Annotated in this window: 57 protein-coding genes and 1 riboswitch (1 of these 58 cut by a window edge); of the genes, 31 read left to right on the top strand and 26 right to left on the bottom strand. The window is 63.9% G+C overall.

Going from position 1 to position 54,805, the window contains the following annotated elements; genetic code table 11:
* The first annotated feature begins 312 nt into the window (after positions 1–312).
* Entirely contained in the window at positions 313–1,119 is an 807-nt protein-coding gene (locus tag LB545_RS22775; protein ID WP_140625655.1) for an alpha/beta hydrolase, read from the top strand.
* A 55-nt stretch (positions 1,120–1,174) separates the two neighbouring features.
* Here LB545_RS22775 and LB545_RS22770 read toward each other — a convergent pair whose 3' ends face one another.
* Positions 1,175–1,477, bottom strand: a complete 303-nt coding sequence (locus LB545_RS22770) for a BolA family protein (protein WP_140560160.1) — start codon at positions 1,475–1,477, stop codon at positions 1,175–1,177.
* A 183-nt stretch (positions 1,478–1,660) separates the two neighbouring features.
* Here LB545_RS22770 and LB545_RS22765 point away from each other — a divergent pair, with 183 nt between their 5' ends.
* The 4 genes from LB545_RS22765 to LB545_RS22750 all read left to right on the top strand — a co-directional run bounded on the left by LB545_RS22765 (position 1,661) and on the right by LB545_RS22750 (position 6,326).
* Entirely contained in the window at positions 1,661–2,281 is a 621-nt protein-coding gene (locus tag LB545_RS22765; protein ID WP_140500760.1) for a J domain-containing protein, read from the top strand.
* Between the two features lie 123 nt (positions 2,282–2,404).
* Entirely contained in the window at positions 2,405–3,391 is a 987-nt protein-coding gene (gene cobS, locus LB545_RS22760; RefSeq protein ID WP_140500761.1) for a cobaltochelatase subunit CobS, read from the top strand.
* A gap of 11 nt (positions 3,392–3,402) precedes the next feature.
* Positions 3,403–5,301 (top strand): cobaltochelatase subunit CobT, encoded by a 1,899-nt coding sequence (gene cobT / locus LB545_RS22755; protein WP_140525765.1) that lies wholly within the window; start codon positions 3,403–3,405, stop codon positions 5,299–5,301.
* On the top strand, positions 5,298–6,326 hold the full coding sequence (locus LB545_RS22750; protein ID WP_140625654.1) for an esterase-like activity of phytase family protein: 1,029 nt from the start codon (positions 5,298–5,300) through the stop codon (positions 6,324–6,326). The genes cobT and LB545_RS22750 overlap by 4 nt, the downstream gene beginning before the upstream one ends.
* Positions 6,327–6,462: 136 nt before the next feature.
* On the opposite strand, the gene LB545_RS22745 is transcribed toward LB545_RS22750, so the two are convergent.
* From LB545_RS22745 to rpmB, 3 genes are all read right to left on the bottom strand, one after another.
* Positions 6,463–7,143, bottom strand: coding sequence for a spermidine synthase (locus tag LB545_RS22745; protein WP_140584029.1), 681 nt, complete (start codon positions 7,141–7,143; stop codon positions 6,463–6,465).
* A 3-nt stretch (positions 7,144–7,146) separates the two neighbouring features.
* A complete protein-coding gene (locus LB545_RS22740; RefSeq protein WP_224705882.1) occupies positions 7,147–7,830 on the bottom strand; it encodes a queuosine precursor transporter in 684 nt (227 codons plus the stop codon).
* A gap of 163 nt (positions 7,831–7,993) precedes the next feature.
* On the bottom strand, positions 7,994–8,290 hold the full coding sequence (rpmB, locus tag LB545_RS22735) for a 50S ribosomal protein L28 (protein WP_140500766.1): 297 nt from the start codon (positions 8,288–8,290) through the stop codon (positions 7,994–7,996).
* A gap of 252 nt (positions 8,291–8,542) precedes the next feature.
* Between rpmB and LB545_RS22730 the strand changes: the two genes are divergently transcribed.
* The 3 genes from LB545_RS22730 to LB545_RS22720 are packed head-to-tail and all read left to right on the top strand — an operon-like array spanning position 8,543 to position 10,944.
* A complete protein-coding gene (locus LB545_RS22730) occupies positions 8,543–9,331 on the top strand; it encodes a DUF3108 domain-containing protein (RefSeq protein WP_140525409.1) in 789 nt (262 codons plus the stop codon).
* 27 nt (positions 9,332–9,358) lie between these two features.
* Positions 9,359–10,273, top strand: coding sequence for a DMT family transporter (locus LB545_RS22725; protein ID WP_224705881.1), 915 nt, complete (start codon positions 9,359–9,361; stop codon positions 10,271–10,273).
* On the top strand, positions 10,270–10,944 hold the full coding sequence (locus tag LB545_RS22720) for a lysoplasmalogenase family protein (RefSeq protein WP_224705880.1): 675 nt from the start codon (positions 10,270–10,272) through the stop codon (positions 10,942–10,944). The genes LB545_RS22725 and LB545_RS22720 overlap by 4 nt, the downstream gene beginning before the upstream one ends.
* Before the next feature lie 15 nt (positions 10,945–10,959).
* Here LB545_RS22720 and LB545_RS22715 read toward each other — a convergent pair whose 3' ends face one another.
* Together LB545_RS22715 and gloB are read right to left on the bottom strand one after the other, a co-directional pair.
* Positions 10,960–11,400: a cupin domain-containing protein gene (locus tag LB545_RS22715; protein ID WP_140513900.1), complete on the bottom strand. Its 441-nt coding sequence runs from the start codon at positions 11,398–11,400 to the stop codon at positions 10,960–10,962.
* Positions 11,401–11,423: 23 nt separating this feature from the next.
* Entirely contained in the window at positions 11,424–12,191 is a 768-nt protein-coding gene (gene gloB, locus LB545_RS22710; RefSeq protein WP_140513899.1) for a hydroxyacylglutathione hydrolase, read from the bottom strand.
* Between the two features lie 153 nt (positions 12,192–12,344).
* On the opposite strand from gloB, the gene LB545_RS22705 reads away from it, so the two are divergent.
* The 3 genes from LB545_RS22705 to LB545_RS22695 all read left to right on the top strand — a co-directional run bounded on the left by LB545_RS22705 (position 12,345) and on the right by LB545_RS22695 (position 16,005).
* Positions 12,345–13,133, top strand: coding sequence for a class I SAM-dependent methyltransferase (locus LB545_RS22705; protein WP_140565863.1), 789 nt, complete (start codon positions 12,345–12,347; stop codon positions 13,131–13,133).
* Between the two features lie 139 nt (positions 13,134–13,272).
* On the top strand, positions 13,273–15,096 hold the full coding sequence (locus LB545_RS22700; RefSeq protein WP_224705879.1) for an ABC transporter ATP-binding protein/permease: 1,824 nt from the start codon (positions 13,273–13,275) through the stop codon (positions 15,094–15,096).
* Between the two features lie 105 nt (positions 15,097–15,201).
* Positions 15,202–16,005 carry a DUF1194 domain-containing protein gene (locus tag LB545_RS22695; protein WP_224705878.1) on the top strand — a complete coding sequence of 268 codons (804 nt, stop codon included), beginning with the start codon at positions 15,202–15,204 and terminating at the stop codon, positions 16,003–16,005.
* Positions 16,006–16,116: 111 nt separating this feature from the next.
* On the opposite strand, the gene metW is transcribed toward LB545_RS22695, so the two are convergent.
* Together metW and metX are read right to left on the bottom strand one after the other, a co-directional pair.
* The gene (gene metW, locus LB545_RS22690) at positions 16,117–16,731 is read right to left on the bottom strand and encodes a methionine biosynthesis protein MetW (RefSeq protein ID WP_140500775.1); all 615 of its coding nucleotides are present in this window, start codon (positions 16,729–16,731) and stop codon (positions 16,117–16,119) included.
* 58 nt (positions 16,732–16,789) lie between these two features.
* Entirely contained in the window at positions 16,790–17,959 is a 1,170-nt protein-coding gene (metX, locus tag LB545_RS22685; RefSeq protein WP_140513895.1) for a homoserine O-acetyltransferase MetX, read from the bottom strand.
* A 119-nt stretch (positions 17,960–18,078) separates the two neighbouring features.
* A riboswitch (SAM riboswitch) is annotated at positions 18,079–18,156 on the bottom strand.
* Between the two features lie 136 nt (positions 18,157–18,292).
* On the opposite strand from metX, the gene hisC reads away from it, so the two are divergent.
* Both hisC and LB545_RS22675 read left to right on the top strand, forming a co-directional pair.
* On the top strand, positions 18,293–19,402 hold the full coding sequence (gene hisC / locus LB545_RS22680; protein ID WP_224705877.1) for a histidinol-phosphate transaminase: 1,110 nt from the start codon (positions 18,293–18,295) through the stop codon (positions 19,400–19,402).
* Positions 19,403–19,408: 6 nt separating this feature from the next.
* Positions 19,409–20,344 (top strand): prephenate/arogenate dehydrogenase family protein, encoded by a 936-nt coding sequence (locus tag LB545_RS22675; RefSeq protein WP_181167284.1) that lies wholly within the window; start codon positions 19,409–19,411, stop codon positions 20,342–20,344.
* Here LB545_RS22675 and LB545_RS22670 read toward each other — a convergent pair.
* Entirely contained in the window at positions 20,341–21,270 is a 930-nt protein-coding gene (locus LB545_RS22670) for a sugar kinase (protein WP_140625647.1), read from the bottom strand. The two genes, LB545_RS22675 and LB545_RS22670, sit on opposite strands and share 4 nt — an antisense overlap.
* Before the next feature lie 9 nt (positions 21,271–21,279).
* Positions 21,280–22,278: a DUF2125 domain-containing protein gene (locus tag LB545_RS22665; RefSeq protein ID WP_140525417.1), complete on the bottom strand. Its 999-nt coding sequence runs from the start codon at positions 22,276–22,278 to the stop codon at positions 21,280–21,282.
* 137 nt (positions 22,279–22,415) lie between these two features.
* Here LB545_RS22665 and LB545_RS22660 point away from each other — a divergent pair, with 137 nt between their 5' ends.
* The 3 genes from LB545_RS22660 (at position 22,416) to LB545_RS22650 (ending at position 24,716) form a co-directional block, all read left to right on the top strand.
* Positions 22,416–22,937 carry a gamma-glutamylcyclotransferase gene (locus LB545_RS22660; RefSeq protein ID WP_140500781.1) on the top strand — a complete coding sequence of 174 codons (522 nt, stop codon included), beginning with the start codon at positions 22,416–22,418 and terminating at the stop codon, positions 22,935–22,937.
* Between the two features lie 118 nt (positions 22,938–23,055).
* Positions 23,056–24,003, top strand: a complete 948-nt coding sequence (locus LB545_RS22655) for an aldo/keto reductase (protein WP_140525418.1) — start codon at positions 23,056–23,058, stop codon at positions 24,001–24,003.
* Positions 24,004–24,089: 86 nt separating this feature from the next.
* Positions 24,090–24,716, top strand: a complete 627-nt coding sequence (locus tag LB545_RS22650) for a LysE family translocator (RefSeq protein WP_140513889.1) — start codon at positions 24,090–24,092, stop codon at positions 24,714–24,716.
* Positions 24,717–24,757: 41 nt separating this feature from the next.
* Here the strand turns inward: LB545_RS22650 and LB545_RS22645 are convergent, their stop codons facing one another.
* Together LB545_RS22645 and LB545_RS22640 are read right to left on the bottom strand one after the other, a co-directional pair.
* Positions 24,758–25,546, bottom strand: a complete 789-nt coding sequence (locus tag LB545_RS22645) for a lysophospholipid acyltransferase family protein (RefSeq protein ID WP_140633304.1) — start codon at positions 25,544–25,546, stop codon at positions 24,758–24,760.
* A gap of 122 nt (positions 25,547–25,668) precedes the next feature.
* Positions 25,669–26,571 carry a LysR family transcriptional regulator gene (locus tag LB545_RS22640; protein WP_140513887.1) on the bottom strand — a complete coding sequence of 301 codons (903 nt, stop codon included), beginning with the start codon at positions 26,569–26,571 and terminating at the stop codon, positions 25,669–25,671.
* Positions 26,572–26,684: 113 nt separating this feature from the next.
* Here LB545_RS22640 and LB545_RS22635 point away from each other — a divergent pair, with 113 nt between their 5' ends.
* Together LB545_RS22635 and LB545_RS22630 are read left to right on the top strand one after the other, a co-directional pair.
* Positions 26,685–27,155 (top strand): DUF1348 family protein, encoded by a 471-nt coding sequence (locus LB545_RS22635; protein WP_140565877.1) that lies wholly within the window; start codon positions 26,685–26,687, stop codon positions 27,153–27,155.
* Between the two features lie 13 nt (positions 27,156–27,168).
* Positions 27,169–27,801 carry a pyridoxamine 5'-phosphate oxidase family protein gene (locus tag LB545_RS22630; RefSeq protein WP_140658265.1) on the top strand — a complete coding sequence of 211 codons (633 nt, stop codon included), beginning with the start codon at positions 27,169–27,171 and terminating at the stop codon, positions 27,799–27,801.
* A 9-nt stretch (positions 27,802–27,810) separates the two neighbouring features.
* Here the strand turns inward: LB545_RS22630 and LB545_RS22625 are convergent, their stop codons facing one another.
* The 3 genes from LB545_RS22625 to ftsE form a co-directional block, all read right to left on the bottom strand.
* Entirely contained in the window at positions 27,811–28,524 is a 714-nt protein-coding gene (locus tag LB545_RS22625; RefSeq protein ID WP_140513884.1) for a YdcF family protein, read from the bottom strand.
* Between the two features lie 99 nt (positions 28,525–28,623).
* Positions 28,624–29,610 (bottom strand): cell division protein FtsX, encoded by a 987-nt coding sequence (locus LB545_RS22620; protein WP_140500789.1) that lies wholly within the window; start codon positions 29,608–29,610, stop codon positions 28,624–28,626.
* A complete protein-coding gene (gene ftsE / locus LB545_RS22615) occupies positions 29,603–30,262 on the bottom strand; it encodes a cell division ATP-binding protein FtsE (protein ID WP_140816878.1) in 660 nt (219 codons plus the stop codon). Before ftsE ends, LB545_RS22620 begins: the two co-directional genes overlap by 8 nt.
* 301 nt (positions 30,263–30,563) lie before the next feature.
* Here ftsE and LB545_RS22610 point away from each other — a divergent pair, with 301 nt between their 5' ends.
* From LB545_RS22610 to LB545_RS22600, 3 genes are all read left to right on the top strand, one after another.
* Positions 30,564–31,205 carry a hypothetical protein gene (locus LB545_RS22610; protein ID WP_224705876.1) on the top strand — a complete coding sequence of 214 codons (642 nt, stop codon included), beginning with the start codon at positions 30,564–30,566 and terminating at the stop codon, positions 31,203–31,205.
* 89 nt (positions 31,206–31,294) lie between these two features.
* A complete protein-coding gene (hpt, locus tag LB545_RS22605) occupies positions 31,295–31,837 on the top strand; it encodes a hypoxanthine phosphoribosyltransferase (protein ID WP_023677924.1) in 543 nt (180 codons plus the stop codon).
* A 108-nt stretch (positions 31,838–31,945) separates the two neighbouring features.
* A complete protein-coding gene (locus tag LB545_RS22600) occupies positions 31,946–32,317 on the top strand; it encodes a response regulator (protein WP_181165388.1) in 372 nt (123 codons plus the stop codon).
* On the opposite strand, the gene LB545_RS22595 is transcribed toward LB545_RS22600, so the two are convergent.
* On the bottom strand, positions 32,318–33,259 hold the full coding sequence (locus tag LB545_RS22595; RefSeq protein WP_181165387.1) for a DMT family transporter: 942 nt from the start codon (positions 33,257–33,259) through the stop codon (positions 32,318–32,320).
* A gap of 222 nt (positions 33,260–33,481) precedes the next feature.
* On the opposite strand from LB545_RS22595, the gene LB545_RS22590 reads away from it, so the two are divergent.
* Positions 33,482–34,363 (top strand): LysR family transcriptional regulator, encoded by an 882-nt coding sequence (locus tag LB545_RS22590; RefSeq protein ID WP_140525428.1) that lies wholly within the window; start codon positions 33,482–33,484, stop codon positions 34,361–34,363.
* Here the strand turns inward: LB545_RS22590 and LB545_RS22585 are convergent.
* From LB545_RS22585 to LB545_RS22575, 3 genes are all read right to left on the bottom strand, one after another.
* The gene (locus LB545_RS22585) at positions 34,342–34,713 is read right to left on the bottom strand and encodes a glyoxalase superfamily protein (RefSeq protein ID WP_140625569.1); all 372 of its coding nucleotides are present in this window, start codon (positions 34,711–34,713) and stop codon (positions 34,342–34,344) included. The two genes, LB545_RS22590 and LB545_RS22585, sit on opposite strands and share 22 nt — an antisense overlap.
* A gap of 41 nt (positions 34,714–34,754) precedes the next feature.
* On the bottom strand, positions 34,755–37,349 hold the full coding sequence (locus tag LB545_RS22580; RefSeq protein WP_224705875.1) for a TIGR02302 family protein: 2,595 nt from the start codon (positions 37,347–37,349) through the stop codon (positions 34,755–34,757).
* Between the two features lie 118 nt (positions 37,350–37,467).
* A complete protein-coding gene (locus LB545_RS22575) occupies positions 37,468–38,409 on the bottom strand; it encodes a threonine/serine dehydratase (RefSeq protein ID WP_224705874.1) in 942 nt (313 codons plus the stop codon).
* 50 nt (positions 38,410–38,459) lie between these two features.
* On the opposite strand from LB545_RS22575, the gene LB545_RS22570 reads away from it, so the two are divergent.
* Positions 38,460–38,762 carry an ArsR/SmtB family transcription factor gene (locus LB545_RS22570; RefSeq protein WP_140513877.1) on the top strand — a complete coding sequence of 101 codons (303 nt, stop codon included), beginning with the start codon at positions 38,460–38,462 and terminating at the stop codon, positions 38,760–38,762.
* Here the strand turns inward: LB545_RS22570 and lysA are convergent, their stop codons facing one another.
* From lysA to argH, 3 genes are all read right to left on the bottom strand, one after another.
* Positions 38,763–40,034: a diaminopimelate decarboxylase gene (gene lysA / locus LB545_RS22565; protein WP_224705873.1), complete on the bottom strand. Its 1,272-nt coding sequence runs from the start codon at positions 40,032–40,034 to the stop codon at positions 38,763–38,765.
* 68 nt (positions 40,035–40,102) lie between these two features.
* Positions 40,103–40,309, bottom strand: coding sequence for a lipoprotein (locus LB545_RS22560; protein ID WP_140525432.1), 207 nt, complete (start codon positions 40,307–40,309; stop codon positions 40,103–40,105).
* 140 nt (positions 40,310–40,449) lie between these two features.
* Positions 40,450–41,850: an argininosuccinate lyase gene (argH, locus tag LB545_RS22555; RefSeq protein WP_140500799.1), complete on the bottom strand. Its 1,401-nt coding sequence runs from the start codon at positions 41,848–41,850 to the stop codon at positions 40,450–40,452.
* A gap of 36 nt (positions 41,851–41,886) precedes the next feature.
* Between argH and tlpA the strand changes: the two genes are divergently transcribed.
* Positions 41,887–42,567 carry a thiol:disulfide interchange protein TlpA gene (tlpA, locus tag LB545_RS22550; RefSeq protein ID WP_224705872.1) on the top strand — a complete coding sequence of 227 codons (681 nt, stop codon included), beginning with the start codon at positions 41,887–41,889 and terminating at the stop codon, positions 42,565–42,567.
* Between the two features lie 191 nt (positions 42,568–42,758).
* Here tlpA and LB545_RS22545 read toward each other — a convergent pair whose 3' ends face one another.
* Positions 42,759–43,517, bottom strand: coding sequence for a Crp/Fnr family transcriptional regulator (locus LB545_RS22545; protein WP_140500801.1), 759 nt, complete (start codon positions 43,515–43,517; stop codon positions 42,759–42,761).
* A 261-nt stretch (positions 43,518–43,778) separates the two neighbouring features.
* On the opposite strand from LB545_RS22545, the gene LB545_RS22540 reads away from it, so the two are divergent.
* The 7 genes from LB545_RS22540 to LB545_RS22510 all read left to right on the top strand — a co-directional run bounded on the left by LB545_RS22540 (position 43,779) and on the right by LB545_RS22510 (position 51,436).
* On the top strand, positions 43,779–44,102 hold the full coding sequence (locus tag LB545_RS22540; RefSeq protein WP_140500802.1) for a circadian clock KaiB family protein: 324 nt from the start codon (positions 43,779–43,781) through the stop codon (positions 44,100–44,102).
* The gene (kaiC, locus tag LB545_RS22535; protein ID WP_140500803.1) at positions 44,086–45,579 is read left to right on the top strand and encodes a circadian clock protein KaiC; all 1,494 of its coding nucleotides are present in this window, start codon (positions 44,086–44,088) and stop codon (positions 45,577–45,579) included. Before LB545_RS22540 ends, kaiC begins: the two co-directional genes overlap by 17 nt.
* The gene (locus LB545_RS22530) at positions 45,576–46,700 is read left to right on the top strand and encodes a two-component system sensor histidine kinase NtrB (RefSeq protein WP_140565896.1); all 1,125 of its coding nucleotides are present in this window, start codon (positions 45,576–45,578) and stop codon (positions 46,698–46,700) included. Before kaiC ends, LB545_RS22530 begins: the two co-directional genes overlap by 4 nt.
* 393 nt (positions 46,701–47,093) lie before the next feature.
* A complete protein-coding gene (gene ugpB, locus LB545_RS22525; RefSeq protein WP_140500805.1) occupies positions 47,094–48,398 on the top strand; it encodes a sn-glycerol-3-phosphate ABC transporter substrate-binding protein UgpB in 1,305 nt (434 codons plus the stop codon).
* Between the two features lie 239 nt (positions 48,399–48,637).
* The gene (gene ugpA, locus LB545_RS22520; protein ID WP_140513871.1) at positions 48,638–49,522 is read left to right on the top strand and encodes a sn-glycerol-3-phosphate ABC transporter permease UgpA; all 885 of its coding nucleotides are present in this window, start codon (positions 48,638–48,640) and stop codon (positions 49,520–49,522) included.
* Between the two features lie 8 nt (positions 49,523–49,530).
* The gene (ugpE, locus tag LB545_RS22515) at positions 49,531–50,379 is read left to right on the top strand and encodes a sn-glycerol-3-phosphate ABC transporter permease UgpE (RefSeq protein WP_140500807.1); all 849 of its coding nucleotides are present in this window, start codon (positions 49,531–49,533) and stop codon (positions 50,377–50,379) included.
* A 7-nt stretch (positions 50,380–50,386) separates the two neighbouring features.
* Positions 50,387–51,436: a sn-glycerol-3-phosphate import ATP-binding protein UgpC gene (locus LB545_RS22510; protein ID WP_140500808.1), complete on the top strand. Its 1,050-nt coding sequence runs from the start codon at positions 50,387–50,389 to the stop codon at positions 51,434–51,436.
* Between the two features lie 45 nt (positions 51,437–51,481).
* Here LB545_RS22510 and LB545_RS22505 read toward each other — a convergent pair whose 3' ends face one another.
* The 3 genes from LB545_RS22505 to LB545_RS22495 form a co-directional block, all read right to left on the bottom strand.
* Complete coding sequence (locus LB545_RS22505) at positions 51,482–52,564, bottom strand: ABC transporter ATP-binding protein (RefSeq protein WP_224705871.1); 1,083 nt, start codon at positions 52,562–52,564, stop codon at positions 51,482–51,484.
* A complete protein-coding gene (locus LB545_RS22500; RefSeq protein ID WP_181165391.1) occupies positions 52,561–54,141 on the bottom strand; it encodes an ABC transporter permease in 1,581 nt (526 codons plus the stop codon). Before LB545_RS22500 ends, LB545_RS22505 begins: the two co-directional genes overlap by 4 nt.
* A gap of 168 nt (positions 54,142–54,309) precedes the next feature.
* A protein-coding gene (locus LB545_RS22495) for an iron ABC transporter substrate-binding protein (RefSeq protein ID WP_140513868.1) crosses the window boundary here: on the bottom strand, positions 54,310–54,805 show its end. 512 nt of this gene lie beyond the right edge of the window; the window shows 496 of its 1,008 coding nt (coding positions 513–1,008); its start codon lies off the right edge, out of view; the stop codon is at positions 54,310–54,312.

The following is a 54,805-nucleotide window of genomic DNA, read 5'->3' as shown; positions in this document are numbered from 1 at the left end:
CCGCCCGGCTCATCTCATTCAACTACCGGGATGCATTGTGGTTCCCTCCACATTGGAGAGAGAGCGTGTATCTGCATCGAACTTGGACAGCACACAGTTACAATGCTCGTCTGATATCTCAGGTGGTGATGGCCAGAGGAGACCGTCAAGGGCAAATATCGATTTCGTGAACCGAACGGCAAAGCGAGTGCATTGATGCGGCTGGTACGGTGTTGAATCAGATCGTTGAGCACTCCCAAGTCTAACGGGATGCTCGTGGTGCGTGCGGGCATTCCTCGTCTACATATCGGGCCCAACGATCGGGAGATTGCGATGATCGATCGACGAAGCCTTATTCTGGTCTCCGCGGCGGCGATGTTGCCATTGGGCACATCGGCCGCATGGGGCCAGCGCCAACCCGTGCCGACAACCTTCGATTACGGGCCGGCCAAGCTCGATATCTATGCGCCGGATGGCGCACGCGGATTGCCGGTCGTCTTCTTCGTCCATGGCGGCGCCTGGCGCTCCGGCAAGCGCTCGCAGGTCAATGCGAAGCCGGCCTTCCTGCTCGCCAACGGGTTCTGCCTGGTCTCCATCGATTATCGCATGCTGCCCGAAGCCGAGGTCGCCACCCAGGCCGACGATGTCGAAAAGGCCTATGCCTTTGTCCGCGCCAACATTGCCCGGCATGGCGGCGATGCCAGGCGGATCGTGGCCATGGGCCATTCGGCCGGTTGCCACCTCGTTGCGCTGACCGGCATGCGCGGCGGTCTACCGGGTGTCGCCGCGCTGCTTCTCGACGACACCAGGGCCTATGACCTCACCGCGCTTTCCAGGAATGGCGGCATGGCGGGGGCCTATGCGCGGGCCTTCCCCGATCCCGCGCAATGGGCGGCGTTGTCGCCGGCCAGTTATGTAGATGGCCGCAAGCACCCGCCGACCTTCATCGCCTACTCAGGCGCTTCGGACCGGGACGGGGACTCCAAGGCGTTCGCCGAGCGCTTGCGCGCCACCGGCACCAAGGTGACGCTGTTCGACGGCAGCGCCTATACGCACATGTCGATCAACCGCGATTTCGGCGAGGATGGCGACGCCTTGACCGGGGCGGCACTGGCATTCCTGAAATCGGCGGTTGGGTGATTGCGGCATCGAAACGGAGCTCTGAACGTCACCGCGAGGAGCGAGGAGGACCGGCCTACCAGCGCGTCTTTTCGCCGGGAGCCGCCGGTTCGATCGCCAGCGCGTGCAGGCCAGCCTTCAATTCGTCGGCCAAAAGCGCGTTGACCGCGCGGTGGCGCTCGATGCGGCTCATGCCGGCAAAATCCTGCGAAACAATGCGGACGCGGAAATGCGTCTCGCCGGTGCCGTCGAACGTAGCCTGGTGGCCGGATTCCACATGATGATGGCCGGCGTGCAGATGGCTTTCGTTGATGACGACCAGCCGCTCCGGCGAAAATGCCTTGCTCAACTTGTCTTCCATGGTTGCCTGTATGGACATTGCCGTCTCCCTTCACCACATATCGCCAGCGGGATCGCGGAAGCCGAACCGACTTCGTTGCATGCCGCGCTTCAACAAAATCGGTCCTTCGCCTGCTTTATGCCGCGATTCAGCGGTTAGGGCGATCATCGCGAAAATGTCAATTCTTGTTTCGCATCTGCGAACGCCCCATAAATGGGTTAGATGAAGCCGTATCCCAAATATTTCGAGAAGATCCGCATCCGCCAGGAGAAGGACGCGGAGCTGAAGTCGCACGCGCCGATCTGCCAGTGGGATGGCTGCAAGGAGGCGGGCACCCATCGCGCTCCGGTCGGGCGCATGAAGGAGGGCGAGTATTTCCGCTTCTGCTTCGATCATGTGCGCGAGTACAACAAGGGCTTCAACTATTTTTCCGGCGTTCCGGACACCGAGGTCGCCCGTTTCCAGAAGGAGGCGATGACCGGCCATCGGCCGACCTGGAAGATGGGCGTCAATGGCGCCTCGACGCGCTCGTCTCCCGATATGGCGCAGATGCGCTCCGGCCGCGCCGGCTACTACAACCGCATGCGCGACCCGTTCGACCTGTTCAAGGGGCCGAAGGATCCCCGGGAGGTGCGCGAGCGCAAGGCCAAGCCGCTTGAGGCCAAGGCGCTGGAAACGCTTGGCCTTGATACAAAGGCGACTGGCAAGGAGATCAAGGCGCGCTATAAGGAACTGGTGAAGCGTCACCATCCGGATGCGAATGGCGGCGACAGAGGTTCGGAAGACCGGTTCCGCGATGTGCTCCAGGCCTATCGCGTGCTCAAGCAGGCGGGTCTGTGCTGAGCGACCCAACGGTTCGTGTCGTTTTCCAACTTTCATAAGGGTGGAAAAGGCTCTAAGACCGCCCCCGGAGAAAATCGATTGCCGGCGAAATCAGTCGTTTCGCCCGTGGAGACGTGGATAGAGATGAACAAGGTCGATCGCGACATCGCCAACCTGCCCGACACCACGGTGTCGGTGAAGGACAAATTCGGCTTCGACTCCAAGATGGTGGTGCCGGCTTATTCGGTCACCAGCGAACATGTGCCCGACATCGATCCCGACTATCTTTTCGACAAGGCGACGACGATGGCGATCCTCGCCGGCTTCGCCTACAACCGGCGCGTCATGGTCTCGGGCTATCACGGCACCGGCAAATCGACCCATATCGAGCAGGTCGCGGCCCGCCTCAACTGGCCTTGCGTGCGCGTCAATCTCGACAGCCATGTCAGCCGTATCGACCTCGTCGGCAAGGACGCGATCGTGGTCAAGGATGGCTTGCAGATCACCGAATTCCGCGACGGCATCCTGCCCTGGGCCTACCAGCACAATGTGGCGCTGTGCTTCGACGAGTATGACGCCGGCCGGCCGGACGTGATGTTCGTCATCCAGCGCGTGCTGGAATCGTCTGGTCGGCTGACGCTGCTCGACCAGAGCCGCGTCATCCGTCCGCATCCGGCGTTCCGGCTGTTCTCGACCGCCAACACGGTCGGGTTGGGCGACACCACCGGCCTCTACCACGGCACCCAGCAGATCAACCAGGCGCAGATGGACCGCTGGTCGATCGTCACCACGCTGAACTACCTGCCGCACGACAACGAGGTGAACATCGTGCTGGCCAAGGCCAAGCACTATCGCGACGGCAAGGGCAAGGACATCGTCAACAAGATGGTGCGCGTCGCCGACATGACGCGCTCGGCCTTCATCAATGGCGATCTGTCGACCGTGATGAGCCCGCGTACCGTCATCACCTGGGCCGAGAATGCCGAGATCTTCGGCAATATCGGCATGGCGTTCCGGCTGACCTTCCTCAACAAATGCGACGAACTGGAGCGCTCGGTGGTGGCCGAGTTCTACCAGCGCGCCTTCGGCGAGGATCTGCCGGAGAGCGCCGCCAATGTGGTGCTGGGCTAAGCAGAGCCTCGATGGCGGGTCCGGGCGACAATACGCGCAACAAGTCGAAGACGGGCTCTGAAGCCGACAGCTTCAAGCGCGCCGTCACCGTCTGCATGCGCGCCATCGCCGGCGACAAGGAGCTGGAAGTCGGCTTCGCCAAGGACCGCCCGGCGCTCGCAGGCAGCCGCGCCCGGCTGCCGGAATTGCCCAAGAAGGCGTCCAAGACCGACATAGCCATCACCCGCGGCCTCGGCGATTCCATGGCGCTCAAGCGCGCCTGCCATGACGTGCGCATCCACAGCAGACTGGCGCCGGAAGGCAAGGCGGCCCGCGCCATCTACGACGCGGTCGAGCAGGCGCGCGTCGAGGCGATCGGCAGCCGCGCCATGCAAGGGGTCGCCGACAATATAGGCTCGATGCTGGAGGACAAATACGCCAAGGCCAATCTCGTCGACGTCAAGGACAAGGCCGACGCCCCGATCGAGGAGGCGCTGGCGCTGATGGTGCGCGAGAAGCTGACCGGCCGGCCGATCCCCAAGAGCGGCGAGCGGCTGGTCGAGCTCTGGCGCCCCTGGGTAGAGGAAAAGGCCAGCGCCGACCTCGACGGGCTGTCGTCCAAGCTCGACGACCAGCAGGCCTTCGCCCGCGTCGTGCGCGATATGCTCGCCTCCATGGAAATGGCCGAGGAACTCGGCGACGATCAGGAGACCGAAGACTCAGAGGACAATGACGATAACCAGCCGCAAGGCGAGGAACAGAGCGAGGAAGGCGGCGAGGACGATTCCGGCTCCGAACAGTCGCAGTCCGAGGATGCCGAGGCTTCCGCTGACGACGAGCAGTCGGCCGAGACCGAAGCCTCCGACGCCACTGCCGACGATTTGTCCGACGATGACGATGCCGATGCCGAGACGCCCGGCGAGGCGCGCCGCAATGACAACCCTTTCACCAACCTGCCGAAGGAGATCGATTACAAGGTCTTCACGTCAGCTTTCGACGAGACGGTGGGGGCGGAGGAGCTTTGCGAGGAAGAAGAACTCGACCGGCTGCGCGCTTTCCTCGACAAGCAACTCGCCAACCTGTCCGGCGTCGTCGGCCGGCTGGCCAACCGTTTGCAGCGCCGCCTGATGGCGCAGCAGAACCGGTCGTGGGATTTCGACCTGGAAGAGGGCTATCTCGACCCGGCACGGTTGGTGCGCGTCGTCATCGATCCGATGCAGCCGCTGTCCTTCAAGCAGGAGCGCGACACCAAATTCCGCGACACGGTGGTGACGCTGGTGCTCGACAATTCGGGGTCCATGCGCGGCCGGCCGATCACCGTGGCCGCCACCTGCGCCGACATTCTGGCGCGCACGCTGGAACGCTGCGGCGTTTCGGTCGAGATTTTGGGCTTCACCACGCGCGCCTGGAAAGGCGGGCAGGCCCGCGAGAAGTGGCTGAAGGACGGCAAGCCGCCGAATCCGGGCCGGCTGAACGACCTGCGCCACATCATCTACAAGTCGGCCGACCATCCCTGGCGGCGGGCACGGCGCAATCTCGGACTGATGATGCGCGAGGGCCTGCTCAAGGAAAACATCGACGGCGAGGCGCTGCTGTGGGCGCATAACCGGCTGATCGCCCGACCCGAACAGCGCAAGATCCTGATGATGATCTCCGACGGCGCGCCGGTCGACGATTCGACACTGTCGGTCAATCCGGGCAATTATCTCGAGCGCCATCTGCGCGCCGTCATCGAGCTGATCGAGACGCGCTCGCCGGTCGAGCTGCTTGCCATCGGCATCGGCCATGACGTCACCCGCTATTACCGGCGCGCCGTCACCATTGTCGATGCCGAGGAACTGGCCGGCGCCATGACCGAGCAATTGGCTTCGCTGTTCGCCGAGGAAAGCGCACGCGATACGCGGCGCGGCGGCATGCGGCGCGCCGGATGATCTTTTCGCACGGCGGATTTCGACAAGCACTTTTCGCCGCCATCGCCCTGTTTGCCGGTGCAGCCCCGGTGCCATCCAGTTCGGCCGGCGCGACCTCGGTTGAACCGGTCGAGGTCTTAGCCCGCCCGATCACCGAATTCCGTATAGGCCGTGCCGACAAGCAATTCGGTCCGCTCGAATTCGTCGGCGGGCTGGAGATGACGTCGCCGTCGCGCGATTTCGGCGCGCTGTCGGCCTTCCGTTTCCTGAAAGGCGGTCGCGACTTCGTCGGCGTCGCCGATACCGGATTCTGGTTCTTCGGCACCGTGACCCATGATGCGGACAAGCGCCCGTCAGGCATCGGGGACTTCCGCATGGAACAGATGGTCGATGCATCGGGCCAGCCGATCGACGAGAAATCGGAAGTCGATGCCGAGGGGCTTTCCGTCAAGGACGGCATTGCCACCGTGGGTTTCGAGCGCAACCATCGCGTCGCCCAGTTCAAAATTGGCCCCGACGATATGAAGGCGCCGTTCAGGCAGATGGATTTCCTGGTTCCGGCATGGGAGCTGCGCCGGAACCGAGGCTTCGAGACCGTCACCCACGCCAATGCCAATGGCCGCCACCAAGGCGGCCTGGTCGTGGTGTCGGAAAAGAGCTTGGACAAGGCCGGCAACATCTATGCCGCCATCATCGAAGGTCCGCACAAGGGCGTCTTCACCGTCAAGCGCAACGGCGATTTCGATATCACCGATGGGGCTTTCCTGCCGGATGGCGACCTTCTGCTGCTGGAGCGCAGTTTCACGATGGCAGGAGGTCTCAAGATGCGGCTGCGGCGCATTGATGGCGAGACCGTGGAGAAGGGCGCGGTCGCCGACGGTCCGGTGCTGCTGGAAGCCGATATGGGCTACCAGATCGACAATATGGAAGGGCTCGACGTCTGGACGCGCGAAGACGGCGCGCTGATGGTGTCGCTGATCTCCGACGACAACCACTCGATCCTGCAGCGCAATCTCTACCTGGAATTCATTTTGCACCAGGACTGATTTGGCGCTCCAACTGCGAAGCTGAAGTTGAAGGTATTCAACGCCGGCTTCGATTTGGTCGGACGCCTTCCCCCCACTCCGTCGAGCGCAACTCGACGGAGTGGGGGTCGACTACTCATCAAATGACGGCGTCCGCTCAGGGTCGCGAGCCGTTGGTGGCGATCCAGATGACATGGCGCGCGCCGCGCTTGCCGTTGGCGCGCGTGCTCACCTCCTCGACCGCGAAACCTGCCTGCTTCAGCCGCCGGGTGAAGCCGCTGTCCGGCCCTTGCGACCACACCGCAAGCACGCCGCCGGGCTTCAGTGCGATGCGCGCTGCCGCCAGGCCTTGCAGGCTGTAAAGCGCGTCGTTGGATTTGTGAACGATGCCGTCCGGGCCGTTGTCGACATCTAGCAGGATGGCGTCCCAGGCCGCGGGCCGGGGTCTTATCAACTGCCCGACATCGGCCTCCCGAACGATGACGCGCGGATCGTCGAGGCAGCCACCAAACAGCTCGGCCATCGGCCCTCGTGCCCACGCGACGACCGCCGGCACCAACTCCGCGACAGTGATTTCGGCATTCTCGCCCAACTCGGCGAGAGCGGCGCGCAGCGTAAAACCCATGCCAAGTCCGCCGATCAGCATTCTCGGCTGTCTGCGGCCGGCGATCCTCCGACAGGAGAGCCTGGCCAACGCTTCTTCCGAGCCGCTGAGGCGGCTGTTCATCAACTCGTTGGTGCCCAGCATGATCGAGAATTCGGAACCGCGCCGCTTGAGCCGAAGCTCCTGCGCGCCATCCGGGGTTTTCGCGGAGTCCAGCTGGATCCAGGGAATCACGGCCTAGACCGCAGCAACAGCCGGCTGGCTCCAGCGGGCGGCGAGCAGCCGATAGGGGATCAATGCCACGACGGCGATGATCAGCTTCACGCTGAGGTCGCCAAGCGCCCAGGAGACCCAACGCATGGCCTCGACCGGCAGCACGCCCATCAGCGGCGCCGTTTCCAGCGCAAAACTGTCGCTTGGGCCAACGAAGGCGAAAGCCGCGGAGAAAGCGACGCTGAAGAACACGACGGTGTCGAACACCGAGCCGACCAGCGTGCCGACGATCGGCGCGCGCCACCAGCTCTGTCGGCGCAGACGGTTGAACACGGTCACGTCGAGCAATTGCGCGGTGAGGAAGGCCGCGCCGGACGCCGCCGCGATGCGCACCAGCCGGTCGGAGGCGGTCTCGAACTCGATGAAACCATGGCGGAACAGGAAGGGCGGCACGAGGACCGAGCAGACCACCGCCGTCATGAAGCCGACAAAGACGATCCGGCGCGCCACGGCAGGCCCGTAGCGGCGGTTGGCAAGGTCCGTGACCAGAAAGGAGAACGGGTAGGTGAACGCGCCCCAGGTGAGCAGGTCGGCCAGCGACAAGCCGCCGATCCGACCCTGCATCGGGAACTGCACGAGGATATTCGATGCCACGACGACAAGCGCCATGGCGGCCACGAAGGGCAGGTATCGCGAGAAGGAAGTCATTTTTTTATCCTGGGTAATGGAACCAGCGGAGCGTCATGCCGAAACCGGATCGCGCTCGCTTTGTTCGAGCATCGGATTTCCGAAACCGCCTTGCGGACGGCGACCCGATGTCCAAGGCCAACAAGAGGTTGGCCAGGGCGGTTGTCCCCCGCCTGAAGGCAGTTTACGCGGCAGCCTGCTCGGCGAGCTTCTTGGCGATCTGCTTCTTCAAGAGGCGCGCGCGCTGCGACAGCTCCTTGACGTCAGCCTTGGCCAGGAAGGCGTCGAGACCGCCGCGATGCTCGACCGAACGCAGCGCGTTGGCGGAAATGCGCAGGCGCACATTCTGGTTCAGCGCTTCCGAAATCAGCGTCACATTGACGAGGTTCGGCAGGAAGCGACGCTTGGTCTTGTTGTTGGCGTGGCTCACATTGTTGCCGGTCTGGACTGCCTTGGCAGTGAGTTCGCAGGTGCGGGACATGGTTCTAACCTTCAGTTCTCTCGGGGACCTGCCAAACCTTCGTGCCCACGCCGGGTGGCGCGCGGTTCTGGTCAAGCGGCCTTATGGAAAAAGTTGGCGTTCCATAGTTGCATTTCGCCCATGCGTCAAGCTCCAGCCTGGGCCCAGCGGCATTTCATACTAAGGCCGGAATTCGTCGTATAAGCGGTTCCATAGGGACATGCCAGACCGGAGTTGTCCGCCTCCGGTTGAAATCAAGGATCCGATCGCGCCATGCTTCGCTTGCCCCATGCCCTTGCCGCCGCGCTGGCCGTCGCCTTGCCGTCGGCCGCGACGGCCGCCTCGCCGCAGTCCTTCAGGGGCGAATACACAGTGTCGTTTCTCGGCCTTTCTATCGCGAAATCAAGCTTTTCAAGCCATTATGAGAACGGCGTCTACTCGATCGACGGCAGCGTTTCCGCGGCTGGTCTCGCCAAGCTGTTCGACGATACGCGCGGCACGATCTCGTCCAAGGGTACGATTTCGGGCCAGAAGATGGTGCCGCAGGCGTTCCGCGCGGACTACACTTCCGGCAAGAAAGCCTCCGCCATCGACATTCGTTTTGCCAATGGCAACGTCATCTCGACGACGGTCGTTCCCGCGCCGGAAAAGCGCGATCCCGACAGTTGGGTGCCGCTTGGCGCCGGCGACCTGGCATCGGTGCTCGATCCGATGGCGGCAACCGTCATCCATGCCGGCAGCCTCGACAAGGTCTGCGGCCGCACCGTGAGGCTGTATGACGGCGAGATGCGCGCCAACCTGACGCTGAGCTACGCTTCAAAAGGGTCGATCTCGGTGCCCGGCTACAAGGGCGACACGGTCACCTGCCGGATGGGCTTCGAACCGGTGGCGGGCTACCGCAAGGGCCGCAAGGCACTCAATTACCTCAAGAACAAAAGCCGCATCATGGTGACATTTGCGCCGCTCGGCCAAACCGGGGTATATGCGCCGATCCGCGCGACGGTCGGGACGCAGATCGGCACCTTGACCATCAGCGCCAGGCGTTTCGAAGCAATACAATAAGGCGCCACGCGCGCCACTGGAGACAGAATGGGGCGCGCGACACTGATCGGCTTTTCGGCCGTCGCCATGTGGGCGCTGCTCGCGTTGCTTACGGACGCATCCGGCAAGGTGCCGCCGTTCCTCTTGTCGGCGATCACCTTCTCGATCGGCACCGGGGTCGGGCTTGTCGCGCGTCTCTTCATGCCGGCCGCGGATAAAAGCCAGAGGATACCGCGCCAGGTCTGGGTGATCGGCATTGCCGGCCTCTTCGGCTACCACTTCTTCTACTTCACTGCGCTGCGCAACGCGCCGGCGGTGGAGGCGAGCCTGATCGCCTATCTGTGGCCGCTGCTGATCGTGCTCGGCTCGGCGCTGATGCCGGGCGAGCGGCTGGCCTGGAACCATATCGTGGGCGCGCTGCTCGGCCTAGCCGGCACCGTGCTCATCGTCACCAAGGGCGGCGGCCTCGCCTTCGACGCGCGCTATGCCTTCGGCTACGCCATGGCTGCCGTCTGCGCCGTGCTGTGGTCGTCCTATTCGCTCCTGTCGCGGCGTTTCCCCTCGGTGCCGACCAGCATCGTCACTTGGTTCTGCGCGGCGACCGCGCTGTTGTCGCTTGCCTGCCATCTGGCGCTGGAAGAGACGGTGCTGCCCGCGAGTGCCGGGCAATGGCTTGCCGTGCTCGGGCTCGGCCTGATGCCAGTGGGGGCAGCCTTCTATGCCTGGGATGTCGGCGTCAAGCGCGGCAACATCCAGGTGCTGGGCGCGGCAAGCTATGCCGCGCCGCTCCTGTCGACGCTGGTGTTGATCGCGGCCGGCGTCGCCGAGCCGTCGCTGCGCATTGTCGCGGCCTGCGTGCTCATCACCGGGGGGGCTGCCCTGGCGGCAAAATCGCTGTTCCTGCGCAAGCCTGCGGCTGCCGAAGGCGGAGCCGGGGCATCCGAAGGCGGAGCCCGGGCATGACGATGCCGTTTCCGGGCGGCATCGACGGCAACGCCAATGCGACGCTGATCTTTTCGCTGGTGGCGGCGGTTGTCTACGCCTTCACATCAGGCATGGCGCCGACGCTCGCCCATTCGGCGGCAAAAACGCTCGCCGTGGCCATGCTTGCCGTGCTGGCGGCGATGCAGGGCGGGCCGCTGCTACTGGTCGCCGCTCTTGCGCTGAGCGCCATCGGCGACGCCTTCCTGTCGCGGGATGGCGAAAAGATGTTTCTGGGCGGGCTGGGCAGCTTTCTCGCCGCGCATATCGTCTACGTCGTGCTGTTCCTGCGCAGCGGCGGGGGAATGGGAGTGCTGGGGGCCGAACCTTGGCGCGCGGCAATCGCACTTGCGATGGCGGTATTCGTTATTCTCATGCTGGCGGCGCTGTGGCGCCGCGTCGGCCCGGCCCTGCGAGCGCCGATCGCGGGCTATGTCGCGGCCATCCTCGCCATGGGCATTTCGGCGCTGACGACGAGCAGTGCCGCTGTTATCGGCGGTGCCGTGCTGTTCATGGCGTCCGACGCGCTGCTGGCCACGGAACGCTTCCTGGCGGCCGCCATTTCGCCACATCGCGCCTGGATGCGTTTGGCGGTCTGGGTGCTTTACTACGCCGCGCAGCTCGTGGTCACGCTTGGTTTCCTGCTGCGCTAAGGGTTTCCGGCTGGGTCAGAGCTGTTTAGGCCGCCAACCAGGCTCCGCCAGTTCAAACGCCGCAAAGTCGAAGCCCGGCGCCACGGTGCAGCCGACCAGGGTCCACTCGCCCAGGCTGCGCGCCGATTGCCACCAGCCCGCCGGCACGACGATTTGCGGCCGCTCGCCGGCCGCAAGCTCGATGCCGAGCACCTGCTCGATCACCCGGTTAGCCTTTGGGCCGCCTTCTTCCCATATCGACAGCGCCAGCGGCGCGCCGGCGTAGAAGTGCCAAGCCTCGGCTGCATCCCTGACGCGATGCCAGGCGGAAACCTGGCCCTGCTCCAGCAGAAAATAGATCGCCGTCGAGTGGCCTCGAGCTCCGCCGCCACCGTCGCGAAAGGTTTCCGTGTACCAGCCGCCTTCCGGATGCGGCTTCATGCCAAGGATGGCGATGATTTCTGCGGAACTCGTCATGGTTTCGACCAGTGTCGCTTGGCCTAGAAATTATCCTTGCGCTTGCGGACCTCGGCAAAAACCTCGACATCCGACGCCTTCTCCATGCCGAGATGCCTGCGGATTGCCGGATCGTGCCAGCGCAGGAAAGGGTTGGTCGACAATTCCTCGCCGATCGTGGTCGGCAGCGTCGGCTTGTTATCGGCGCGCAGCGCTTCAATTTTTGCCGCGCGTTCCTTCAATGCCGAATTGGTCCGGTCGACGCTCAGCGCGAAACGGGCGTTGGCGAGCGTGTATTCGTGCCCGCAATAGATCACGGTCGCGGCAGGCAGTGCCGCGAGCTTCTTCAGGGATCCATACATCACCGGCGGCTTGCATTCGAACAGCCGCCCGCAGCCGAGCGCGAACAGCGTGTCGGCGGTGAACGCCACTTTCGATGCCGGCAGGTGATAGGAGACGTGGCCGGCGGTGTGGCCGGGGGTGGCGATCACTTCGATGCGCTCCTCGCCGAGATGCAGGATCGAACCGTCCTCGACAGTGTCGTCAATGCCGGGAATCTTGGCCTTTTCGGCTTCGGGACCCACGATGCGCAGCTTGAAGCGCTGCTTCAGCGCCAGATTGGCCTCGACATGGTCGGCATGGTGATGCGTGGTCAGGATCATCGTCGGCGTCCAGCCGGTGCGCTTGACCGCAGCCAGGATCGCCGCTTCTTCCGGCGCATCGATAAGCGCGGTCTGACCGCTTTTGGGGTCATGCACCAGCACGCCGAAATTGTCGCTGCGGCACATGAACTGTTCGATTTCGACCGCCATCGCATCTCTCCATCTTTCGCCGCAGACATAGGACGCCGACGCGCGGATGTCATCCCGGAGATGACTAATGTCAGGATGTCATTCGACATCCGGGATCTCGGGACGTCGCGGCCTTTTGTTGAAACCCGCCGATATCGCGGCTACATCCCTGACATGCATTCCGACATCGTCGATCTCCGCTCCTTCTATTCGACAGCGCTCGGTCGCTTCGCCGAGCATTCGATCACCATGGCCTTGTCATCGATATGGGCCACCGTGCCCAATGAGCGGCTTGTCGGGCTCGGCTACACCTTGCCTTGGCTGGAACGGTTCGGCAGCGACGCCGAGCGGGTGTTCGCCTTCATGCCGGCGACGCAGGGCGCCGTGGTCTGGCCGGCGGCGGGACCGACGGCGACGGCTCTGGTTTTCGACGAGGAACTGCCGCTGGTCGATTCCTGCATCGACCGCATGCTGCTCGTGCATTCGCTCGAGCATGTCGAAAACCCGCGCGAAACGCTGAACGAGATCTGGCGCGTGCTGTCGCCGGCCGGCCGGGTGGTCATCGTCGTGCCCAACCGGCGCGGCGTCTGGGCGCGGTTCGAGCACACGCCGTTTGGCAATGGCAGGCCGTTCTCGCGCGGTCAGCTCACCGAGTTGCTGCGCGAGGCGAATTTCACGCCCGCCGCCTGGTCCGACGCCCTGTTCTTTCCGCCATCGCGGCGGCGTTTCATGATGCGCTTCCACAATATGGTGGAGCGCGCCGGCCGGCGGCTGTGGCCGATCTTTTCCGGCGTCATCGTGGTCGAGGCGCAGAAGCGGCTCTATCAGGGCGTGCCGGCCGCCCAGCGCGCTTCCCGACGGGTTTTCGTGCCGGTGCTTTCGCCGCATGCAGCAACGCGGCTCGGCCGGCGAATAGAGACCGGGGCCACGACATCGCCGGGTCCGCGAATGACACCTTCGTGATCATGCCAGAAACTTGCGCCGGACGGCATTTCGCGACCTATCTGTCGCTGACGGGCTCGCAGCCTGGCTGAGTGACCAGTGGCGTCACTACACTTCATCCGGTTTTCAGCACCGCTTTTGAACGCAAGGACTTCAGCTCATGGCCGATTATCCGGACAATGATGCCTCTGCCCGGCCTATCGCTGCGGTCGAAGCTTCGAGCCTGCGTGATCAGGTGGCAACCATCAAGCTGGCGCTTGCCGGGTCGCCGGTCCGCAAAGGGCTACGCTGGGCCTCCATCGGAATGGTTGCCGTCATTGTCGCGACCTCGATCGGCCAGGTTCTGCTCAACCGCTGGAACCAGCCTTTCTACGATGCGCTTGCACGCCGCGACATGCAGGCCTTCCTGCACCAGCTCGCCATTTTTGCCGCGATTGCCGGTGGGCTTCTTGTGCTCAATGTCGGCCAGACCTGGCTCAATCAGACGATCCGGCTGAAGCTGCGCGAGGCGCTGACGCTCGATCTGATCGATGGATGGATGCGGCCGGCGCGCGCTTTTCGCCTGGCGCATGCAGGCGCCATCGGGGTCAATCCCGACCAGCGCATGCAGCAGGACGCGAGCCATCTTTCCGACCTGTCGACGGATCTTGGCGTTGGCCTGCTGCAATCCCTAATCCTGCTCGCCTCCTTCGTCGGCGTGTTATGGGAGCTGTCCTCGGGCTTCGTCTTCCATGTCGGCGGGACATCGCTCGCCATACCGGGCTACATGGTGTGGGCGGCCATCCTCTATGCCGGAACGGCTTCCTGGCTGAGCTGGCTGGTCGGACGGCCACTGATCCACCTCAACAGCGACCGCTACACACGCGAGGCGGAGCTGCGTTCCTCGATGGTGCGCGTCAACGAGAACATCGATGCCATCGCGCTCGCCCGAAGCGAGCCCGATGCCAGGCGGCGGCTGGAAACCGACCTGGGCACCGTGCTCGGCGCCATGCGACGCATCTATAACGCCCAGATCAATCTCGCCTGGGTGACGGACACCTATGGCTGGATCACCGTGGTGGCTCCCATCCTGGTCGCTTCGCCGGTCTATTTCGCGGGCGATATCAGCTTCGGCGGACTGATGATGGCGGTCGGCGCCTTCAATCAGGTCCATTCTTCATTGCGTTGGTTCATCAACAATATCGGCAGCATCGCCGATTGGCGCGCGACGCTGATGCGCGTCGCCGATTTCCGCATTGCGCTGGATGAGACCGATGTGCTGCACGACCAGGAAAGGCGCATCGAATTCGGCGAGAATGCAAACGGCAAGCTGACCTTCGAGAAACTCGAAGTGGCCTCGCCGGAGGGCTGCACGAGGCTCGCCGACCAGCATGTCGAGATCCACGCCGGCGAACGCGTCATGCTCACCGGCGAGCCTGGCGCGGGCAAGACGCTGTTCTTTCGCGCCATTGCCGGCCTGTGGCCGTGGGGGAGCGGGCGCATCGGCATGCCGGCGGGGGAGGTGCCTATCTTCGTGCCGCGCACGCCCTACTTCGCGACCGCCACGTTGCGCGAAGTGCTCGACCACGTGGACGGGGTTGCGCCGGCAAGCGATACCGATATCTCGGCCGTGCTGGCCGAGATCGGCCTGGAGCGCCTGTCGTCGTCGCTCGACCGTAGCGCGCGTTGGGAGCATGAACTGGCCGACGACGAACTGCGCCTGCTGGCCTTCGCCCGGCTCGTGCTGCGGCAGCCGAAATGGGTGATCATCGATGAGGCTCTCGATGCCTTCGACGGACCGACACTGCGGCGAGTCCTGTCGACGCTGGAGAAGCGGCTGGGCGGGGCGACGATCCTCAATATCGGCCGCGGGCAGCACAACAATCAGTTCTTCCCGCGCGCGCTGACCATCGTAAAGGCGTCCAGCGTGCCGGCCCTGAAGCCCGCGCGTATAAGGGCAGGCGCGATCGAGCCGCCGCCGGCCACTCCTCGCCGCAAGAAATAGCACTTCCGGCATCTGTTCGGGCTGGCCCGCGGCACGCCATGCGGCAGCTTTATTTCGCCGTGATCGCGAGGGAAGATTGCGGCGGAAACATAGCTTGAGCCGGCCATGCTTGATGCTCTCAGCCTGCTTGCCTGCCTGGCCTGCACCGAGGCCGCCGTGACTGCGCCTGCGCCGGACAGCCTGGCCGTTGACGTCGAATTGGTGCTGGCGGTCGACATCTCATTGTCGATGGACGAGAAGGAGTTCGCCCTGCAGCGCGCCGGCTATGTGGAGGCGCTGCGTCATCCCGACTTCGTCAAGGCGGTCCGCGCCGGGAACGCCGGTCGCATCGCGCTCACCTATTTCGAATGGGCCGGCACCGTGCGCGACGACGCGCTCATCGGCTGGCAGGTCATCGAAGGCGCCGAGAGCGCCAACGCCTTTGCCGACAAGATAGCGGCCCGTCCGTTCCGCAGCTTCCGCGGCACGTCGATCTCCGGCGCGCTCGCCTTCGGCGCGGGGCTCTTCGACCGCACCGCTTACGAAAGCGAACGTAGCGTCATCGATATTTCCGGTGACGGACCGAACAATATCGGGCCGCCCGTCACCGCCACGCGGGATGCGGCAAACGCCAGAGGCATCGTCTTCAACGGCCTGCCGATCCTGATCAATCCATCGCCCACCTTCAGCCACCTCGACCGGTATTACGCCCAGTGCGTCACCGGCGGGCCGGGCTCCTTCGTGCTGCCGATTTATACAGCCGCCGAATTTTCGACGGCAATCCGGCGCAAGCTGATTCTCGAAGTGAGCGGCGTTCAGAACGAGACCAGGATCATTCCCGCCGAAGCCGAGGCTCCGATCGACTGCCTGCAAGGCGAACGCGACAGACGGTTCTTGTCGGATCCCTATTTCCCGGAGCTCGATCGCTGAGCCTTCGCCGGGCTATGCGTTCCAACCTGCTGATGACCTTCGTCGCAGAGATCAGCTTGCAGCTCGACTTCGCCCGAAAAGGGGGTGTCATAGCCACCTCCGGGATGGCCCTTATCGCTTCAACAAGAACACCGCTTGCTGGCCGAAGAAGTTCCAGAACCACCATGGCATCGACAGGCCGATCTTCTGGCCGTTGGCGTCGAGCGCGGTCGCCCTTTCCACGGTCGCGCCAAGCTCCTCGCACAGATTGACGAAGTCGCGGATGGTGCAGAAGTGGATATTTGGCGTGTCGTACCAGGAATAGGGCAGGTCCTTGGTCACCGGCATGCGGCCCTTGACGAACAGCGACAGGCGCACCCGCCAGTGGCCGAAATTGGGGAAGGACACGATGGCGTGTTCGCCGATCCTGAGCAGTTCGTCGAGAACGAGCTTCGGGTTGCGGGTCGCCTGCAAGGTCTGCGACAGGACGACGAAATCAAAACCCTTGTCGGGATAGAATTCGAGATCCTTGTCGGCGTCGCCTTGCACGACCGAGAGGCCGCGCGCCACGCATTCGTTGACACCGCGCTGCGACAGCTCCAGTCCGCGGCCGTCGATCTGCTTGGTTTCCTGCAAAAGCTCGAGCAGCGAGCCGTCGCCGGAGCCGACGTCCAGCACCCGCGATTGCGGCGGGATCAGACCGGCGATCACCTCGAGATCGACGCGCTGGGCGCGGTTGACGCTCATGGCTTGCCCCTTGTCGTGGTGCGTGACCCTTGATGGACAGGTCTGCAATTTTGCGGGGTCATGCGCCGAGCCCTCTCGCTCGCGCGGCCGAGCCGATGAAGCCATTGATGGCGGCGAACAGTTCCGGCTCGTCGAGCAGGAAGGCGTCGTGCCCGCGATCGGTCTCGATCTCGACGAAGGACACCGACGCGCCGGCGGCATTCAGCGCATGGACGATCGAGCGGCTCTCCTCGGTCGGGAACAGCCAATCCGAGGTGAACGACACCAGGCAGAAGCGGGTCTTGGTGCCGGCAAAAGCATCGGCCAGCCTGCCGCCGTGGTCGGCGGCGAGGTCGAAATAGTCCATGGACCGCGTCATATAGAGATAGGAATTGGCGTCGAAGCGGTCGACGAAAGTCATGCCCTGGTGACGCAGATAGCTCTCGATCTGGAAATCGGCGTCGAAGCCGAAGGTCAGCGCTTCGCGGTCCTGCAGGTTGCGGCCGAACTTCCGGTGCAAGGCTGCTTCCGACAGGTAGGTGATGTGGGCGGCCATGCGCGCCACGGCGAGCCCCTTTTCCGGGCGTTTGCCGTGGTCGAAATACTTGCCGCCATGCCATTCGGGGTCGGCCATCACGGCCTGCCGGCCGACCTCGTGGAAAGCGATGTTCTGCGAGGAATGCCGCGCGCCGGTGGCGATCGGCAGCGCCGAGAAAACACGCTCCGGATAGCTCGACGCCCATTGCAGCACCTGCATGCCGCCCATCGACCCGCCGAGCACGCAAAACAGTTTTTCGATGCCGAAATGATCGATCAGCATCTGCTGGGCACGCACCATGTCGCGGATGGTGATGACCGGAAGGTCGAGCCCATAAGGCTTGCCGGTGGCGGGATTGGTGGATGCCGGGCCGGTGGAACCGAGGCAGCCGCCGATGACGTTTGAGCAGATGACGAAGAAACGGTTGGTGTCGATGATCTTGCCGGGGCCGATCAGCACTTCCCACCAACCCGGCTTGCCGGTCACTGGATTGGTGCTGGCCACATGCTGGTCGCCGGTCAAAGCGTGGCATACGAGAATGGCGTTGGAACGGGCGTCATTCAGCGTGCCGTAGGTCTGGTAGGCGATCTGGAACGGCGACAGCAGCGTGCCGGCGTCGAGCTTGAGCGGCTTGTCGGCGCCGAAGCGCACGACCGGACTCGACGGTTGGTCTGCCTCGTTGTTGGTTCTGCCAGCGCGCTGAGCGGCCATCTCGTCTCTCTTGCTGCACCCTTGCCTTGCGGAAATCGCTGCCGATCTCCGCGCCGCCGACGCGTTCGTCCGGCCGGCCGCGGACAATAAAAAACCGGCATTGCCTTCGCAAAGCCGGTTACGTCGCGCAAACGGCCCTTTAGCGAATTGTTTAACGTGGCTGCAAGCCGACCGGCCAAATCACCACGGAACTGTCGCTGCCCTTCTAGAACTCACCTGCCTCGCCGTCAATGCCGCCTGCTGGCACCACTGCCACCTCTCGACATTGCCGGCCATGGCTTGTATTTCCGCAGCGGCTTCCAGGACGGAAGCGTTCTCGACGGATTTTGCGATATGAGCCAGACCCCGGACAAGGCACGTCCAACCCCGCGCGCGGGCATCATGGACATCCAGGCCTATGTGCCGGGCAAGAGCTCGGCCCCCGCCGGGGTGGACAAGGTCCACAAGCTGTCGTCGAACGAGAACCCGCTCGGCCCCTCGCCGAAGGCAATCGAGGCCGCGCGCGAGGTCGCCGCGAAGCTCGACGTCTATCCCGACGGCACCGCCCGGCGCCTGCGCGAAGCAATCGCCGAGGTGCATGGTCTGAACGCACAGAACATCATCTGTTCCAACGGCTCCGACGAGATCCTCGGCCTGCTGGCGCAGACTTATCTCGCGCCCGGCGACGAGGCCATATTCACCGAACACGCCTTCATGGTCTACAAGATCTACATCCAGTCGGCGGGTGCGACGCCTGTCGCGGTCAAGGAGACCCAGGAGCGCGCCGACATCGATGCGATCCTGGCGGCTGTCACGCCACGTACGAAGATCGTGTTCCTCGCCAATCCCAACAATCCAACCGGCACTTACGTGCCGTTCCAGGAGGTGCGCCGCCTGCATGCCGGCCTGCCGAAGAACGTGCTTCTGGTGCTCGATGCCGCCTATGCCGAATATGTCAGGCGCAACGACTATGAGGCCGGCATCGAGCTCGCGGGCAGCTCTCAGAACGTGGTCATGACCCGCACCTTCTCCAAGATCGGACTTGGCGGGGCGCGGATCGGATGGATGTATGGGCCGATGCACATCGTCGAAGCGATCAACCGCATACGCGGTCCCTTCAACGTCAATGCGACGGCGATCGAGGCCGGCATCGCCGCCGTCCGCGACCGCGCCCATATCGAGCGTAGCGTCGCGCATAACGAGACCTGGCTGGCCTGGCTGAGCGAACAGATGACCGGGCTCGGGTTGCGGGTGACGCCGAGCGTCGGCAATTTCCTCCTCATTCATTTTCCCGACGACGGCAAGCATTCGGCCGCGGCGGCGGACGATTATCTCACCCATCGCGGCTACATACTGCGGCGTGTTTCGGGCTATGGCTTTCCCAACGCACTGCGTATGACGGTCGGCACCGAAGAGGCCAATCGCGGCGTTGTCGCGGCACTCACGACATTCCTGAAAAGCTAGAACGCCATGGCATCACCGATGTTCGAAAAGATCGCGCTGGTCGGCATCGGCCTGATTGGCTCGTCGCTGGCCCGCGTCATCCGCCGCGAGGGCCTGGCCGGCCATGTCGCCATCTCGACGCGCAGCGCCGCGACGCTGGCGCGGGCGCAAGAGCTTGGGCTGGGCTCCTCCTACGCCATAGATGCCAAGGAAGCGGTCCGCGATGCCGACCTGGTTATCGTCTCGGTGCCGGTCGGCTCGTCCGGCGCGGTGGCGCAAGAGATCGCGCCGGCGCTGAAGAGGGGCGCCATCGTCACCGATGTCGGCTCGACCAAGGCTTCCGTGATCGCACAGATGCAGCCGCATATACCCGGTGGGGTGCATTTCATTCCCGGCCATCCGCTGGCCGGCACGGAGAAATCTGGGCCCGATGCCGGTTTCGCCGATCTGTTCGACAACCGCTGGTGCATTTTCACCCCGCTGCCGGACACGGATCCGGACGCGCTGGAAAGGCTTTCCGAATTCTGGCGCCGTTGTGGCGCCAACATCGACACGATGGATCCGCAGCATCACGACATGACGCTGGCCATCGTCTCGCATTTGCCGCACATCATCGCCTACAACATCGTCGGCACCGCCGATGACCTGGAATCGGTGACCAAGACGGAAGTCATCAAATATTCCGCTTCCGGTTTCCGCGACTTCACGCGCCTCGCCGCCTCCGATCCGACCATGTGGCGGGACGTGTGCCTGCACAACAAGGACGCGATCCTGGAAATGCTGGCGCGGTTCTCGGAGGATCTGGCTTTTCTGCAGCGGGCGATCCGCTGGGGCGACGGCGACAAGCTGTTCGACCTGTTCACCCGCACCCGCGCCGTGCGACGCTCGATCATCGAGGCCGGCCAGGACATCGACGTGCCGGATTTCGGTCGCCAGGCGGTCGAGCATCCGGCGAAAAACTAGGCTCCTTCAGGCCAGGTCGCCGCCATCATCGCCAGTGTCTCGGCACGATCGGGCGCGCCCAGCCTGCCGCCGAAGCGCTGGCATTTGAGCGCTGCGGCCGCGCTGGCAAAGCGTAGCGCCTGCTCGATCGGCATGGCTTGCGCCAATCCGGCTGCGAATGCGCCATGAAAGACGTCGCCGGCTGCCAGCGTATCCACCACCTTGACCTTTGGCGCAGCGACGTGGCGTACGCAACCGGCCTGCCTGTCATGCCACCAGGTTCCAGCCCCGCCGGCGGTTACCGCGACGAAAGCGTCGGTGCGCGACGCAAGGTCGGCGCATGCGGCCTGCGGGTCCAGCGCCTGGCCGCAGACGATGCGCGCCGCCGGTTCGGAGGCGACGATGTGCGAGGCGAGCGGCAACAGCCGCTCCAGCACTGCCAATGGCGCGGTGTCGGCATCGAGGATCCCAGGGCGGCGGGCAGCGCGCGCAGCGCTGAGCGCCAGCGCCGCAGCACCCGGCCAGCGCACATCGACCAGCACGGCATCGAAAGCCGTGAGATCGGCGACCGGCAAGCCGTCGGGATCGGCCTGAGCGCGCTGATCGTAGAAAGGCACGATGATGCGTTCGCCATGGCCGTCGACAAGGATCGCGGCCAGCGCCGAGGACGCTCCGGGGACGCGACGGACGAGGCTGCAATCGACGCCCTCCGCCTCGATGCCCGATATCAGCTGGTTGCCGACCTGATCATCGCCGGCGCTCGCCCAAAGCCACACTTCGGCGCCCAGCCGGCGTGCGGCGCAGGCGGCACTCGTGGCCATGCCGGAAGCGATCTGGACGCCATCGGCGGCCATGAACTTGCCCTGATGGATGGGCAGCGCTTCGACGCGAAGAATGGTGTCGAGCGTCAGCGCGCCGACGCTCAGGAGTTTTGCCGGTCTGTCCATTGGGGATGCTTAGTCGACCGGCTTGATCTTGCCCAGCGGGATAAAGCCGAGCGAGGCCTTGCCCTTGACCACCTTGAGCGGCATCGACGGTTCGTTGCCGAGCAGCGCCAGGGCGGCAAAGCCTTGTTCGATCTGGTTCTTCTGTTCGGGTATGGCGGCCCCGAGAATGGCGGCCACGGCTTTCGGGTCTTTCAGCCTGATCATCAGATCGGCATCGACCAGGCCCTCGGTGTCGACCGACAGCGGCCCGGAAACGGCGACGTGCGCCGTGCCCGACGACAAATCCAGCCTGCGGATCTCGACGGCCTGGCCGCGCAGGCTTTTCAGTTGCGTGCCGATCAGGGCCAGGCCGTTCTTCAGCGTCGCCTCGCCACTGGCGTCGAGCGGCGGCAGGACGCGGCCCCCGATCGCATCGGGGTCGATCTCCAGATCGCCGAAGCTGCCGATATAGTCGATATCCCTGCCGTTCGGCTGCAGCTGGCCCGCCGCCTTGCCGGCGCTGAACAGTTGCACCGGATCGGTGTCGTCGGCCGGATCGGTCTGGCCGGACAGGCCCTCGGCCGTGAGCGAAATGCGTCGCGGCAGCGGCCATGAGAGCTTGACGTTGGCCTTAAGATCATCCCAGTCGATCCACAGCGGCACCATGCCCGGAACCGAGGTCCTGAGCGGACCGCGCAGGTCCGCGACCGGCGACAGCGGCTGGATGATCTGGGCGACGGCGTTGAAGGAGCCGGCAGAGGCGGCAAGGTTCTTGGCGTCGTCCTCATAAGCAAGATTGTCGCAGGAGACGGCGAAGCTCAGGGGATAACCGCTGACCTGGAGATTGGCGCAGCCGGCCTCGATGCCACTCTTGTTGAGCGTGGCGATCGCCTTGTCGGCTTCGCTCCGGACCCTGTCGGCGAGATAGAACCAGCCGCCGCTGTAGATGGCGAACAGCGCGATGACAAACGCTGCAAGCCAGAACAGGCGGCGGCGATGCTTCGGCTGGCGTTCGTCAGTGGACGTCATGCTGCGGTTCTCGTTCACGCATGGGGGCTGTGGGCGGGCTGTCGATTCTGGCAACGACAAAAGGTAGACAGAGATGGACGGAAAAAACACCGATTCCGGTGTGGTGTTGCCATTCTTACGCAATCAGGCACGGCGATATGGGCGATTTTTGGGTGTTTGGCTATGGTTCGTTGATATGGCGGCCGGGGTTCGCGCATGTCGAGACAAGGCGGGCGCGCCTGCATGGCTATCGTCGCGCGCTGTGCGTCTATTCCTTCGTGCATCGCGGCACGCGGGAACGTCCGGGGCTGGTGCTCGGCCTTGACCGCGGGGGTTCCTGCGTCGGGCTGGCTTTCCGGGTGCCGGGCGAGTTGCGGGACGAGGTCATCGCCTATCTGCGTGAGCGCGAGCTGGTCACCAATGTCTATCTCGAGCGCATGCTCAATGTCCGCCTTGACGGCGGCGGCACGGTCGAGGCCGTGGCCTATATCGTCGACCGCAATCATGAGCAGTATGCCGGTGCGCTCGATGCGGCCCACGCCGCTGATGTGGTGCGCGGCGCTGTCGGCCAGTCCGGCAATAATGAGGATTATGTGTCGAGCACGCTGGACCATCTCCGGGCGCTCGGCATCCGCGATCACTGGTTGGAAGACGTGGCCAGGCGGATCGCGCCTTTGTGAAGCGCTGGCTTGCGGAAAAATCCGGCGAGGTCTTTGACCTCGATGCGGCGAGACCTAGGTTAGGCTCCGACTCTCAACGGGCGATAGCCGCCCAATCCCACCAACACGGAGATCAGCCTTGCAGAAACGCCGTCTCGGTCGCACCGACCTTTCCATCGCGCCGCTGGTTCTGGGCGGCAATGTCTTCGGCTGGACCGCCGACGAGAAGACGTCGTTCGACCTGCTCGACCGCTTCGTCGGCGCCGGCCTGAACGCGGTCGACACAGCGGACGCCTATTCGCGCTGGGTGCCCGGCCACGAGGGCGGCGAATCGGAAACCATCATCGGCAAATGGATGAAGGACCGCGGCAACCGCGATAAGGTCGTGGTGGTCACCAAAGTCGGCTCGGACATGGGACAGGGCCACAAGGACCTGTCCGCCGCTTACATCGAAAAGGCCGTCGATGCTTCGCTGAAGCGGCTTCAGACCGAGTTCATCGATCTTTATCTGTCGCACTGGCCGGATCCAACCACGCCCTATGAGGAAACCCTCGGCGCCTATGAAAAGCTCCTCGCCAAGGGCAAGATCCGGTATGCCGGCTGCTCGAATCTCGACGCCGGCCAGTTGCGCGCCGCGCTCGACGTGGCAAGCCTGCGCAGCCTGCCGCGCTATGAAGTGCTGCAGCCGGAATACAATCTCTACGACCGCTCGTCGTTCGATGGCCCGCTGCGCGATCTCTGCATGGCGGAGGACATCGGCGTGATCACCTATTTCAGCCTGGCCAAGGGTTTCTTGAGTGGCAAATACCGCAGCGAGGCCGATCTCGGTCAAAGCCCGCGCGGCGGCGGGGTGAAGGATTACCTCAATGCGCGCGGTATGCGCATCCTCGCGGCACTCGACGCGGTGTCCGCCAGGCATTCGGCCAAACAGGCGGAAGTGGCGCTTGCCTGGGTCATTGCCCGGCCGGGCGTCACCGCGCCTATCGCCAGCGCCACCAAGCCTGAACAGATGGACAGCCTGATCAAGGCGGTGTCGCTGGAGCTGAGCGCCGACGACATGGCCGAGCTCGACAAGGCGAGCGGCTGAGCCGTCAGCAGCGCGCACGATCGTCCAAGACGGTCGCCCCGACCTTGCCATACCGTCATTGACGCTTGGCAAGACAGGAGGCGCGGATGGCAGGCCCGCTTTTTTCGCAGCCGGATATGTGGCGTCAGCTCGTTGCGCTGATGCTTGCCGCTACGGCCGTCATGGGCAGCCCGGGACCGGCGACGATAAGCGTCACCGCCGTCGGCGCGGCGTTCGGCCTGCGCCGTTCCCTGAGCTACGCCTTGGGGGTCATCCTGGGCACGATCACCGTGCTTCTGGTCGTGGCAAGCGGGGTGAGCGCCATGCTTGCCACGATGCCGCGGCTCGCGCCGCTGCTTGTCGCGGCGTCGGCTGCCTATATCCTCTATCTCGCGTTCAAGATTGCCAGCGCGCCGCCCCTGGCGGCGGATGCCGGCGAGGCCGCGCGACCGACATTCACCGGCGGGTTCCTGCTGGCGGTGGCCAACCCGAAGGCTTATGTGGCCATCGCCGCGGTGTTCGCCGGCGCGTCCGCGGATTCGGGCGCCGGCGCCATCGGCACCGGGCCGAAGCTGACCGCTCTCGCATTCATGATCGTCGCCATCCATGCCGTGTGGCTGCTTGCGGGCGCTGCTTTCGCACGCTTTCTTCGCAGGCCGGTGGCTTCGCGCATCATCAATCTGGTCTTTGCCGCGACGCTGGTGCTGACGACCGCACTGGCTGTGTTCGCTTGAACGTTGCGCGGGCCGCCATCGGTCGCGCCGAAGGCCGCCCTTCAGGCTTTGGCGCCGAGTTCCCGCAGCCGCTTCACCGCCGTCGGCGGCAAGGCGGGCGGATTGGGTGCACGGGACGCGTCGATGAGGAACTGGTCGCAGGCGGTTTCGGTTTCGCCGATCAGCCGCCGCATGAATTCCTCCTTGTCCAGGCCCGGCGGGATCGGCGGCAGGAAGCGCGCCTTGATGGTGCCGGGATAGCGCAGGAACTTGCGGCGCGGCCAATAGAGGCCGGCAACATGGGCGACCGGCACCACGGGAATGCCGAGCTGCGCATAGATTTCGACAATGCCGTATTTGTAGGCGGGTTCGTCGCCGGGCGCGCGGCGGGTGCCTTCGGGATAGATGATGAGCTGCCGCGGGTTGCGCGCGATTTCTTCCTTGGTCGCCGCAACCACCGCCTTCAGCGCCTTGGAGCGGCTGCCGCGGTCGACCGGGATCATGCGCATTTTCAGGATGTACCAGCCGAAGAACGGAATCCAGGTCAGCTCGCGCTTCAGAATGTAGAGTGGATCCTGGAGATAGGGGAAGAAGGCGATCGCGTCCCAGAAGGACTGGTGCTTGGGCGCCAGGATGAAGGAACCTTCGGGCAGATTTTCCACCCCGGTGATGTCGCTCTTGGTCCCGGCGATCTTGTCGTAGAGCCACATCGAGGTGCGCGACCAGAACTTCGGCACGAACCAGGCGCGATGGCGCGGCGACAGGAAATAATAGGGAGTCCAGAGGATCATCTGGACGATCAGATTGACGTAGAAGACGAAGTTGAACGCCAGCGATCGGACTTGGAGCATTGGGGGAGGCCCGGTAAGGAGGTGTGCGTTGGTTACACCAAGCGGGCGCAAAAAGGAAATGGCCGAAGATGCCCCCGAACGGCGCCGAAAGACGTTTCGGCTTCGCCCACGGCCCAGCCGCGCTACATCAGCCGCGCCAGTCTTTCTTTCAGGCGCGGGGCGGCGAAGTCAAGAAATGCGCGCAGCTTGACCGGCAGCAAGCCGTGGCCTGCGTGCACCAGGCTTACCGGCCAGGGTTCCGGTTCGAACTCCCGCAGCAGCACGCGCAGCGCGCCTGACCGCACCGCCGCGTCGACCTGGTAGGACAGCACCCTCGTCAGCCCGACGCCGGCGAGCGCGGCATCGATCGCAGCTTCGGCGGTGTTGACCTGAAGCCGCGAGCGGACCCGAATCGGCATCTCGGCCTTCCCGACGGTGAAGCTCCATGTCGAGAGCGCGCCCGGCCCTTCGAAGGTAATGCAGCTGTGGGACTCGAGGTCCGCAAGCGCCGTCGGGGCGCCGCGTTCGGCCAGATAGCCGGGGCTCGCGCAAACGACACGGCGGATCGTACCGATCCGCATGGCGACAAAACTGGAGTCGGGAAGCCGGCCGATGCGGATGGCGAGGTCGAAATGGTCCTCGACCAACCGGGTTATGCGGTCGGCCAGCGTCAGGCGGATGTCCACGTCGGGATAGGCGGCGAGGAAGCCGGTCACGACCGGCAGCACGTGCAGGCGGCCGAAGACGACCGGCGCGGTGATGGCCAGTTCGCCCGTCGGGGCGCTGTATTCGCCGGCCGCCATGCGCTCGGCCTCGCCGACCTCGCCCAGGATGCGGCGGCAGGCGGCAAGATAGGCCTGGCCCGCATCGGTCAGCGTCAGCCGGCGTGTCGAGCGGTTCAGAAGGCGGGTCTTGAGATGCCGTTCCAGGTCGGAAACCTTGCGGCTGACCGTCGCCAGCGGAATGCGAAAACGGCGCGCGGCGGCAGACAGGCTGCCAGCCTCCGCCGCGGCGACAAAAAGCGACATGGCTTCGAGCCGGTCCATCGATTCTTCCGGAAATTGGAAGGATAGATTACAAATATGGCATCTACATCTGTCTGATGGAAGCCTCCATATTGGCCGTGACGCAGACGACCCGGGTCAAGAAAGGAATTGTCATGTCGCAAGAGCGTCCGCCGCTGCCGCCATTCACCGCGGAAACCGCCGCGCAGAAGGCGCGCATGGCCGAGGATGCCTGGAACTCGCGCGATCCAGCCCGTGTCGCGCTTGCCTATACGGTAGACAGCCGCTGGCGCAATCGCGCCGAGTTCCTGCAAGGCCGCGATGCCATCCAGGCTTTCCTGACGCGCAAATGGAGCCGGGAACTCGACTACCGGCTGATCAAGGAGGTCTGGGCTTTCCATGGCAACCGTATCGCGGTGCGTTTCGCCTATGAGTGGCATGACGACAGCGGCTCGTGGTTCCGCAGCTATGGCAATGAGAACTGGGAATTCGACGAATATGGGCTGATGCGGCTGCGCATCGCCAGCATCAACGACCTGCCGATCGGCGCTGCCGACCGTAAATATCACTGGCCGCTCGGTCGACGGCCGGACGACCATCCGTCGCTGTCTGAACTCGGGCTTTAACCTCAGGCTACCGATGGACGCGCATGCTTTTACCAGCGACGTCGCTTTCACGCCGACCGTCAAGGCGATCCAGGCCCGCAAGGGCTCTCGCCAGGCCTATTCCCGGGTCGAGGAGCGCGGTGGCTGGCAGTCGGTGATTACATCGGACCTTGCGGCCTTCATCGAGATGCAGACCAGCGTCTTCCTGTCGACGGCCAACGGTGTTGGCCAGCCCTATATCCAGCATCGCGGCGGGCCGGCCGGCTTCCTCAAGGTGCTCGATGAAAAGACGATCGGCTTCGCCGATTTCGCCGGCAATAGACAGTTCATCACCCAGGGCAATCTCGCCGACAATCCGCAGGCCTTCCTGTTCCTCATCGACTATGCCCATCGCCGGCGTGTCAAGATCTGGGGCACGGCGCGTGTGGTGGAAGGCGACGCCGAGCTGATGGCGAGGCTGATGCCGCGGGATTATGCGGCACGGCCCGAACAGGTCATTCTGTTCACCGTGGCGACCTGGGATGCGAATTGTCCGCAGCACATTCCGCAGCGCTTCGAGGCCGCTGACGTGGCGGCGGCGCTGGCCGAACGCGACAGGCGGATCGAACGGCTCGAACAGGAAGTCGCTCGCCTGCGGCAGGCGCCGGGATCCGTCGTCACCAAATGACGAGCAGGTTCAGCTGCCGGCGGCGATCTCGGCCAACGCGATGCCGTCCGGCGTCGGCTTCACCGGAACGATGCCGCGCGCCAATGCCAGCAGATATTTATTGTATTCGGTGAACAGCACGCGCAGCGCCCGCGGCTTGGTCAGCCAGCCGCCATTGTCGAGATTGCTGTTGACCACCGGATAGGGTTCGAGCTTGGCCTTGTGCAGCAGCCGGCCCATTTCCAGCAGGCTGCGCGGCATGTGGTAATTGTTGGTGACGAGGATCACCGTGCCATAGGCATGGCTCTCGACCCATTTGGCGCTTTCCTCGGCATTGCCGATCGTGTCGAGCGCGGCGCGGTCGATGTCGACGCAGCAGGAAAACAGCCTGATGTCGCCGCCAGTCGCGGCCTGAAGCTGGCGTCGGCTGGCGGAGGGATGCACACCGCTGATCAAAAGCCGCGCGCCCTTGCCGGACGCCAGCAGTTCCATCGCCGCATCGAGGCGCGATTGGCCGCCCGTCAACACGATGATTGCGTCGGCCCTGGCAGGGTTGGCAGGGGTGGTCAGATGGCTGACGGTGTTGGCGAACCAGCCGAAGCCGCCGGCAAACAGGGCGACCAGGGCAAGCAAGGCGAAAGAAGAAACGCGCAGCACGGCCGAAACCCGGCCGCGTCCATGCGGACGCGCCGCCAACGCCGGCATCGGTCCAACGGTACTGGTCGAGTCCCGCACCTCCATCATGGCATGGTTAATCCCGAAATGCGGCCTTTGGTAGGTAAAAATCGCAATTTGCGTTACGGCGGTTCTTCATGCGTGATCGATCCTGGTTATTCGACGTCGTCATGCTTCAGGCTGGCGCACGTCGATGTCGCTGAGATAGGCGACGACGGTGGCGTGCGAGGTTGCAGCCGTCAGCGCGCCGATGACCAGCACCATCAGCACGACACCGAGATAGCCGGCCGAGCCGATGGCGAAGTTGCCGAATAGCGCAGTCGCCTGGTCGGCCTGCGGGGTCGCCATGTTGCGCGAGGACCACCAGGAAAAGACGATGAAGACGGCGACCGCGGCGGCTCCGCCGGCGGCCGCGCCCTTCATGCCGGTGATCAGGAAATGGCGACGGAACTCGCGGGCGATGAAACGCGCTTCGGCGCCGACGAAATGCAGCACCTCGATGATGTGGCCGTTGCCGGCCATGGCGCCGCGCGTGGCGAACACCACGGTCAGCACCGTCGCCGAGAGCATCAGCGCCAGCACCGCGATACCGATGGTCACCGTGGTGCGGGCCATGGCCACCAGCCGGTCCACCCAGGTGCGGTGATCGTCAAGCGATGCGCTCGGCAGCTTCGGCGTGATCGCGGCGCGCATGGCGGCGAAATCGGGCGGGTTGCTCTCGTCGATGGTGACGATGATCAGCCGCGGCACCGGCAGTTCGTCGATGTTGAGGCCCGAACCCAGCCACGGCTCCAGCAATCTGGCGGTGGCGTCGCGGTCGATGATCCTGGTCGCCTTCACGCCGGGGAATTCGCCGGCGATCTGCGAGGCCTGGGCAAGGGCTGCCTCCATGTCGAGGCCGTCGACCGGCTTGATCTGGATCGTCGCCTCGCGCGAGATCTGGTTTTCCCAGACCGAGGCGGTGTCGCGCACCAGGGTAACCGCGCCGAAGGTCAGGCAGGACAGGAAGGTCATGATGGCGATGACCAGCACCAGGGCGCGGCCGGCGATGTTCTGCGCCGGCACGATGGGCGCCATCTTGCGCTGGACGCGCGGCCTTGGCGCGGCCGCTTCGTCGGCCTGTGCGTCGAGGTGTTCGGCGGAAAGCTCAGTCATAGACATCAAGCCTCCCGCCGGCCAGGATCATGCGGCGCGCATCGACCTGCTCCATCAGGCCGAGATCGTGGGTCGCGATCACCACGGCGGTGCCCAGGCGGTTGAGTTCGATGAAGAGCCTGAGCAGGCGTCGCGCCAGCGGCGGATCGACATTGCCGGTCGGCTCGTCGGCCAGCAGCATCTCCGGCTGCTCGATCAGGGCGCGGGCGATCGCGGCCCGCTGCTTCTCGCCGCCCGACAGGACCGGCGGCAGCACATGCATGCGTTCGCCGAGCCCGACCCATTTCAACAGCTCGGTGACGTCGGTGCGGTAGCTCGCTTCCTCGCGCCCGCGCACGCGCAAGGGCAACGCGACATTCTCATAGGTGGTCATGTGGTCGAGCAGGCGGAAATCCTGGAACACCACGCCGATGCGACGCCTGAGATGCGGCAGTTCGGCGCGCGAGATGCGCGAGCGGTCCTTGCCGAAGATGGTGATCAGCCCACGCGTCGGCTTCAGCGACATGAAGAGAAGCCGCAGCAACGTCGTCTTGCCGGCGCCCGAAGGCCCGCTCAGGAACTGGAACGAGCGCTCCGGTATGTGCAGGGAAATGTCGCGGAGGATTTCCGGACCCATGCCATAGCGGAGGCCGACATTTTCGAAGCGAATCACTTTCGGCGACCTGAAATTCTTAGAGCGTGATGCCGAAAAGTGTGAGGCGGTTTTCGGGCGACATCATTCTCTATCACTCTAGTTCGGAGGCGGATTCAGATTTCAGGTCGATTTGACCTGAAATCGGAATCCGTCGGCGGCAAGCCGGCCTGTTCTGGGAAAAGACCATCGGCCGGCATGGTTAACCGGCGGTTAATTAGCGGGTTGTTTCGGCTCGTCACAAGGGCTCCGGTGGGGAAGCGTTAACCATTTGCCTTTACGCAAAAGAAACGAAAAGCGAACGTGCTGCAATGCTGGGGCCATGATGGCTGAGGATCGAACCGCGCGCCCGGTTTCCGGCGAAATCATGACCGATCCGCCGGCAAATGCCGCGCCGGAGCGTATCCTGCGCGCTGGCGCGGCGGATATCGTCGATGCCGACTATGTGGTGGTGCCGCGGGCCGCGCCCCATGCCGAAGCCATTTCACCGCGGCGCGTGATGTCCATGCCATCCCTCGAAGGCATGGACATGCTGCGCAAGCCCGAGCCGCCGCCAGTGCGGCCGCCGGCGCCGCGCGGCGGTCCGATCTTCTGGATCGCCGGTGTCGGCGCCGCCTTTGCCTCCTTCTGGGTCTCCGGCGGGCATGCACTGGTGCGCCAGGCGCCGCCCGCCGCGGGCGGACCGGGCTCGGCGTTGAGCATTTCAGGGGTGACGTCCCGCGTGGACGCGTCTGGGGCGAACCCCGTGCTGTTCGTCGACGGCGAGGCCGCCAATGACGGTGCAAGTCCGGCGACGCTGCCGCCGCTCGAGATCCGCGTCACCGGCAATGACGGGCGCACAACGCGCTATACTTTGGGGACATCCAGCCGCTCATTGGCGCCAAGTGAAAGATTCGGCTTTGCCAGCCGGCTCGACGTGCCTAGAAACGGCGTAAGGACGGTGTCGGTCACCTTCGCGGAATAGCATGTGCGACAGGTGAGGCCGGCCCGCAAACGGCTGATGTCAGCGCTTCCGGTGCGCGAAGGCCTTTGAAAATCTTGAAGGGACGGAGAATGCCAGTTGTGCGCGGCAAGGACATCGAGGTCCTGTTTTCGGCGTCGGCCATCGCCCGACGCAATCTCGAACTCGCCAAGGAGATCGCCGGGCACGACTATCACGATCTTCTGGTGATCTCGGTGCTGAAGGGCTCGTTCATCTTCGCCGCAGACCTTATCCGCGCCATGCATGATGTCGGCCTGTCGCCGGAGGTCGAGTTCATCTTCATCTCCAGCTACGGCGCTGGCACCACAAGCGGCGAGGTGAGGGTGCTGCGCGACATCGACAACGAGGTTGCCGGCCGCGACGTGCTTCTGATCGACGACATTCTGGAGTCGGGCAAGACGCTGAGCTTCACCCGCGACCTGATGCTGTCACGCGGCGCCAGAAGCTGCGCCATCGCGGTGCTGCTCGACAAGCGCATGCGTCGCCAGACCACCCTCAATGCCGATTATGTCGGCTTCGACTGCCCCGACTATTTCGTCGTCGGCTACGGCATGGATGTCGCGCACGCCTTTCGCGAACTGCCGTTCGTCGGCGTCGTCAAAGGCGATGCGTGAGGCAGCGGCAAATACTGAAAAGGCCTTAACGGCCTGAAGAAAATAACCCATGCCGAAGCGCCGGGCCTTTCAGAAAAAGTCAACGTTTGCTCGCCAAACATGCCGGCCATGGCAAAGCTTCTGATCGTTGAGGACGATGAGTCCGTCCGCACCCTCGCAGCCCGGGCGCTCGAACGCGCCGGACACGCAATCGACATCGCCGCCGACGGCGCGCAAGGACTGGCGCTGATACGCGCCGCGAAGGGCGCCTATGATCTCGTCGTCTCCGACATCCGCATGCCCGAGATGGACGGCATCGAGATGGCGATTGCAGCTTCGGCATTTTTCCCGTCGATGAAGATCCTGCTGATGACCGGCTATGCCGATCAGCGCGAGCGCGCCGAGGAACTGAACGGCATCATCCTCGACGTCGTGCAGAAGCCGTTCACGCTGGCCGAAATCCGTTCACGCGTCGAACGGGCGCTGAGCATTTTCGCCTGATCAGGCGGGATCGGCAGCGACGAGTACGGGGAGCTTGCGCCGTCCGGTGTTGAGCGCAAGCAGGCCGGCGCCGATGATAAGGGCGGCGCCGATCACGGTCGTCGACCGCGGCACTTCGGCGAAGAACAGAAAACCCCACAGCGGCGACCACAGGATGCCGGTGTATTCGAAGGTGGCGACGCGGTTTGCCGGCGCCATCCGGTAGGCCTGCGACAGCAAGATCATGCCGGCGGAGGCGACGAAGCCGCAGGCGGCCATCTTGAGGAAATCCGGCAGCGTCGGCCACAGCCAGGGCCGCACCAGGAATTCCAGGCTGGGATGGGCGGCATGATTGATGCCGGCAAGCCAGAACAGGCTTGCGACCAGTGCGGCGCCGGCGAGATAGGCACCGTTCTGGTAGAAAGCCATCACAGTCGAAGATTCGGTGTCGCCGATCTTACGCGCCATCAGTTGCGAGAAGCCGTAGAGCACCGCGGAGCCCAGCGACAGCAGCGCCGCCCAGTCGAACAGTCCCGCACCCGGGCGCAGCATCACGACGACGCCAAGCAGCCCGATCAACACGGTCGCCAGCGTCTGCCAGGAGACCCGTTCGCCAAGATAGGGCCCCGCCAGCACCATGATGCAGAGCGGGGCCATGAAATAGAGCGCCACGGCATCGGCCAGGGGCAAGGCGGCGATGGCGAGGTAGTACATGGTGTAGGAGGTGAACTGGATGAAGGCGCGCATGGTCAGCATGCCGAACCGTCGCGACAGGATCGCACGCAGCCCGACATCGGCATGGACGAGCACGATCAGGATCGGCAGGGCGACGACCGCGCGGATGGCCATCACCTCGGTCACGGGGTAGCCGCCCGACACCGCCTTGACCAGCGGGTCCTGCAACGAGAAGACCAACACGCCCAGGCACAGGCTCAGCATGCCGAGCACCATCCGATTGCGCATGAGGATCCCAAGCTCCCGTACCAGGACGCAAGCAAGCTTGCAGCAAGCTAAAAAGAACCCGCCACCGTTTCGGGCAGCGGGCATGAGTGAGGACTCTTGATTGGTCCGTGGCCGAATCCTCAGCCACATATCCAATGGGTGAAGCAACTATCATCCCGTGTTTGACATGTTGCAAACGAATTGGAATGATACCAGCAATCAAAATTCCTTATGGCGGACGGGATGCGGCCCACCCTCGACAGCGATCTCCTGCGCACCTTCGTGGCCATTGTCGAAGCGGGCAATTTCACCAAGGCGGCTGAGCAGGCCGGTCGCACCCAATCGGCGGTTTCGATGCAGATGAAGAAGCTCGAAAGCGTCATCGGCGACAGCCTGTTCGAGCGCGGGTCGCGCGGCGTGGCGCTGACGCGGCGCGGCGGCGAGCTGATTGTCAATGCCCGCCGCATCGTCTCGCTGCTCGACGAGACGGCAGCGTCGATGGCGGCGGCGCCGCTCGGCGGGCCGGTGCGGATCGGCATTCCGGAAGAATACGGCCATGCCATCCTGTCGCGCGCGCTCGGCGCGTTCTCGAAGCGGCACACCAAGGTCGAGGTCACCGTGCGCTATGCCCATTCGGGGGCGCAGATAGCGGCGCTTGCCGCCGGCGAACTCGATCTTTGCGTGGTGTTCGAATGGCAGGATCCTTCAGGCGGCGAAGTGCTGATGCATGATCCGACGGTGTGGGTGACATCGATCCTGCATAACATGCATGAGGAGCGTCCGGTGCCGATCGCTCTCTATAACCGGGCCGGCTGGTGCAAGGATTTCGCCATCAAATCGCTCGAGCAGCGCGGGCTCGGCTATCGTGTCGCCTACACCAGCGACACGACCGGCGGCCTGAAGCTTGCCGTCACCTCGGGACTGGCGATCGCACCGATTTCGCGCAGCAACATTCCGGACGGCTGCCGCGAGTTGACGTCCGCCGACGGTTTCGGCGACATCGATTCCTCGAATGTGGTGATGCATCGCAACCCGAATGCGTCGGGCGAGGCGATCGACGGCATGCAAGAGGCGATCCGCGAGGCGTTCGTCAACAGGCAGACTCAGCCGGCCGCATCCTCGTAGAAATGCAGCCGGTTGCCGAACGGATCGGCAACCGACACCTCGCGGGTCTTCCACGGCGTCTTTTCCAGGCCCGGCCTGGCGAAACGGTATGCTCTGCCGATCAGTTCGCGATGCAGGGCGGCGATGTCCTCGACCTTGATGCGCATGGCGATGCCGGGCGCGCCGTCGCCATGGTGTTCGCTCAGATGCAGGATGCAGCCGTCACGGCCGACCGCCATGTAAAGCGGCGCGTTGTCGTCAAAGCGGTGCTCCCACAGCACCTGGAAGCCGAGGAAGCCGACGTAAAACTCGTGGGCCTTGGCAATGTCGAAGATGCGCAGGATGGGCGTCACTGTGCCGAGTTTGGGCATGATGTTGCAGCCGCTCCCAGCGGATGCCGCGGCGGCGATCCCTATTTCAGTTCCAGCAGCCGTTCCAGATAGCTGCGCTCGATATCGGGGCTGAGCGCATTGCCGAGCCGCTTGCGGATCGCTTCCAGGATCTGGCGGGCGCGCTGCACGTCGATCTCGTCCGGCACCTTCACCGAATCGCCGAAATCGGGACCCTGGCTGGCACGCGGCCGGCCGAGCGGATCGCGATCGGCGTTCTGCTGGCGACCGCCTTCCTGGCTGCCGCCTTCGTCGCCCTGCATCGCCTGCATCTGCTTCATCATGTCCTTGGCGCCCTTGCGCAGCGCCTCCAGCGCGCGCCCCTGGTGGCCAACGGCCTGATCACCTTCACCATCGCCCAGGGCCTGCTCGGCATTGCCCATTGATTTGCCGGCCTCGCCAAAGCCTTCATTGGGCTCCATGCCCATGCCCTCGAGCCCCTTCTTCAACTGCTCAAGGTCGTTCTTCAGCTGGCCTTGGCCTTCCTGCAACTGCTTCAGCGCATCGGCGAATTCCTGCGGCGTCATCGGCTTTTGCCCGGCGAGCGGATCGCGGTTCTCGCCTGCGCCCGGTCTGTCCTGATCCTCGCCGCCGCCTTCGCCGAGCTGTTCATCGCGGTTCTGGCCGCGCTGGCGCTCGCCGCGTTGCATCTGGTCCATGCGGAAGGTGTCGTTCATCATCTCCTGCTGGCGCCGCAGGATGTCGCCGAGCTTGTCCATCTGCTGGCGCATCTGGCTGTCCTGCTGGCCACCCTGCTGCTGGCGGCCGGCCTGGAGGTTGTTCATCATGTCCTGCAGCTGCGACAGCAATTGCTGCGCCTTGTCGCGATCGCCGGACTTCGCCAGGTTCTCGATCTGGTCCATCATGCGGTCGATGTCGCTCTGGCGTAGTTCCTGGCCGTTCTGCTGCATCTGCGGGGCGTTGGGATTCTGCTTGGCGCGCTCGGCGAATTCCTGCAGGAACTGGTTCATCGCCTCGCGCAGTTCCTTCATCGCCTTTTCGATCTCCGCGTCGCTGGCGCCGTTCTTGATAGCATCCTGCAACGCCTGCTGCGCCTGGCGCAGCCGCTTCTCGGCAGCCGAGAGATTGCCCTCCTCGATGCCGAGCGCGATTTCCCAGAGATAGGAGACCTCGTTGCGCAACTGGTCGTCGCTGTCGGCCATCTTCAACCGGCTGCGCGCGCTCATGATGGCGAGGTAGTGGGACATGTTGTCGAACGTGTCCTCGGGCCGCAGCGTGATCGCATCCATCAGGTCGAGCACGCGCGGCTTGGCGTTGGCGTCGAGCGCCAGCAGGCGGCGCTGCTCGATAACGGCCCGCGCCAGCGGATTGGAGAACGGCCGCTCCGGCATCACCAACGTCTTGGTTTCGCTGCTCGCCGTATGTCCGGCATCGTCGGTGGCGACCAGCGTCAGCTTGATCTCGGCGCCAGCCCAGACGTGCTCGGTCAGGTCCTTCGAGGTCCGGGCGGCATTCGCCTTGCCGCCGCGGCGCGGCAGCGTCAGCGGCATGTCAGGCGGACCGTAGAGCGGACGCGCATCGGGCGCCTGCGGATCGGCGAGCGCGAACACGGCCTTGGCGTTGGCGGCGCCATAATCGTCGTCGATCTGGTAGTTGAGCTCGAAAGCGCCGTTGACAGCGCGCTTCGGCTCGCCGACGAAACGGATCTGCGGCGGCTTGTCCGGGATCACCGCGAAGGCCCAACGGCCGAGTTGGTCCTCGCCCGACTTCAGCGTCAGCGTGCCATCGCTCGTCAGCTTGCCGATGAACTGGCGTACTTTGGACTGCGCTGCCGGGCTTGCCGCCGGCTTGGCCGCGGCCGTCTGCGGGTCGGCGGGATCGATGGCGCGGGCATTGCCGTTCTTGTCGGCATAGGCAAGCGTCTCCTCGCCCGAGCCGCCGGTGACGCGCAGCGAAACATCGCTGCCTTCGGGAACGTGGAAAGCCGGCGCCGCCTGGTTGGCGTCTGCCGTAAGGAAGATCGGCGGCTTGCCGGTATAAACGGGCGGCGTCACCCATGCATCGATGCGCGGCGGCACGGCGTCATGCGCGTCCTGGGCGCGGAACGCGTCGGCTATCCGGCCACCGGTCGGTCCGAAGGAAAAAGCGAAGGCGGTGACGAGCAGAAGCGCCGCCACGGCACGCAACCCCCAGGGATCGCGTTCCGGCACGCGCGTGCGCGGCACGTCGGCGCCGAGGCTGTCGAGCCTGTCGGCCATGCGCTTCTGGTGCTCGCGCCACAGCGCCTGCGAGAAGCTGCTTTCGCGACCACTCGGCCGGTCCGTCTGGGTCTGGACGGGGTGGTGCAGCAAATGGTTGGCCGCCTCGATGCGGCGGTCGATCTCGGCGCCGCCCGGCATGCGGAAAAAGCGTAGCGGGTAGAGCGCGGCCAGTGTCGCGACGCCGAAGGCGGCGACCAGCCCGATGCGCGCGGCATCGGGCAGACGCGGGAAAAGCCCTAGCCAGGAAATGCTGAGAAACAGGCTGGCGACGACGAGAAGCGGCAGCAGGAGCGGCCAGCCCCGTTCGACCATCATCGACACCCGCGTCGCCAGCCGGCTGAGCGCCAGGCGCCCGGCGAGACCGCGATCGCTGCTGAAGATCGGTCGTTCCGTCATCGGCCCTTCCACGGGAGCGGGCGGGATGGCCCGAACCTCACGACTCGAAGAATACCCAGCAAACGCGGCGAAGGCGAGGCAGTTCCTGAAAAACGTGAAGGAGAGAAAGGCGCGGCGATCAGAATTTCGCCGGGTTTGCGTTCGCGCCGCAGACCAGGACGGCGACCCGTTCGCCGGGTGCCGGCGCATAGCGGCCGGACAGGATGGCGCCGAACGCCGCGGCGCCACCGGGTTCCGAGATGATCCGCACCCGGTCCCACAGCGCCTTCTGGGCGGCGACGATGTCGTCGTCGCTGACCAGGATGGAGCGTTCCACGAAGGCCTCGGCGATCGGGAACATCATCTCGCCGACACGTCTGGGCGCCAGGGAATCGGCGGCGATGCCCTCGGCCGGCGCATCGACCGGATGGCCGGCCTCGAGGGCGCGATAGAGTGTCGGCGCGCCCTCCGGTTCGACGGCGACGATGCGGATACGGCCGGCGAACCAGGCGGCGATGCCGCCGATCAGGCCGCCGCCGCCGACGGCGACCAGCAAAGTGTCGATCTGAGGCAGGTCGTTCTCGATTTCCAGCCCGAGCGTGCCTTGCCCGATAAGCGTTTCCTCCTGGTTGAAAGCGTGGATCTGCAAGGCGCCGGTTTGCTCGGCGAAACGTTCGCTGGCGGCCAGCGCCTCGGCATAGCGGGCGCCGCCGACGACCAGCTCGGCGCCGTAGCTGCGAATGCGCTCCAGCTTGGCCGGCGGGCTCACCTCCGGAACGAAGATGGTCGCCCTGTGGCCGAGACGCATGGCGGCATACGCCACCGCCGCTCCATGATTGCCGCCCGAGGCGGCGACGACACCGGCCCCGGGGACCTGCCGCTCGAGAAGATTGGTGAACGCGCCGCGCGCCTTGAACGAACCGGAATGCTGCAGGCATTCGAGTTTGAGATCGACCGCCAGCGGCGGGCGGTCGAAGTCGGCCATGTCGACGCGCAGCACCGGCGTGTGGCGCACATAGCGACGGATGCGCGGTTCCATCATCGCGATGCGTTCGCGCGTTATGGTGTTGCCGTTGGTCATGGCCATCTCCTTGGGATTGACAGCAATTAGTAACTTGGCAAAATGCCTAAATGCAAGAGGTTGACGTGTTCAAGGCGATTGCCAACGAACGAAGGCTGCGGATCCTCGACTGGCTGAAGGATCCGCGCGCGCATTTCCCGGCCCAGGCGGATGGCGATCTGGTCGAGGACGGCGTCTGTGCGCTGCTGATCGCCGAAAAGCTCGGCATTACCCAGGCGACGCTCAGCGAGCACATGCGTGTGCTCACGCAGGCAGGGCTGTTACGGGCCAAGCGCATCAAGCAATGGACATTCTATCGCCGCGACGAGGACAGGATCGCCGAGACAAGAGCGCTCATCCAGAACCGGCTATAGCTAGTATGCAAGCCAGTCGGGGATCGAATCCAGGCCGATCAGTTCGTCATAGGTCTGGCGCGGGCGCACGACGTGGAAACGATCGCCGTCGACCAGCACTTCCGGCACCAGCAGGCGGGTGTTGTAGGTGCCCGCCTGCACCGCGCCATAGGCGCCGGCGGTGGCGATGGCGATCAGGTCGCCGGACTTGAGCTTTGGCAGGTCGCGGTCGAGGCCGAGATAGTCGCCGGTCTCGCAGACCGGGCCGACGATATCGACCGTGATGCGCGGCGCGTCGGCGGGGGGCAGCACCACCGGTCTTATGTCGTGGAAAGCGTCGTAGAGCGTCGGCCGGATCAGGTCGTTCATGGCGGCGTCGACGACGAGGAAATTCTTGGCATCGCCTTCTTTGGCGAAGATCACTTGCGAGACGAGGATACCGGCATTGCCAACGATCAGCCGGCCCGGCTCGAACATCACCTTCAAGCCAAGCTTGGTGACGTGCTTGCGGACGATCTGCGCGTAGGCGTCGGGGAGCGGTGGCGGGTTGTTGTCGACGCGGTAGGGAATGCCGAGACCGCCGCCGAGATCGACATGCTCGATGGCATGGCCGTCGGCGCGCAGCGCGCCGACCAGTTCCACCAAAAGCGCGAAGGCATCGTCGAAGGGTTGCAGCTCGGTGATCTGGCTGCCGATATGGGTGTCGATGCCGGTGACCTTGATGCCCGGCAATTCAGCCGCGCGCGCATAGACCTGACGCGCCTTCTGCCATGGGATGCCGAACTTGTTCTCGGCTTTGCCTGTCGAGATCTTCTTGTGCGTCCTGGCGTCGACATCCGGATTGATGCGCAGCGAGACCGGCGCCACCTTGCCCAGGGCAACGGCGCGCGACGAGAGCAGTTCGAGTTCGGGCTCGGATTCGACGTTGAAGCACAGGATGCCGGCTGCCAGCGCAAAGTCCATCTCACGCGCGGTCTTGCCGACGCCGGAGAACAGGATCTTGCTGGCCGGGATGCCGGCTGCCAGCGCGCGCCGCAACTCGCCTTCCGACACCACGTCGGCTCCGGCGCCGAGCCTGGCCAGGGTTTTGAGCACCGCCTGATTGGAATTCGCTTTCATGGCGTAGCAGACCAGTGCATCGAGCCCGGCAAATGCCTGGACGAAGACGTGGTAGTGCCTGGTCAGCGTGGCCGTCGAATAGCAGTAGAATGGCGTGCCGACGGTTGCGGCGATGTCCGATGTCGCCACGTCCTCGGCATGAAGCACGCCGTCGCGGTAGTCGAAATGGTTCACGAGAGTGGTTCCGAAAAGTTGGAGCAGGGTAGGAGCGGGTTTAGCACTCTAAACCGCTCTGACCGGCTCTAGAGCAGCGGGTCGAGAATGAACTTCTTGTCCGCGACCGGTTTTTCCGGTTCCGGCGGCACAGGCTGGTGGGCCTTCTCGGCGTCCTTGCGTGCCTGCACGGCCGCCTCGTAAGGCGTGTCGAGACCGGACCTTCTGCCGCAAGCCGTAACGGCGGCAAGCGCCGCAAGCAGCGTCAGTGTCACCAAAATCCTGCTTCCGGTCATCGATCCATCCGTCCGAAACTTTTTTCCGCCGCTGCTTTTAGCCGAGTTCTCGGCGCATTGCACCCCGGATATTGCCGTTGCAATATCCTGGATATTGGCGGTTGCAATATCCGGGATATGGCTGGCCGCAATGTCCGGCATCACGCCTTGGCCAGCCGCTTTTTCCAGTAGCGGATCTGCTTCCTGACTTCCGACGGTGCGGTGCCGCCGAAGGAGGTGCGGCTCTTCACCGAGTTCTGCACGGCCAGCACCGAAAAGATGTCCTTCGTGATGCCGGGGTGGATCGACTGCAAGTCTTCCAGCGCAAGCTTCTCCAGGCTCAGCTTCTTCTCTTCGGCCAGCGCCACCGCCCGTCCCGTGACATGATGCGCTTCCCGGAACGGCAGGCCGAGCGTGCGCACCAGCCAGTCGGCAAGGTCGGTCGCGGTTGCGTGGCCGGAGCCGGCAGCCTTCTTCATCGCCGCCGCGTTCACCGTCATATCGGAGACCATGCCGGTCATCGCCGCCAGCATCAGGTCGAGCGTCTCGGCGGCATCGAACACCGATTCCTTGTCTTCCTGCATGTCCTTGCCATAGGTCAAAGGCATGCCCTTCATCACCGTCAGCAGGCCGACCAGATGGCCGGTGACGCGCCCGGTCTTGCCGCGCACCAGTTCGGCGGCGTCGGGGTTCTTCTTCTGCGGCATGATCGAGGAGCCGGTGGAGAAGCTGTCCGACAGCCTGATGAAGCCGAATTGCGGCGTTGACCAGATGATGATTTCTTCCGCCAGCCGCGACAGATGCGTGGCGCATATGGCCGCCAGTCCCAGGAATTCCAGCGCGAAATCGCGGTCCGAGACGCTGTCCAGCGAATTGCGCATCGGCTCGCGGAAGCCGAGCGCCGTGGCGGTCCGGTGGCGGTCGATCGGAAAGCTGGTGCCGGCAAGGGCGGCCGCACCCAGCGGGCTTTCGTCCATGCGTTCGATGGCGTCGCGCACCCGCGACAGGTCGCGCGAAAACATCTCGACATAGGCCATGCAGTGGTGGCCGAATGTCACCGGCTGCGCCGCCTGCATATGGGTGAAGCCCGGCATCACCGTCGCGGCATGCTGCTCGGCCCGCTCCAGCAACGCACCGACCAGGCCCTTCAAGGCCTCGGCGACGCGAAAGCACTCGTCCTTGACCCAGAGCCGGAGGTCCACTGCAACCTGGTCGTTGCGAGAGCGGGCCGTGTGCAGCCGGCCGGCGGCCGGACCGACCAGCTCGGCGAGGCGGGCCTCGACGTTCATGTGGATGTCTTCCAGCCTTGTCGAGAATTCAAACGTGCCCGCCTCGATCTCTTTCAGGATCGTGTTCAGGCCGTGAGCGATTTTCTCTTGATCGGCCGCCGAAATAATGCCCGTTTGCGCCAGCATCGCGCTATGGGCGATCGAACCTCTGATGTCCTGCGCATAGAGTTTGCGGTCGAACGAGATCGACGCGTTGATTGCTTCCATGATCGCGGCCGGACCCGAGGCAAATCGTCCGCCCCACATCTGGTTGCTGGTCTTCTTGTCGCTCATGGCTATAAAACCCGTGCTCGGAGCAGTTTTGAGAACATGGCAGACGGAAACAGATTTTTCCCGGCCCCGCGCCTGATCCTCGCCGCCCTGGTGGCGGGAGCGCTGGCCGGCGCGGTCGCGGTATATGTCAGCGAGAGCCGGTCTGGCAACAACGCCGCGTCGCAAGTCGCCGTCGGCGACAGCAAGGACGATGTCGCCTGCGCCGCCAAGAGCGAACGCGCCAAGAAGATCGCCGCAGCCGCCACCGGCGAGGTCGCGGCGCTCTTGCCAGCCGATCCGCCGCAATCGATGAAGAGCCTCGCCTTCAACGGCCCGGACGGCAAGCCGATGACCATCGCCGACCATGCCGGCAAGACGGTGCTGCTCAATCTGTGGGCGACATGGTGCGCGCCATGCCGCGCCGAAATGCCGGCGCTGGACGCCTTGCAGAAGGAGAAAGGCAGCGATGCGTTCCAGGTCGTCGCCGTCAATGTCGATGCCGGCGACGACGTGAAGCCGAAGAAGTTCCTCAAGGACACCGGCGTCGAGGCGCTCGGCTATTACAGGGATTCGACGATGGCGCTGTTCAACGAGCTCAAGACGCGCGGCCTGGCGCTCGGCCTGCCCGTCACCATGCTGATCGACGGCGAAGGCTGCCTGATCGCCCATATGAACGGCCCGGCCGAGTGGTCGGGGCCGGACGCCAAGCGGCTTGTCGAGGCCGCGCTCGGGTCTTGAAGAGGCTGGGACAAGGCTGGGCGCAAGCGCGGCTTGACCACGCAACGGTTCCGCCCAGCCCATCCGCGGCGGCCTGAGCCGACCCGGTCAATTCGTCGAATGCCTGGATCGGCGCCGGCTTGCCGAGATAGTAGTCCAAGCCTCGGCGTCCAGGGACTCACCTTAAGGACATATATGGCGAGCCGTTTGTGCTATCGGCCAGACGAGGCGTTGGTCGGCAGGGGATAGACGCCCTTCAATACTTCGTCGAAGTGATGACTGACCGCCGCATTGCACTCGCAAGCAAGCCACCGCAGGCCGTCGACCTTGCGAACGACGATCCGGGCACGATGGGTCTCAATGAGACCGTGTTCTTTCAGATCGCGTATGACGCGGCTCAAATAGCTCCGGCCGACTCCGAGCATTACGGCGAGCTGTTCTTGTGTCAGCGCCAGATCGGGAGTGCCCGTCCGATCAATGGCGGCCAGCAGCCATTTCGCTGTCCGTTGCTCGATCGAATGCGCGGCATTGCAGGCGACGGACTGGAACATCTGCGCCATCAGGCAGTCCGCGTACCGCGCGAACAGATTCCGTAGCGTCGACGACCTGGACTTCGCCTCTTCAAGGTTAAGCAGGTCGATGCGGAAGAACGAACCTCCCAATTGTACTTCAGCGCGAGCGTAAGCTGGGAGCCTGCCTTGGCTGACAACTCCGCCAATTGCCCCTTCTCGTCCGACCAGAGCCGTCTCGATCGCACGCCCGTCGCTCAGCACGACGAGATAGGAAATCAGGCTGGGACCTCTCGGGAAGTATGCATGGCGAACCGTGTCGCCAGGTTCATAAAGCAGTGTTCCGGTGGGGGCCGACCACTCATCCAGCCAAGGCTCGAGGATTGCCCAATCTGCCGCGGTGAGTGCCCGCAGAAGATTGTTGCCGATCATGCCGGAGTCTATGTGGGCGCGGGCTTCCATTTACACTCCTCCGAACGATCGCTTGCGGCCCATATCCCAATAACCGGAGAAATGTCCACTAGTGCGCAGACGCGCAAAGCGCGAATGTCTAAGAAGTGACAGGGGTGCTGATCCAGGCCCCATCGAGCGCGAGCTGTGGCGCGTCGGCTCCAGGCGAAATGCTAGAAGATCGCCCAAGGCGGACAACAAAGCCCTGCGGTTGAATTGCTGGCGTGTCGCGTAGAGCACGTCGATACTGAACCCGTGCAACCAGCGTGAGATATGAACCCGGAACAACCGCCCGCTTCAGGGGCCCATCCCCTTCTCCGGCTCTACATCGCCGGAGACACGCCCGGTGCTCGTCGGGCACTGGAAAGCCGCCTGAAGATAATCGAGGAGATGAGCGCATCCATTGAAATCCAGATCTTCGATATCCTGGAACATCCTCATGAGGCGGAGCGAGCAGGGATACTAGCAACGCCGACGCTCTCCGACGAATCCGCCGATCCCCCGCGCCGTCTGGTGGGCGACATCAGCAATATCGCTCAGGTTCTGGACTATTTCGGTTTTCGCAAGAAGGATGATATTCATGACCGCGACGGATGAGATCTCTATCGACCCGGTTCTTGAACGCGTCAATACAGGGATCGAGGCTTTTGACGACTTGGTGATGGGTGGCTTGCCGCGCGGACGCACCACCATCGTGGGCGGCACGCCCGGTAGCGGCAAGACCGTATTCGCCACGCAGTTCCTGGCGCATGGCATCACCGGTCTCAATGAGGCCGGTGTCTTCGTCACTTTCGAGGAGTCGCCAACCGAGATCGAGGTAAACATGGCGAGCTTCGGCTGGGACATCCGCGGCTGGCGAGCGGCGGACAAGCTTGTTTTCGTCGATGCGAGCCCGCGCGATCAGGACCAGGTGGTTGTGGGCGATTTCGACCTCGCCGGTCTTCTGACCCGCATTCTGCACGCGAGCCGAAGCGCCGGGGCAAAGCGCATCGTGCTCGATTCGGTTACCCAACTTTTCGATCATTTCGTAGCCGAGCAGACGGCAGTGCGCCGCGAACTTCTACGTATTGCGACCGCGCTGAAGAAAGAAGGGCTGACGGTCCTTATGACCGCGGAACGCAACAGTGAATATGGTGAAATCTCCCGTCACCGAATAGAGGAGTTCGTCGCAGACAATGTCGTGATCCTTCGCAATGCCCTTGATCGCGAGCGCCGTCGGCGGACCATAGAAGTCCTGAAAATGCGCGGCAGCCGTCACGTTGAGGGCGAAGTGCCCATAACGCTGGTCGCCGAACAGGGCATCGTAGCTGTGCCTCTGTCATCGTTGCGCCTGGAGCAGCAATCAAGCACGAAACGGGTCACCAGTGGTAATTCCGAACTCGACAAAATGTGCAGCGGCGGGTTCTTTCGCGACAGCGTAACCCTTGTCAGTGGAGCCACAGGCACCGGAAAGACTCTACTTGTCACCAACTTTCTAGCGGGCGGAGTGGCTGCGGGCGAACGCGCCTTGCTCGTCGGCTATGAGGAGAGCCGCGGCCAGCTTTTCCGCAACGCGCGTAGCTGGGGCGTCGATTTCGAAGCGATGGAGGCGGATGGTCGCCTGAAGGTAGTCTGCCTTTATCCGGAAGCGCAGAGTTTGCCGGATCACCTTCTGATGATCCGCGAACTGGTGGCGGAGTTCAAACCCGATCGCATGGCAATCGACAGCTTGTCGGCATTGGAGCGCATCGCGCCAGAAACCGGGTTTCGTGAGTTCTTGATCAGCGTCACCTCCTTCATAAAGAAGCGCGAAATTGCCGGCCTTTGCACCGCTACCAACAAATCGCTTGTCGGAGGCCAGAGCGCTAGCGAGCAGCATATTTCCACACTCACCGATTCGATCATTCTGTTGCGCTACATTCAGCAGGAAGAATTCATGCATCGCGGCATGATGGTGCTGAAAATGCGCGGCAGCGAACACGACAAACAGATACGGCGCTTCACCATCGACAGTGGCGGTATGCATCTTGGAAAGCCCTTTGACAGCGCGCCTGATGTGTTCGGCGACTCCGCCGTGGACAACACGTCGACATGAAGAGCGCCTTGAATACGGCGCAAAACGCCGCCGAAATGCTGGAATCGCCCGGAGATACATCTCCGGCTGGCATCAGCCAGCTCAGCTTTCGCCAGTTGATCGAAAATACCGCCGACGGGATGCTGGTGGTCGATTTGGACGGAACAGTGCTCTATGCCAATCCTGCGGCAGCCGTAATTTTTGGACAGCCGCTTGACGAACTCCTCCACGTTCCGCTCGGCCGTCCGGTCGTCTCCGGAGAGATCGCCGAGATCACCGTTCACCGTTCCGGCCGCAAGCCGGCAGAAGTGGAAATGCGTACGGTCGAGGTTACCTGGGACAGCAGGCCCGCATTGCTTGCCAGCCTGCGCGATGTCTCGGCCCAGCGATCAAGAGAAGAAAACGCACGCCAGTCACAAAAGCTCGAAGCCATTGGACGCCTCGCAGCTGGCATTGTCCATGACTTCAACAACCTACTCGCCGTTTTCGGGTCTGGCCTTCGGCTTCTGGAGAAACAGATCGCTAAATATCCTGCGGATGAGAAAGTCACTCTGCTGGTCGAGGAGATGTTCAGGCGGATCGAAAATGGAGGAGCGCTAACACAGCAACTGCTTGCCTTTTCGCGACGCCAATCCCTGGCCCCGGAACAGATTGATCTCAATGAACGTATCAAGGGGCTGACGACGCTGCTGGAACGGACGTTGGGGAGCGGTATCCGGGTGCAATGCAATCTGGATCCAGCCTTGGACCCTATCCTTATCGATGCCAACCAGCTCGACATCGCCGTTCTTAACCTTGCGGTGAACGCCAGAGATGCAATGAAAGGCAGTGGCACCCTCACGATTGAGACCAGCAATTTTCCAAATGATCTGGAGGATTTGCGTTCAGCGGCGGCTTCATTTGTTCGCGTGACTGTACGCGATACCGGCTGTGGAATGAGCAAGGACACCCTGGCGCGCGTTTTCGAGCCGTTCTTCACAACAAAATCGGAAGGGCAGGGTACGGGACTCGGGCTAAGCCAAGTTTACGGCTTCATCAAGCAATCCGGTGGGCATGTCCGAATCGATAGCGAAATCGGTCAGGGAACAAGCCTGCATCTCTACTTGCCGCGCGCTTCTGGAACCCAGCGGCAGCAGAACTGAGCGGCGGCAGACCCATTCCCGGCCAGCAGACTGATTGGCCGATGTCAAATCCGTCAGGCTGAGCGCGGGACGGGAATTTCCACGCATCGACCGAGCAAACCGACGCCTTTTTCAGCGTTGTCATGTCAGCGTTGTCATGTGCTGTTAGACGCCGTTCGTCGGTGAGGTCGCTGACCGTCTCGAGACAGGTCCCTGGTACATCAATTCAAGCAGCAAGCCGCTATGCAATCCTTTTCCGGGTCACTTTCATCCGGAAGTGAACGCTACTTTAGCCGGACATGAAGTGCGCCTGCCCGCAACAAAACCGTTGTCCGCTGCGCGCGAACGACACATAGTGCCATTGCGGGAGTGCCCCTTTCGCCAATGACAAGCAATGAGAACGGGAGACGAAACATGAAGTTCTTTGGCTTCGCGGCCGGTGTCGCCGTGACCCTGCTTTCCACAACCTCCGCCTTCGCCGTCACGCAGATCAGCTGGTGGCACGCCATGACCGGCGCCAACGCAGAGGTCGTCGACAAGATTTCCAAGGATTTCAACGCCAGCCAGGGCGACTACCAGATTGTTCCGGTTTTCAAGGGCACCTATCCCGAAACGCTGAATGCCGGCATCGCCGCCTATCGCGCCGGCCAGTCGCCTGACATCATCCAGGTGTTCGATGTCGGCACCGGCGTGATGATGGCGGCCCGGGACGCGATCAAGCCAGTGGCCGAGGTGCTGACCGGCGCCGGGATGAACTTTGACAAGAGCCAGTATCTGCCAGGCATCGTCGGTTATTATTCGACGCCGGACGGCACCATGCTGTCCTTCCCCTACAACTCCTCCTCGCCGATCCTCTACTACAACAAGGACATCTTCCAGAAGGCGGGGCTCGATGTGAACAACCCACCCAAGACCTGGAACGAGGTGTGGGAGGATGCCAAAAAGATCAAGGCGAGCGGCGCCGCCGCTTGCGGCTACACCTCGACCTGGCTGACCTGGATACACCTGGAAAACTTCGCGGCGTGGAACGATGTGCCGTGGGCCACGCAGCAGAATGGCCTGGCCGGCGGTGATGTCGAACTCAAGATCAACTCGCCGATCTTCGTCAAACATTTCCAGGCGCTCGCCGATCTGGCCAAGGACGGCACCTTCAAATATGGCGGGCGCACCTCCGAAGCCAAGCAGATATTCCTCGCCGGCGAATGCGGCATCTTCACCGAATCCTCGGGCGGCCTAGGCGACATCGTCAAGTCGGGCATGAACTACGGCATTGGCCAGTTGCCCTATGACAGCGACGCCAAGGGCGCGCCGCAGAACACGACGCCGGGCGGTGCCAGCCTTTGGGTCTTCGGCGGCAAGTCCGACGAGGAGTACAAAGGCGTCGCGGCTTTCTTCGCCTATCTGTCCAAGACCGATGTGCAGGAATATCTGCACCAGAAATCGGGATACCTGCCGGTGACGCTCGCCGCCTATGAGGCGACGAAAAAGTCCGGCTTCTACGACAAGAATCCCGGTCGCGAGACGCCGATCCTGCAGATGACGGGCAAGGCGCCGACCGACAATTCGAAGGGCGTGCGGTTGCCGAACTTGCCGCAGGTGCGCGACATCCAGAACGAGGAGTTCGAAAAGATGCTTGCCGGCCAGGAAACCGCCCAGCAGGCGCTCGACAATGCGGTCACGCGTGGCAACGCGGCGATCAAGGAAGCGCTGGGGAATTAGGGCGCGTCCGAACCTATCGAGTTATAGTCCTTGCTCTACGAGGCCCCCCTCTGCCCTGCCGGGCATCTCCCCCTGAAGGGGGGAGACTGGCTGTCGCGACCGTTTTCGGCGATTGTCAAAGCTGGAGAATGGCAGCTGCCGCAGGAACTGCCAATCTTCCTCCAAGAGGGGGAGATGCCCGGCAGGGCAGCGGTGAGCGCCGTAGAGTGCCGCTCGGCTTTCCACGCCGGAGCGGCGCATTGACCCCGCGCGTCGTCTTTCCCAACAAAGTCTTGCCATACCTCCTGGTGGCGCCGCAACTTGCCATCACGCTGGTGTTCTTCTACTGGCCGGCCGGGCAGGCGCTCTACCAGTCGATGCTGAGGCAGGACCCGTTCGGGCTGAGGAGCAGGTTCGTCTGGTTTGCCAATTTCCGCAAGGTGCTTGCCGACCCGGCCTATCTCAACTCGATCAAGGTCACAGTGGTGTTTTCGCTCGCGACCGTGATCGTTGCCATGGGCGTGGCGCTGCTCCTTGCCGTGATGGCGGAAAAGGTGGTGCGCGGCAAAGGCCTCTACCGCACGCTGATGATCTGGCCCTACGCGGTGGCGCCGGCGATTGCAGGCATGCTGTGGCTGTTCCTGTTCAATCCATCGATCGGCTCGCTGTCTTATCTGCTGAGACGTTTGGGCGTCGCCTGGGATCCGCTGCTCAACGGCACCGACGCCATGATCCTTCTGGTGGCGGCGGCCGCCTGGAAGCAGATCAGCTACAATTTCCTGTTCTTCGTCGCCGGGCTGCAGGCGGTGCCGAAAACGCTGATCGAGGCGGCGGCGATCGACGGCGCCGGCGAAACCAAGCGCTTCTGGACCATCGTCTTCCCGCTTTTGGCGCCGACGACGTTTTTCCTTTTGGTCGTCAATACCGTCTATGCGCTGTTCGACACGTTCGGCATCGTCCACGCCGTCACCGGCGGTGGGCCGGGCAAGGCCACCGAGACACTGGTCTACAAGGTCTACAATGACGGCTTCGTCAATCTGATCCTCGGCGATTCGGCGGCGCAGTCGGTCATCCTGATGGTCATCGTCATCGCGCTCACCGCCATCCAGTTCCGCTACGTGGAACGGAAGGTTCATTACGGCTGAGGAGCGCGATGATCGGTCAATCCCCGTTTCGCATTTTCCTTGCACATGCCGTGCTCATCCTCGGCATACTGATCGTGGCCTTTCCGATCTACTACACTTTCGTTGCCTCGACGCAGACGCTGCAAACCATCCTTAGGCCGCCACTGCCTTTCCGGCCGGGCAGCGAGTTCTGGAACAATTACGGCGAGGCGCTGTTCGGCGGCGTCGGCCGCATCGGCGGGCTCGGCGTCGGCAGGCTGCTCCTCAACTCCACGATCATGGCGCTCGGCGTCGCGGTCGGAAAGATATTCATCTCGATCCTGTCGGCCTATGCGATCGTCTTCTTCCGTTTTCCGCTGCGCATGACTTTCTTCTGGCTGATCTTCATCACCCTGATGCTTCCCGTCGAGGTGCGCATCCTGCCGACCTACAAGGTAATGGTCGACCTCGGTATGATCGACACTTATGCCGGACTGATCATCCCGCTGATCGCCTCGGCCACCGCAACGTTGTTGTTCCGCCAGTTCTTCATGACCATCCCGGGCGAGTTGGTCGAGGCGGCGCGCGTCGACGGCGCCGGTCCATGGCGGTTCTTTTTCGATATCCTGTTGCCATTGTCGCGCACCAATATCGCGGCGCTGTTCGTCATTCTTTTCATCTACGGCTGGACGCAGTATCTGTGGCCGCTGCTGGTCACCAACAGCAACGATATGAACACCATCGTCATCGCACTGAAGAAGATGGTCTCCTTCGCCGATGCCGACACCCAATGGCATTTGGTCATGGTCACGGCGATCCTGGCAATCTTGCCGCCAATCCTGGTTGTGGTGCTGATGCAGCGCTGGTTCGTGCGCGGACTGGTCGACACCGAAAAGTGAGAAGCCGATGGCGACGGTCGATCTGAGGGACGTGAAGAAAGTATATGCCGGCGGCGTCGAAGCCGTGAAGGGCGTCTCCATTGCCATTCCCGACAAGGAACTCTGTGTGCTGGTCGGGCCGTCCGGCTGCGGCAAGTCCACGCTTTTGAGGATGATCGCCGGGCTGGAGACCATTTCTTCCGGCACGGTCGCTATCGACGGCAAGATCGTCAACACGATCGGCCCGACCGAGCGCGACATCGCCATGGTGTTCCAAAACTATGCGCTCTATCCGCATATGAAAGTCTACGACAACATGGCTTACGGGCTACGCAATCGCGGTACGCCCAAGGACGAGATCGACAGCAGGGTTCGTTCGACCGCCAAGGTGCTGGAGCTTTCAGCGCTGCTTGACCGGCGCCCGCGCGAGCTTTCAGGCGGTCAACGCCAGCGCGTCGCCATGGGCCGCGCCATCGTGCGCAATCCGAAAGTCTTCCTGTTCGACGAGCCACTCTCCAATCTCGATGCCAAGCTGCGCGGCCAGATGCGGGTCGAAATCAAGAACTTGCAGCGCTCGCTCGGTGTCACCTCGGTCTACGTCACCCATGACCAGTTGGAAGCGATGACGTTGGCCGACATCCTTGTCGTCATGAATGGCGGATTGGTCGAGCAGGCGGGCGCGCCACTCGACATTTACGAAAAGCCGGCCTCGACGTTCGTCGCCTCTTTCATCGGCGCACCGCCGATGAATCTTCTGTCCCTTTCGGGTCCGGCGCTGACCGGCAGCAAGACGAGCGACTTTGCGCCTGCGAATGCCGTCACGCTTGGCTTCCGCCCCGAGGATGCCGATGTCACTTTCGCGGCCGAGGCACCGTCCGGCGCGCTCGTGCTGCCGACAATGGTGGAGGCGGTCGAGCCGGTGGGAGCGGACAGCTTTCTTCACTGTGCGGCAGGAGGCGACCGCATCGTCGTGCGTGTGGCCGCGCGCGCAACAGCCAAGCCCGGCGACCAGTTGCGCGTCGTGGCCAAGGCCGAGAAACTTCACTGGTTCGATCAGGCTGCAAAGAGGGTCGACTGACGCCAATCTTGCATGCTGATCAGCGAGCCGCGAACCGTCGGCCGGTCAGGCGAATACATGCGCCTGTCCCGACACGGTGAGCCGGACGATCTCACCGACCGCCGGCGCGTCCATGCCGGACTTGCGCAGGATCAGCGGCGTACTGCCGATGGCGGCGGCGTCCGGCGGGTCGGGGCTGTTGAGCAACCGCACCGCGACCGTGCAGGTCGAGCCGGCGAATTCGGATTCCGTTACCTCGCCAAAAAGCATGTCCGGCGTGCCCGACATGCCCTCGCGCGATGTCCGCTTCAGTCCGATCTGCTCCGGCCGCAACATGATACGGGCGACATCGCGGCTGTCCGATGTATCGACGGCGATGCGGCCAAGCGGCGACGTGGCGAAACCGCCCGCTATCTTCGCCGGCAGGATGATGGCGTCGCCAAGGAACTCGGCAATCATCCTGTCCTTCGGCTTGAGATAAAGTTCGCGCGGCGTGCCGATCTGCGAGAACCGGCCCTCGCGCATCACCGCGACCTGGCTGGCGAAGGACAGCGCCTCGGCCTGATCGTGCGTCACCAGGATGGTGGTGATGCCGGCGGCTTCGAGCAGTTCCGCCACGGCCTTGCGCATGGAGGCGCGCAGGCCGGTGTCGAGCGCCGAGAACGGTTCGTCGAGCAGCATCAGCCGCGGCTTCATCGCCATGGCGCGGGCGAGCGCCACGCGTTGCTGCTGACCGCCGGAGAGTTCGTGCGGGCGGCGCTTCAGGATCGCCTTGTCCAGCCCTACTATATAGGCCAGTTCGACGATGCGTTCGGAGCGTTTGTCCAGCCTGCGGTCCATCCCGAAACCGATATTGTCGCCAATCGTCAGGTGCGGAAACAGGGCGCCGTCCTGTGCAACCAGGCCGATACCGCGGCGGTGCGCCGGAACGGCGCCGCCGCTGTCGGCCAGCATCTTTCCGTCAAGCACAATGCTGCCCTGGTCGGGCGCCTCGAAACCGGCGATCAGCCGCAGCAAGGTGGTCTTGCCGCAGCCGGACGGCCCGACGATGGCCGTGCGGCTGCCGCTGGCGACGTCGAGATCGATGCCGGCAAGCGCCGCGACCGGGCCGTAATGCTTGTGCAAGCCCCTGAGTTCGAGAAAGCTCATCGTCCTGCCATCCGTTTTGACTGGACATAGAGCAGCCAGGTCAGGGGCAGCGACATCGCCACCATGATGAAGGCGTAAGGTGCTGCCGAAGCGTAGTCGATCTCGCCGCTGTAGGACCAGAATGCCATCGCGAGCGTGCGGGTGCCGTTCGGCGCCAGCATCTGGGTCGCGGTCAGCTCGTTCATGATGCCGAGCGCCACCAGCGCCATGCCGGCGGCGGCACCCGGCGCCGACAGGCGGATCGTCGTCGACCACAATGCATGGAGCGGCGACCGCCCGAGGCTGGACGCGGCGCGCTCGAGCTCGACCGGCGCCTGCGCGATCGACGCCCGCAGGCTGATCAGGGCGCGGGGCAGGAACATCAAGGCATAGGCAACCAGGATGGTGAACAGGGTCTGATAGAGCGGCAGGGCGATGCGCACGGTGATGGTGACCAGCGCCAGTGCGATCACGACCCCGGGCAGCGATCCGACGATGTAGTTGCAGCCCTCCAGCAAGCGCTGCAGAGGCCCCGGCGCGCGGATCGAGATCCAGGCCATCGGCATGGCGGCGACGGTGGCGAGCAGCGCGCCGGCGAGCGCCAGGAACAACGTCTGGCCGAGCGCCAGGCCGATCTCGTCGAGCCGCCAGACCTCGGCGCCGCCGGCGGCAAGCCAGCGTCCGATGGTGACGAACGGTACGCCGAGCGCCAGAAGCGTGGTGGCGGCAAGCAGCAGCAGGCAAGGCACGGTCGCCCGGCCGAGCGGCGCGCGCTGTTGGTGGCGCGCGGCGCCCGAACCGACGCGGGCATAGCGCTCTTCCCCGCGCACCAGCACCTCCAGCCCGAGCAGCACGAAGCAGCAGCTCACCAGCACGCCGGCCAGCATATTCGCGGCCGGCCCGTTGAAGGTCGATTGGAACTGGTCGACGATCGCCGTAGTGAAGGTGTCGAAGCGGATGAAGACGTAAAGGCCGTATTCGGCCAACAGGTGCAGGCCGACCAGCAATGCGCCGCCACAGATGGCAAGCCTGAGCTGCGGCAGCACGACGCGCCAGAACACACGCCAGGGACCAAGGCCGAGTGCGGCCGCGGCGTCTTCGAGCGCCGGATCGAGCCGGCGCAGGGCCGCCGATACCGGCAGATAAAGGAACGGGAAATACGCTATGACAGAGACAAGCACGCCGGCCCACAAGCCATGCAGCCCGGGCACCATGGTGATCCAGGCATAGCTGTGCACGAAGGCGGGAATGGCGAGTGGCGCCACGCATAGCCAGGCCCACAGCCGGGCGCCGGGCAGGTCGCTGCGTTCGGTCAGCCAGGCCAGCGCCACCGACAGGATGATGGCGATCGGCACGGCGAGCGCGACAAGCAGGACGGTGTTGGCCAGAAGCTCGCCGACACGCGGCCGGAAAACCAGCGCCGAGACGGTTTCCCAACCGGTCTGCACGGCGACCCAGACGATGAAGGCAAGCGGCAGCAGGGCCAGCAGCGAAACGAAGATAGCGGCGGCAACGATCCATGACGCAGCGCGCCGGCGCGCCCTGCGGCGCGTCCTCGGCGGCAGGCCCGGGCTTGCAATGTCGGCCGCGAACTGCATCGGCTCAGACTTCGCGCCCTTGCCGCCCGGCGGCGGCAATCGAAAGACCACGATCATGGTCGGGAATACAGCGTGTCGTCATCGACGAATGCCATCTCGAAAAAACAAAACGCTCCCGCGGAATTCCCGCGGGAGCACGGCCGGTGTCCTTATTAGGACGAACGGCAACTAAAGCAAGCCGGCCGCCGTCATCAGGTCGGTGGCTTTCTTGGAGTTCAGCGTCGCGGCATCGATCTTCGGCGCCTGCAGGTCGGCCAGCGGCACCAGCTTCGGATTGGACTCTGCGCCCTTGCCGACCGCGTATTCGAAGGACGTTCCGTTCTTCAGCACGTCCTGGCCGCCCTTGCCGGTCACCCACTTCAGGAAAGCCTGGGCTTCCTTGGGATGCTTGCTCGAAGCCAGCACGCCACCGCCGGAGGTCGAGACGAAGGCGCCCGGATCCTGGTTCTTGAAATAATGCAGCGCTACGTTCTTGCTGTTTTCGCCGGTCTTGGCCTGATCGCCGAAGTAGTAGTAGTGATAGATCACGCCGCCTTCGATCTCGCCGGCGTTGACCGCCTTCATCACGGTGCTGTTGCCCTTATAGGCGGTGAAATTCTGCTTCATCGCCTTCAGCCAGTCCGCTGTCGCGGCTTCGCCCTTGAGCTGCAGCAGCGCGCTGACG

The sequence above is a fragment of the Mesorhizobium sp. BR1-1-6 genome (assembly GCF_020165355.1).
Classification (GTDB): domain Bacteria; phylum Pseudomonadota; class Alphaproteobacteria; order Rhizobiales; family Rhizobiaceae; genus Mesorhizobium.
This window is presented reverse-complemented; position numbering and strand designations above follow the sequence as displayed.

What these genes read in the sequence shown, in the direction of transcription:
- LB545_RS22545 (WP_140500801.1), bottom strand. Translation starts at nt 43,517, where the DNA reads ATGGAAGCCCGCGCCCACATAGACTCCGGCATGATCGGCAACAATCTT.
- LB545_RS22750 (WP_140625654.1), top strand. Translation starts at nt 5,298, where the DNA reads ATGATCTTTTCGCACGGCGGATTTCGACAAGCACTTTTCGCCGCCATC.
- LB545_RS22640 (WP_140513887.1), bottom strand. Translation starts at nt 26,571, where the DNA reads ATGGACCGGCTCGAAGCCATGTCGCTTTTTGTCGCCGCGGCGGAGGCT.
- LB545_RS22510 (WP_140500808.1), top strand. Translation starts at nt 50,387, where the DNA reads ATGGCGACGGTCGATCTGAGGGACGTGAAGAAAGTATATGCCGGCGGC.
- LB545_RS22715 (WP_140513900.1), bottom strand. Translation starts at nt 11,400, where the DNA reads ATGACGAGTTCCGCAGAAATCATCGCCATCCTTGGCATGAAGCCGCAT.
- LB545_RS22770 (WP_140560160.1), bottom strand. Translation starts at nt 1,477, where the DNA reads ATGTCCATACAGGCAACCATGGAAGACAAGTTGAGCAAGGCATTTTCG.
- LB545_RS22720 (WP_224705880.1), top strand. Translation starts at nt 10,270, where the DNA reads ATGACGATGCCGTTTCCGGGCGGCATCGACGGCAACGCCAATGCGACG.
- LB545_RS22625 (WP_140513884.1), bottom strand. Translation starts at nt 28,524, where the DNA reads ATGATGGAGGTGCGGGACTCGACCAGTACCGTTGGACCGATGCCGGCG.
- LB545_RS22675 (WP_181167284.1), top strand. Translation starts at nt 19,409, where the DNA reads ATGGCATCACCGATGTTCGAAAAGATCGCGCTGGTCGGCATCGGCCTG.
- LB545_RS22645 (WP_140633304.1), bottom strand. Translation starts at nt 25,546, where the DNA reads ATGCTCCAAGTCCGATCGCTGGCGTTCAACTTCGTCTTCTACGTCAAT.
- LB545_RS22635 (WP_140565877.1), top strand. Translation starts at nt 26,685, where the DNA reads ATGTCGCAAGAGCGTCCGCCGCTGCCGCCATTCACCGCGGAAACCGCC.
- ugpB (WP_140500805.1), top strand. Translation starts at nt 47,094, where the DNA reads ATGAAGTTCTTTGGCTTCGCGGCCGGTGTCGCCGTGACCCTGCTTTCC.
- LB545_RS22575 (WP_224705874.1), bottom strand. Translation starts at nt 38,409, where the DNA reads ATGACCAACGGCAACACCATAACGCGCGAACGCATCGCGATGATGGAA.
- LB545_RS22695 (WP_224705878.1), top strand. Translation starts at nt 15,202, where the DNA reads ATGCTTGATGCTCTCAGCCTGCTTGCCTGCCTGGCCTGCACCGAGGCC.
- LB545_RS22700 (WP_224705879.1), top strand. Translation starts at nt 13,273, where the DNA reads ATGGCCGATTATCCGGACAATGATGCCTCTGCCCGGCCTATCGCTGCG.
- LB545_RS22590 (WP_140525428.1), top strand. Translation starts at nt 33,482, where the DNA reads ATGCGGCCCACCCTCGACAGCGATCTCCTGCGCACCTTCGTGGCCATT.
- LB545_RS22660 (WP_140500781.1), top strand. Translation starts at nt 22,416, where the DNA reads ATGGGCGATTTTTGGGTGTTTGGCTATGGTTCGTTGATATGGCGGCCG.
- LB545_RS22765 (WP_140500760.1), top strand. Translation starts at nt 1,661, where the DNA reads ATGAAGCCGTATCCCAAATATTTCGAGAAGATCCGCATCCGCCAGGAG.
- metW (WP_140500775.1), bottom strand. Translation starts at nt 16,731, where the DNA reads ATGAGCGTCAACCGCGCCCAGCGCGTCGATCTCGAGGTGATCGCCGGT.
- LB545_RS22730 (WP_140525409.1), top strand. Translation starts at nt 8,543, where the DNA reads ATGCTTCGCTTGCCCCATGCCCTTGCCGCCGCGCTGGCCGTCGCCTTG.
- LB545_RS22560 (WP_140525432.1), bottom strand. Translation starts at nt 40,309, where the DNA reads ATGACCGGAAGCAGGATTTTGGTGACACTGACGCTGCTTGCGGCGCTT.
- argH (WP_140500799.1), bottom strand. Translation starts at nt 41,850, where the DNA reads ATGAGCGACAAGAAGACCAGCAACCAGATGTGGGGCGGACGATTTGCC.
- LB545_RS22665 (WP_140525417.1), bottom strand. Translation starts at nt 22,278, where the DNA reads ATGACGTCCACTGACGAACGCCAGCCGAAGCATCGCCGCCGCCTGTTC.
- cobT (WP_140525765.1), top strand. Translation starts at nt 3,403, where the DNA reads ATGGCGGGTCCGGGCGACAATACGCGCAACAAGTCGAAGACGGGCTCT.
- LB545_RS22620 (WP_140500789.1), bottom strand. Translation starts at nt 29,610, where the DNA reads ATGACTGAGCTTTCCGCCGAACACCTCGACGCACAGGCCGACGAAGCG.
- LB545_RS22595 (WP_181165387.1), bottom strand. Translation starts at nt 33,259, where the DNA reads ATGCGCAATCGGATGGTGCTCGGCATGCTGAGCCTGTGCCTGGGCGTG.
- LB545_RS22705 (WP_140565863.1), top strand. Translation starts at nt 12,345, where the DNA reads ATGCATTCCGACATCGTCGATCTCCGCTCCTTCTATTCGACAGCGCTC.
- LB545_RS22650 (WP_140513889.1), top strand. Translation starts at nt 24,090, where the DNA reads ATGGCAGGCCCGCTTTTTTCGCAGCCGGATATGTGGCGTCAGCTCGTT.
- LB545_RS22530 (WP_140565896.1), top strand. Translation starts at nt 45,576, where the DNA reads ATGAAGAGCGCCTTGAATACGGCGCAAAACGCCGCCGAAATGCTGGAA.
- LB545_RS22505 (WP_224705871.1), bottom strand. Translation starts at nt 52,564, where the DNA reads ATGAGCTTTCTCGAACTCAGGGGCTTGCACAAGCATTACGGCCCGGTC.
- ugpE (WP_140500807.1), top strand. Translation starts at nt 49,531, where the DNA reads ATGATCGGTCAATCCCCGTTTCGCATTTTCCTTGCACATGCCGTGCTC.
- tlpA (WP_224705872.1), top strand. Translation starts at nt 41,887, where the DNA reads ATGGCAGACGGAAACAGATTTTTCCCGGCCCCGCGCCTGATCCTCGCC.
- metX (WP_140513895.1), bottom strand. Translation starts at nt 17,959, where the DNA reads ATGGCCGCTCAGCGCGCTGGCAGAACCAACAACGAGGCAGACCAACCG.
- LB545_RS22725 (WP_224705881.1), top strand. Translation starts at nt 9,359, where the DNA reads ATGGGGCGCGCGACACTGATCGGCTTTTCGGCCGTCGCCATGTGGGCG.
- kaiC (WP_140500803.1), top strand. Translation starts at nt 44,086, where the DNA reads ATGACCGCGACGGATGAGATCTCTATCGACCCGGTTCTTGAACGCGTC.
- LB545_RS22670 (WP_140625647.1), bottom strand. Translation starts at nt 21,270, where the DNA reads ATGGACAGACCGGCAAAACTCCTGAGCGTCGGCGCGCTGACGCTCGAC.
- hisC (WP_224705877.1), top strand. Translation starts at nt 18,293, where the DNA reads ATGAGCCAGACCCCGGACAAGGCACGTCCAACCCCGCGCGCGGGCATC.
- LB545_RS22570 (WP_140513877.1), top strand. Translation starts at nt 38,460, where the DNA reads ATGCAAGAGGTTGACGTGTTCAAGGCGATTGCCAACGAACGAAGGCTG.
- LB545_RS22630 (WP_140658265.1), top strand. Translation starts at nt 27,169, where the DNA reads ATGGACGCGCATGCTTTTACCAGCGACGTCGCTTTCACGCCGACCGTC.
- cobS (WP_140500761.1), top strand. Translation starts at nt 2,405, where the DNA reads ATGAACAAGGTCGATCGCGACATCGCCAACCTGCCCGACACCACGGTG.
- gloB (WP_140513899.1), bottom strand. Translation starts at nt 12,191, where the DNA reads ATGGCGGTCGAAATCGAACAGTTCATGTGCCGCAGCGACAATTTCGGC.
- LB545_RS22580 (WP_224705875.1), bottom strand. Translation starts at nt 37,349, where the DNA reads ATGACGGAACGACCGATCTTCAGCAGCGATCGCGGTCTCGCCGGGCGC.
- LB545_RS22500 (WP_181165391.1), bottom strand. Translation starts at nt 54,141, where the DNA reads ATGCAGTTCGCGGCCGACATTGCAAGCCCGGGCCTGCCGCCGAGGACG.
- LB545_RS22585 (WP_140625569.1), bottom strand. Translation starts at nt 34,713, where the DNA reads ATGCCCAAACTCGGCACAGTGACGCCCATCCTGCGCATCTTCGACATT.
- LB545_RS22600 (WP_181165388.1), top strand. Translation starts at nt 31,946, where the DNA reads ATGGCAAAGCTTCTGATCGTTGAGGACGATGAGTCCGTCCGCACCCTC.
- LB545_RS22610 (WP_224705876.1), top strand. Translation starts at nt 30,564, where the DNA reads ATGATGGCTGAGGATCGAACCGCGCGCCCGGTTTCCGGCGAAATCATG.
- LB545_RS22740 (WP_224705882.1), bottom strand. Translation starts at nt 7,830, where the DNA reads ATGACTTCCTTCTCGCGATACCTGCCCTTCGTGGCCGCCATGGCGCTT.
- LB545_RS22540 (WP_140500802.1), top strand. Translation starts at nt 43,779, where the DNA reads ATGAACCCGGAACAACCGCCCGCTTCAGGGGCCCATCCCCTTCTCCGG.
- LB545_RS22775 (WP_140625655.1), top strand. Translation starts at nt 313, where the DNA reads ATGATCGATCGACGAAGCCTTATTCTGGTCTCCGCGGCGGCGATGTTG.
- hpt (WP_023677924.1), top strand. Translation starts at nt 31,295, where the DNA reads ATGCCAGTTGTGCGCGGCAAGGACATCGAGGTCCTGTTTTCGGCGTCG.
- rpmB (WP_140500766.1), bottom strand. Translation starts at nt 8,290, where the DNA reads ATGTCCCGCACCTGCGAACTCACTGCCAAGGCAGTCCAGACCGGCAAC.